The sequence below is a fragment of the Kineococcus sp. TRM81007 genome, assembly GCF_022669155.1.
Lineage (GTDB): Bacteria > Actinomycetota > Actinomycetes > Actinomycetales > Kineococcaceae > Kineococcus.
On the sequence record NZ_JALBVB010000056.1, the window covers coordinates 9807 to 67477 of the forward strand.

Annotated in this window: 51 protein-coding genes (1 of these 51 only partly in view); 28 read left to right on the top strand and 23 right to left on the bottom strand. The window is 76.6% G+C overall.

The window, feature by feature from the left end; all coding sequences use genetic code 11:
- Positions 1-269: 269 nt before the first annotated feature.
- From MN205_RS14255 to MN205_RS14265, 3 genes are all read left to right on the top strand, one after another.
- Positions 270-1367, top strand: a complete 1098-nt coding sequence (locus MN205_RS14255) for a quinone-dependent dihydroorotate dehydrogenase (protein ID WP_242128411.1) — start codon at positions 270-272, stop codon at positions 1365-1367.
- Between the two features lie 100 nt (positions 1368-1467).
- A complete protein-coding gene (locus MN205_RS14260; RefSeq protein WP_242128413.1) occupies positions 1468-3024 on the top strand; it encodes an MFS transporter in 1557 nt (518 codons plus the stop codon).
- Positions 3025-3064: 40 nt separating this feature from the next.
- A complete protein-coding gene (locus tag MN205_RS14265) occupies positions 3065-3289 on the top strand; it encodes a hypothetical protein (RefSeq protein ID WP_242128416.1) in 225 nt (74 codons plus the stop codon).
- Positions 3290-3332: 43 nt separating this feature from the next.
- On the opposite strand, the gene MN205_RS14270 is transcribed toward MN205_RS14265, so the two are convergent.
- A complete protein-coding gene (locus MN205_RS14270; RefSeq protein WP_242128418.1) occupies positions 3333-4343 on the bottom strand; it encodes an aldo/keto reductase family protein in 1011 nt (336 codons plus the stop codon).
- 79 nt (positions 4344-4422) lie between these two features.
- Positions 4423-5016: a DUF3043 domain-containing protein gene (locus MN205_RS14275; protein ID WP_242128421.1), complete on the bottom strand. Its 594-nt coding sequence runs from the start codon at positions 5014-5016 to the stop codon at positions 4423-4425.
- A gap of 71 nt (positions 5017-5087) precedes the next feature.
- Here MN205_RS14275 and MN205_RS14280 point away from each other — a divergent pair, with 71 nt between their 5' ends.
- The 7 genes from MN205_RS14280 (at position 5088) to MN205_RS14310 (ending at position 12602) form a co-directional block, all read left to right on the top strand.
- Positions 5088-6569, top strand: a complete 1482-nt coding sequence (locus MN205_RS14280; RefSeq protein WP_242128423.1) for a dipeptidase — start codon at positions 5088-5090, stop codon at positions 6567-6569.
- Between the two features lie 84 nt (positions 6570-6653).
- Positions 6654-7013: an iron-sulfur cluster assembly accessory protein gene (locus tag MN205_RS14285; protein WP_242128425.1), complete on the top strand. Its 360-nt coding sequence runs from the start codon at positions 6654-6656 to the stop codon at positions 7011-7013.
- 53 nt (positions 7014-7066) lie between these two features.
- Positions 7067-7816, top strand: a complete 750-nt coding sequence (gene aat, locus MN205_RS14290) for a leucyl/phenylalanyl-tRNA--protein transferase (protein WP_242128427.1) — start codon at positions 7067-7069, stop codon at positions 7814-7816.
- 92 nt (positions 7817-7908) lie between these two features.
- Positions 7909-8862 (top strand): cytochrome c oxidase subunit II, encoded by a 954-nt coding sequence (gene coxB, locus MN205_RS14295; RefSeq protein ID WP_242128430.1) that lies wholly within the window; start codon positions 7909-7911, stop codon positions 8860-8862.
- Positions 8862-10634, top strand: a complete 1773-nt coding sequence (gene ctaD / locus MN205_RS14300) for a cytochrome c oxidase subunit I (RefSeq protein WP_242128434.1) — start codon at positions 8862-8864, stop codon at positions 10632-10634. The genes coxB and ctaD overlap by 1 nt, the downstream gene beginning before the upstream one ends.
- A gap of 3 nt (positions 10635-10637) precedes the next feature.
- Positions 10638-11039, top strand: coding sequence for a cytochrome c oxidase subunit 4 (locus tag MN205_RS14305; protein ID WP_242128439.1), 402 nt, complete (start codon positions 10638-10640; stop codon positions 11037-11039).
- 342 nt (positions 11040-11381) lie between these two features.
- Entirely contained in the window at positions 11382-12602 is a 1221-nt protein-coding gene (locus MN205_RS14310; protein WP_242128445.1) for an Ig-like domain-containing protein, read from the top strand.
- Between the two features lie 116 nt (positions 12603-12718).
- Here MN205_RS14310 and MN205_RS14315 read toward each other — a convergent pair whose 3' ends face one another.
- From MN205_RS14315 to MN205_RS14330, 4 genes are read right to left on the bottom strand one after another with little or no spacing between them, the layout of a single operon-like run.
- Entirely contained in the window at positions 12719-14395 is a 1677-nt protein-coding gene (locus tag MN205_RS14315) for a ubiquinol-cytochrome c reductase cytochrome b subunit (protein ID WP_242128449.1), read from the bottom strand.
- Complete coding sequence (locus MN205_RS14320; protein WP_242128451.1) at positions 14392-15423, bottom strand: ubiquinol-cytochrome c reductase iron-sulfur subunit; 1032 nt, start codon at positions 15421-15423, stop codon at positions 14392-14394. The genes MN205_RS14315 and MN205_RS14320 overlap by 4 nt, the downstream gene beginning before the upstream one ends.
- A 58-nt stretch (positions 15424-15481) precedes the next feature.
- On the bottom strand, positions 15482-16315 hold the full coding sequence (locus MN205_RS14325) for a cytochrome c (protein WP_242128453.1): 834 nt from the start codon (positions 16313-16315) through the stop codon (positions 15482-15484).
- A 55-nt stretch (positions 16316-16370) separates the two neighbouring features.
- On the bottom strand, positions 16371-17030 hold the full coding sequence (locus MN205_RS14330; RefSeq protein ID WP_255819891.1) for a heme-copper oxidase subunit III: 660 nt from the start codon (positions 17028-17030) through the stop codon (positions 16371-16373).
- 244 nt (positions 17031-17274) lie between these two features.
- On the opposite strand from MN205_RS14330, the gene trpD reads away from it, so the two are divergent.
- Positions 17275-18390 (top strand): anthranilate phosphoribosyltransferase, encoded by a 1116-nt coding sequence (gene trpD, locus MN205_RS14335; protein WP_242128457.1) that lies wholly within the window; start codon positions 17275-17277, stop codon positions 18388-18390.
- Between the two features lie 34 nt (positions 18391-18424).
- Here trpD and MN205_RS14340 read toward each other — a convergent pair whose 3' ends face one another.
- The gene (locus tag MN205_RS14340) at positions 18425-18703 is read right to left on the bottom strand and encodes an Lrp/AsnC ligand binding domain-containing protein (protein ID WP_242128459.1); all 279 of its coding nucleotides are present in this window, start codon (positions 18701-18703) and stop codon (positions 18425-18427) included.
- Between the two features lie 9 nt (positions 18704-18712).
- A complete protein-coding gene (locus tag MN205_RS14345) occupies positions 18713-20494 on the bottom strand; it encodes a DEDD exonuclease domain-containing protein (RefSeq protein WP_242128461.1) in 1782 nt (593 codons plus the stop codon).
- A gap of 172 nt (positions 20495-20666) precedes the next feature.
- On the opposite strand from MN205_RS14345, the gene MN205_RS14350 reads away from it, so the two are divergent.
- The 3 genes from MN205_RS14350 to MN205_RS14360 are packed head-to-tail and all read left to right on the top strand — an operon-like array spanning position 20667 to position 23517.
- The gene (locus tag MN205_RS14350) at positions 20667-20915 is read left to right on the top strand and encodes a hypothetical protein (RefSeq protein ID WP_242128463.1); all 249 of its coding nucleotides are present in this window, start codon (positions 20667-20669) and stop codon (positions 20913-20915) included.
- 50 nt (positions 20916-20965) lie between these two features.
- A complete protein-coding gene (locus MN205_RS14355) occupies positions 20966-22270 on the top strand; it encodes a hypothetical protein (protein ID WP_242128464.1) in 1305 nt (434 codons plus the stop codon).
- The gene (locus MN205_RS14360; protein ID WP_242128466.1) at positions 22267-23517 is read left to right on the top strand and encodes a glycosyltransferase family 4 protein; all 1251 of its coding nucleotides are present in this window, start codon (positions 22267-22269) and stop codon (positions 23515-23517) included. The genes MN205_RS14355 and MN205_RS14360 overlap by 4 nt, the downstream gene beginning before the upstream one ends.
- 1310 nt (positions 23518-24827) lie before the next feature.
- On the opposite strand, the gene MN205_RS14365 is transcribed toward MN205_RS14360, so the two are convergent.
- Positions 24828-26624, bottom strand: a complete 1797-nt coding sequence (locus tag MN205_RS14365) for a long-chain fatty acid--CoA ligase (RefSeq protein ID WP_242128468.1) — start codon at positions 26622-26624, stop codon at positions 24828-24830.
- A gap of 263 nt (positions 26625-26887) precedes the next feature.
- Between MN205_RS14365 and MN205_RS14370 the strand changes: the two genes are divergently transcribed.
- The 4 genes from MN205_RS14370 (at position 26888) to MN205_RS14385 (ending at position 30425) form a co-directional block, all read left to right on the top strand.
- Positions 26888-27364, top strand: a complete 477-nt coding sequence (locus MN205_RS14370; RefSeq protein ID WP_242128471.1) for a hypothetical protein — start codon at positions 26888-26890, stop codon at positions 27362-27364.
- 135 nt (positions 27365-27499) lie between these two features.
- Complete coding sequence (locus MN205_RS14375; RefSeq protein ID WP_242128473.1) at positions 27500-28549, top strand: ROK family glucokinase; 1050 nt, start codon at positions 27500-27502, stop codon at positions 28547-28549.
- A 41-nt stretch (positions 28550-28590) separates the two neighbouring features.
- Positions 28591-29670 (top strand): ROK family glucokinase, encoded by a 1080-nt coding sequence (locus MN205_RS14380; RefSeq protein ID WP_242128476.1) that lies wholly within the window; start codon positions 28591-28593, stop codon positions 29668-29670.
- Positions 29667-30425: an endonuclease/exonuclease/phosphatase family protein gene (locus MN205_RS14385; RefSeq protein ID WP_242128478.1), complete on the top strand. Its 759-nt coding sequence runs from the start codon at positions 29667-29669 to the stop codon at positions 30423-30425. The genes MN205_RS14380 and MN205_RS14385 overlap by 4 nt, the downstream gene beginning before the upstream one ends.
- Before the next feature lie 42 nt (positions 30426-30467).
- On the opposite strand, the gene MN205_RS14390 is transcribed toward MN205_RS14385, so the two are convergent.
- A complete protein-coding gene (locus MN205_RS14390) occupies positions 30468-31061 on the bottom strand; it encodes a hypothetical protein (protein WP_242128481.1) in 594 nt (197 codons plus the stop codon).
- Positions 31062-31173: 112 nt separating this feature from the next.
- Here MN205_RS14390 and MN205_RS14395 point away from each other — a divergent pair, with 112 nt between their 5' ends.
- Positions 31174-31929, top strand: coding sequence for a 1-acyl-sn-glycerol-3-phosphate acyltransferase (locus MN205_RS14395; protein WP_242128483.1), 756 nt, complete (start codon positions 31174-31176; stop codon positions 31927-31929).
- A 61-nt stretch (positions 31930-31990) separates the two neighbouring features.
- Entirely contained in the window at positions 31991-33388 is a 1398-nt protein-coding gene (locus tag MN205_RS14400) for a class II 3-deoxy-7-phosphoheptulonate synthase (protein WP_242128485.1), read from the top strand.
- Positions 33389-33463: 75 nt separating this feature from the next.
- On the opposite strand, the gene pknB is transcribed toward MN205_RS14400, so the two are convergent.
- Both pknB and MN205_RS14410 read right to left on the bottom strand, forming a co-directional pair.
- On the bottom strand, positions 33464-35449 hold the full coding sequence (pknB, locus tag MN205_RS14405; RefSeq protein WP_242128486.1) for a Stk1 family PASTA domain-containing Ser/Thr kinase: 1986 nt from the start codon (positions 35447-35449) through the stop codon (positions 33464-33466).
- Between the two features lie 52 nt (positions 35450-35501).
- The gene (locus MN205_RS14410; protein WP_255819895.1) at positions 35502-36683 is read right to left on the bottom strand and encodes a LysM peptidoglycan-binding domain-containing protein; all 1182 of its coding nucleotides are present in this window, start codon (positions 36681-36683) and stop codon (positions 35502-35504) included.
- A gap of 194 nt (positions 36684-36877) precedes the next feature.
- Between MN205_RS14410 and MN205_RS14420 the strand changes: the two genes are divergently transcribed.
- On the top strand, positions 36878-37270 hold the full coding sequence (locus MN205_RS14420) for an Rv2175c family DNA-binding protein (RefSeq protein ID WP_242128487.1): 393 nt from the start codon (positions 36878-36880) through the stop codon (positions 37268-37270).
- A gap of 10 nt (positions 37271-37280) precedes the next feature.
- Here the strand turns inward: MN205_RS14420 and MN205_RS14425 are convergent, their stop codons facing one another.
- From MN205_RS14425 to MN205_RS14435, 3 genes are read right to left on the bottom strand one after another with little or no spacing between them, the layout of a single operon-like run.
- On the bottom strand, positions 37281-38225 hold the full coding sequence (locus tag MN205_RS14425) for a phytoene/squalene synthase family protein (RefSeq protein WP_242128489.1): 945 nt from the start codon (positions 38223-38225) through the stop codon (positions 37281-37283).
- 49 nt (positions 38226-38274) lie between these two features.
- Positions 38275-39834: a phytoene desaturase family protein gene (gene crtI / locus MN205_RS14430; RefSeq protein WP_242128490.1), complete on the bottom strand. Its 1560-nt coding sequence runs from the start codon at positions 39832-39834 to the stop codon at positions 38275-38277.
- The gene (locus MN205_RS14435) at positions 39834-40898 is read right to left on the bottom strand and encodes a polyprenyl synthetase family protein (RefSeq protein ID WP_374115948.1); all 1065 of its coding nucleotides are present in this window, start codon (positions 40896-40898) and stop codon (positions 39834-39836) included. The genes crtI and MN205_RS14435 overlap by 1 nt, the downstream gene beginning before the upstream one ends.
- A gap of 166 nt (positions 40899-41064) precedes the next feature.
- Between MN205_RS14435 and MN205_RS14440 the strand changes: the two genes are divergently transcribed.
- On the top strand, positions 41065-41754 hold the full coding sequence (locus MN205_RS14440) for a CDP-alcohol phosphatidyltransferase family protein (protein ID WP_242128492.1): 690 nt from the start codon (positions 41065-41067) through the stop codon (positions 41752-41754).
- 25 nt (positions 41755-41779) lie between these two features.
- Here the strand turns inward: MN205_RS14440 and MN205_RS14445 are convergent, their stop codons facing one another.
- The 7 genes from MN205_RS14445 to MN205_RS14475 form a co-directional block, all read right to left on the bottom strand.
- Entirely contained in the window at positions 41780-43258 is a 1479-nt protein-coding gene (locus MN205_RS14445) for an NAD(P)/FAD-dependent oxidoreductase (RefSeq protein ID WP_242128494.1), read from the bottom strand.
- Positions 43255-44382: a glycosyltransferase family 2 protein gene (locus tag MN205_RS14450; RefSeq protein WP_242128496.1), complete on the bottom strand. Its 1128-nt coding sequence runs from the start codon at positions 44380-44382 to the stop codon at positions 43255-43257. The genes MN205_RS14445 and MN205_RS14450 overlap by 4 nt, the downstream gene beginning before the upstream one ends.
- Positions 44379-45152, bottom strand: coding sequence for a carotenoid biosynthesis protein (locus tag MN205_RS14455; RefSeq protein WP_242128498.1), 774 nt, complete (start codon positions 45150-45152; stop codon positions 44379-44381). The genes MN205_RS14450 and MN205_RS14455 overlap by 4 nt, the downstream gene beginning before the upstream one ends.
- Before the next feature lie 52 nt (positions 45153-45204).
- Entirely contained in the window at positions 45205-45456 is a 252-nt protein-coding gene (locus MN205_RS14460) for a hypothetical protein (RefSeq protein WP_242128500.1), read from the bottom strand.
- Between the two features lie 64 nt (positions 45457-45520).
- Complete coding sequence (locus tag MN205_RS14465; protein ID WP_242128502.1) at positions 45521-46249, bottom strand: monooxygenase; 729 nt, start codon at positions 46247-46249, stop codon at positions 45521-45523.
- A gap of 10 nt (positions 46250-46259) precedes the next feature.
- On the bottom strand, positions 46260-47198 hold the full coding sequence (locus tag MN205_RS14470) for an alpha/beta fold hydrolase (RefSeq protein WP_242128504.1): 939 nt from the start codon (positions 47196-47198) through the stop codon (positions 46260-46262).
- 52 nt (positions 47199-47250) lie between these two features.
- Positions 47251-47844 (bottom strand): aminoacyl-tRNA deacylase, encoded by a 594-nt coding sequence (locus tag MN205_RS14475; RefSeq protein ID WP_242128506.1) that lies wholly within the window; start codon positions 47842-47844, stop codon positions 47251-47253.
- A 335-nt stretch (positions 47845-48179) separates the two neighbouring features.
- Between MN205_RS14475 and MN205_RS14480 the strand changes: the two genes are divergently transcribed.
- The 6 genes from MN205_RS14480 to MN205_RS14505 all read left to right on the top strand — a co-directional run bounded on the left by MN205_RS14480 (position 48180) and on the right by MN205_RS14505 (position 55606).
- A complete protein-coding gene (locus tag MN205_RS14480) occupies positions 48180-48590 on the top strand; it encodes a DUF6504 family protein (protein WP_242128508.1) in 411 nt (136 codons plus the stop codon).
- A gap of 31 nt (positions 48591-48621) precedes the next feature.
- Positions 48622-49080 (top strand): SAV_6107 family HEPN domain-containing protein, encoded by a 459-nt coding sequence (locus MN205_RS14485; RefSeq protein WP_242128510.1) that lies wholly within the window; start codon positions 48622-48624, stop codon positions 49078-49080.
- A gap of 91 nt (positions 49081-49171) precedes the next feature.
- Positions 49172-52915, top strand: coding sequence for a DNA polymerase III subunit alpha (locus tag MN205_RS14490; RefSeq protein WP_242128512.1), 3744 nt, complete (start codon positions 49172-49174; stop codon positions 52913-52915).
- 142 nt (positions 52916-53057) lie between these two features.
- Positions 53058-53795 carry a bifunctional 2-polyprenyl-6-hydroxyphenol methylase/3-demethylubiquinol 3-O-methyltransferase UbiG gene (locus MN205_RS14495; protein ID WP_242128515.1) on the top strand — a complete coding sequence of 246 codons (738 nt, stop codon included), beginning with the start codon at positions 53058-53060 and terminating at the stop codon, positions 53793-53795.
- Positions 53796-53831: 36 nt separating this feature from the next.
- Entirely contained in the window at positions 53832-55136 is a 1305-nt protein-coding gene (locus MN205_RS14500; protein WP_242128517.1) for a DUF4332 domain-containing protein, read from the top strand.
- Between the two features lie 68 nt (positions 55137-55204).
- A complete protein-coding gene (locus MN205_RS14505; protein ID WP_242128519.1) occupies positions 55205-55606 on the top strand; it encodes a DUF3040 domain-containing protein in 402 nt (133 codons plus the stop codon).
- Positions 55607-55741: 135 nt separating this feature from the next.
- Here the strand turns inward: MN205_RS14505 and MN205_RS14510 are convergent, their stop codons facing one another.
- Positions 55742-57671: the 3' portion of a DUF3488 and transglutaminase-like domain-containing protein gene (locus tag MN205_RS14510; protein WP_242128521.1), read on the bottom strand. Its footprint extends 407 nt past the window's final position; only the last 1930 of its 2337 coding nucleotides appear in the window; the start codon falls outside the window, past its right edge; it ends in the stop codon at positions 55742-55744.

Below are 57671 nucleotides of genomic sequence, written 5' to 3' on the forward strand. Positions count from 1 at the left end.
GCACGATCACGCGCGGGCCGTGTGCGCCGCGCGCAGCGTGCAGCTGGTGGTGTCGGCGTCGGCTGGGTGGGCGCCTACCTCGCCGGCACGGCCGTCGTGAGCCTCGTCGCGCTCGCCCTGCTGCGCGAGACCCGCACCAGCGACATCCACGACTGAGGCGCCCCGCGCCGGCCGGCCCGGTCCCCGCGCAGGGGGCCGGGCCGCTGCGCGTTACCCTGCCCCTGGTCGCGCCCGCACGGCGGTGGGGCCGGCGGGCGAGGGGAGACGTGGTGGCTGGCGGCTCGGGAGCTGCGTACCGGGCGCTGTACCGGACCGTCCTGACGAGGATCGACCCCGAGGTGGCCCACCACTGGGCGTTCACGGGCATGCGCACGGCCAGCCGGTTGCCCCCCGCGGTGCCGCTGCTGCGCCGGGCGTTCGTCGAGACCGACCCGCGCCTGCGCACCCGCGCCCTGGGCATGGACCTCTCCTCCCCGCTGGGGCTGGCCGCCGGCTTCGACAAGGACGGCACCGGCGTCGAGGCGCTCGCCCACTTCGGCTTCGCGTTCGTCGAGGTCGGCACCGTCACCGCCCTGCCCCAGCCGGGCAACCCGCGGCCGCGCCTGCACCGCCTCGTCGACGACCGCGCGGTCGTCAACCGCATGGGGTTCAACAACTCCGGCGCCGAGGCCGTGGCCCGACGCCTGCGCCGGCTGCGCGCCGTGCCGCCGACCCACCCCGTCGGCATCGGCGTCAACATCGGCAAGAGCAAGGTCGTCGCCGAGGAGGACGCCCCGGCGGACTACGCCGCCTCCGCCCGGCTGCTGGCCCCCTACGCCGACTACCTCGTCGTCAACGTCAGCTCCCCGAACACCCCCGGGCTGCGGAACCTGCAGGCCGTGGAGAAGCTGCGGCCCGTCCTCGCGGCCGCCCGCGACGCCGCCGCCGAGACCGCCCACCGGCACGTGCCCCTCCTGGTCAAGATCGCCCCGGACCTCTCCGACGAGGACGTCGACGCCGTCGCCGACCTCGCCCTCGCCGAGGGCCTCGACGGCATCGTCGCCACCAACACCACGATCGGCCGCGAGGGCCTGCGCTCCCACCCCGACGCCGTCGCCGCCGCCGGCGGCGGCGGTCTGTCGGGCGCCCCGCTGCGGGAACGTTCCGTGCAGGTGCTGCGCCGGCTCGCGGCGCGCACCGCCGACCGGCTCACCCTCGTCAGCGTCGGCGGCGTCGAGACCGCCGACGACGTGCACGAGCGCCTCGAGGCCGGTGCCTCCCTCGTCCAGGCGTACACGGCGTTCATCTACGAAGGACCGGGGTGGGCGCGCCGCGTCCTGTCCGGCCTCGCCGCCTCGCGCTCGCGCCGCGAGACCGACCGGGTCTGAGCGCCGGGCGCACCCCTCGAGTTGTGGCCGCCACCGGGAACGACGACGGTCGGGGGAGTCCCGCGAGCCCTCCCCGCTCGCGCCCCACCCGAGGAGCTCCATGACCGACGTCGACCAGCGCCGTCACGGCGGGTCGGACGACCCCTCCCGCCCCGGCGCCGACGGGCGCCCACCGCAGAGCGCCGACCCGGCCCGGTGGCGCGCCCTCGCCGTCTGCCTGGCCGCCGGGTTCATGACCCTGCTCGACGTCTCCATCGTCAACGTCGCCCTGCCCTCCATCGAGGACTCCCTCGGTGCAGGGCCCGCCCAGGTGCAGTGGATCGTCGCCGGCTACGCGCTCGCCTTCGGGCTGGTGCTCGTGCCCGCCGGCCGCGCCGGGGACCTCCTCTCCCGGCGCGCCCTCTTCCTGGTGGGGCTGGCAGGCTTCGTCGCCACCAGCGCCGCGGCCGGCCTGGTGCAGTCCGCCACCGCGCTCGCCGTCGTGCGCCTGCTGCAGGGCGTCACCGCCGGCCTGCTCAACCCGCAGGTCCTGGCGCTCATCCAGCGGCTGTTCACCGGCGACGAGCGCGCCCGCGCCTTCGCGGCCTTCGGCACCACGGTCGGGCTGTCCACCGCCGTCGGCCCGCTGCTCGGCGGCGCCATCCTCGCCGTCTTCGGGGAGGCCGAGGGCTGGCGCGGCGTCTTCCTCGTCAACGTCCCGATCGGCCTGGTGCTCCTGCCGCTGGCGTGGCGGTGGCTGCCGCGCCAGGAGGGCGAGGAGGGCCCCCGGCCCCGCTTCGACGTGCCCGGTCTGCTCCTGCTCGCCGCGGCGGTCCTGCTCGTGATGCTGCCGTTCGTGCTCACCACCGGGGAGGGGGGCTCACCGGCGCGCTGGTGGCTGCTGGCCCCCGGCGCGCTCCTGCTGGGCCTGTTCGCCCTCTGGGAGCGGCGCCAGGACCGGCGCGGGCAGCAGCCCGTGGTCGCCGCCGACCTCGTGCGCACCGCGTCGTTCACCCGCGGAGCCCTGGTCGGCGTGTCCTACTTCGCCGGCTTCACCGGCATCTTCCTCGTCGTCACCCTCTACCTGCAGTCCGGGCTGGGCTTCACGCCCCTGCAGGCGGGCCTGGTGCAGACGCCGTTCGCGCTCGCCTCCGCCGTCTTCGCCCAGGTCGGCGGCCGGCAGGTCGCGCAGAGCGGCCGGCGCGTCGTCGTGCTCGGCCTCGTGGTGGTCGCCGCGGGGCTCACCGCGGCCGACGTGGTCGCCGCCGCCGTGCAGGGCACCAGCGGCGCGATCGCCCTGGCGGCGTGCCTGGCCGTCGCGGGCGCGGGCAGCGGACTGGTCATCTCCCCCAACCAGACCCTCACCCTCGCTGACGTGCCGCGCAGCGTCGCGGGCACCGCGGGCGGGGTGCTGCAGACCGGGCAGCGCATCGGCTCCGCGATCGGGGTCGCCGCCGTCACGGCCGTGTTCTTCTCCGCCCTCGCCGGCGAGGGCCTGAGCGGAGCGGCGGGCACCCGGTCCGGCGCCGTGCCGCCGCAGGTGCAGGAGGCGTTCGGCGAGGCCCTGTCCACCGGTCTGCGGGTCTCCCTCGGCCTGGTGCTGGCGGCCCTGGTGTTCGCGCTGCTGGACCTGCGCCGGCGCGAGGGGACCGTCCGGCCCCGCGCCCGCCGCGGGTGACGCCCGGCACGCTCGCACGCGGTCGGCTAGCGTCCCCCGGGTGAGACCGACGCACTGGACCTGGACCTTCGAGGACGCCGACGGGCGGCCCGTCGAGGGCGGTGACGACATCCCCGCGGCGCAGGTGTTCGCCACGCAGGCCGACGCCGAGGCGTGGATCGGGGAGAACTGGCGCGCGCTGCGCGGGCGCGGCGCGGAGACGGCGCACCTGACCGCCGACGGCCGCCGCGTCGGCGGCCCGCTCGGCCTGCACCCCGCCGACTGAGCGGGGCACGGGCCGGGCGGACCGCCGGGTCAGCGGCTGCGGGTCAGGACGGCCGCTCGGTGGGGGCGTTGCGCGCCGTCATCCCCGGGTCGCGCTCGACCACGTCGCCCAGCAGGTCGTCGATGCGGGCCATGAGCTCGGCGGGGATCACCACGCCGGCCGCCGCCACGTTCTCCGTCACCTGCTCCGGCCGGGAGGCCCCGATGATCGCGGTGGCGACGTTGTCGTTCTGCAGCACCCACGCCACCGCCAGCTGCGACATCGACAGGTCCAGCTCGGCGGCCACGCCGCGCAGCTTCTGCACGCGCTCGAGCACCTCGTCGCGCATCCAGCGGCTGATCATCTGCCGGCCGCCCTTCTCGTCCGTGGCGCGGCTGCCCGCCGGCGGTTCCGCGCCGGGACGGTACTTGCCGGTCAGGACGCCCTGGGCGATGGGCGACCACACCACCTGCGAGACGCCCACCTCCCGGCTGGTGGGCACGACCTCGCCCTCGATGACCCGCCACAGCGCGGAGTACTGCGGCTGGTTGGAGACGAGCTGGAAGCCCAGCTCGCGGGAGAGGGCGTGCCCGGCGCGGATCTGCTCGGCCGTCCACTCGCTGACGCCGATGTACAACGCCTTGCCGGAGCGCACGACGTCCGCGAACGCCTGCATCGTCTCCTCGAGCGGCGTCGTGGTGTCGTACCGGTGCGCCTGGTAGACGTCGACGTGGTCGGTGCCCAGCCGGCGCAGCGACCCCTCGATGGACTCCGAGATGTGCTTGCGCGAGAGCCCGGAGTCGTTGGGGCCCTTCGGGCCGGTGGGGAAGTAGACCTTCGTCATGATCTCGAGGCTCTCGCGGCGCTCGCCCTTCAGCGCCTGCCCCAGGACCGTCTCCGCCGCCGTGTTCGCGTAGACGTCGGCGGTGTCGAACGTGGTGATCCCGGCGTCGAGGGCGGCGCGCACGCACGCGGTCGCGGCGTCGTTCTCGACCTGCGATCCGTGCGTGAGCCAGTTGCCGTAGGTGATCTCCGAGATCTTGAGACCGCTGCGACCGAGGTGTCGGAACTCCATGGGCGCGACGGTAGGCCCTGCGGCGCCGCAGCGCGCCCCAGCACGCCCGCGCGATCCCGTCGCGAGGGGTGCGGGTGGGTCAGCGCGGGTGCGCGCCCCGCTCGACCATCGGCACCGGCCGGCGCATCCGGCGGATCTGCAGGGCGCGGGTGACGCCGTAGGAGACCAGGCCCCGCTCGGGGGTCTCGAAGCGCTGCGCCAGGGCCTTCTTGACGCGGCGGCCCAGCAGGACGCTGTCGACCACGACGACGGCGAGCATGCCGTAGATCAGCAGGGTCGTGGCCAGCAGCAGCTCGGCCGAGCCCAGCGGCTGGGCCACCACCGACAGCAGCAGCGAGGCGCCGGCGATGATGAGGAAGTACTCGCCGACGTTGCGGCGGGCGTCGACGAGGTCGCGCACGAAGCGGCGCTGCGGGCCGCGGTCGCGCGCCGGCAGGTAGCGCTCGTCGCCGGTGAGCAGCGCCTGCTGGACCTTCAGCCGCTCCTCGCGCTGGGCGGCCCGGGCGGCCTTCGCGGCGGCCTTGCGGTCCGCCGGCACGAGGGGACGGGCGTTGCGGGCCTGCGCCTCGCTGCGTCGCGGGGTCGGGCGGCCCTTGCCACCCGGCTTCGTCAGCTCGACGGCCGGGGCGGGCGGTGCCTCGGGGGCCTGCTTCTCCTTCGAGCGTCCGAACACGCCGTCAGGGTACGGCACCCCCGGTACCGCCCCGGTCGCTCGCGCCGGGGCGCGGAGTAGCGTCGGCGACCGTGAGCCAGGACACCCCGCCCCTGCCCGCCGCCGGTCCCGCGCGCACCGAGGCGCTGCGCGAGGCGTGCGCCGCCGGCGTCCCCGCCGCGCGCGCCGACCTGGAGGCGCTGGTGCGCATCCCCAGCGTCTCCGCCCGCGCCTTCGACCAGGCGCACGTCGCCGCCAGCGCCGAGGCCGTGGCCGACCTGCTGCGGCGGGCGGGCCTGCCGGAGGTGGGGATCCGCACCGCCACGGCCGTCGTCGACGGCGAGGAGGTGCGCAGCGCACCCGCCGTCGTGGCGCACCGTCCCGCGCCGGCCGGCCGGCCCACCGTGCTGCTGTACGCCCACCACGACGTGCAGCCGCCCGGGCGCGACGAGGAGTGGACCAGCCCGCCCTTCGAGCCCACGGAGCGCGACGGGCGGCTGTTCGGGCGCGGCACCGCCGACGACAAGGCGGGCGTCGTCGTGCACGCCAACGCCCTGCGCACGCTGCTGCCGCTGTGGGGGCCCGAGGACGGGGTGGGCGTGACGGTGTTCGTCGAGGGGGAGGAGGAGGTGGGTTCGCCCGCGTTCGCGGCCTTCCTCACCGAGCACCGCGCCGACCTGGCCGCCGACGTGATCGTCGTGGCCGACTCCGGCAACTGGCGGGTCGGCGTGCCGGCGATCACCACGACGCTGCGGGGCCTGGTGGACTGCGTGGTCACCGTCTCGGTCCTGACGCACCCGGTGCACTCCGGCGTCAACGGCGGTCCCGTCCTGGACGCGCTGACGTGCCTGGCGCGCCTGCTCGCCACCCTGCACGACGAGGCCGGCGACGTGGCCGTGCGCGGGCTGCTGACCGGCACCGCCGGCGAGGTGGACCTGACCGAGGCGCAGTACCGCGCGGACGCCGGCGTGCTGGACGGGGTCCTGCTGGCCGGCACCGGCTCGGTGGCGGACCGGCTGTGGGCCAAGCCGGCGATCTCCGTCATCGGCGTCGACGCCACCGACGTCGAGCGGGCGAGCAACACCCTGGTGCCCTCGGCGCGGGCCAAGGTCAGCGTGCGCCTGGCGCCCGGGCAGGACCCGGCCGCGGCCATGACCGCGCTGCGCCGGCACCTGGTGGCGCACGCCCCCTTCGGCGCGCGGGTCGAGGTCGCCGAGGGGGAGCGGGGCAGCTCCTTCTCCGCCGACACCTCCTCGCCCGCCCACGAGGTCGCGCGGACGGCCTTCGAGCAGGCCTACGGCGCCCCCGTGGTGGAGATGGGCATGGGCGGTTCCATCCCCTTCATCGCCGACCTGGTCGCCGAGCACCCGGCCGCCTCCATCCTCGTCACCGGCGTGGAGGACCCCGACTCGCGCGCCCACGGGCCGGACGAGTCGCTGCACCTGGGCGACTTCGAGCGGGCCTGCTTCGGCGAGGTGCTGCTGCTGGACGGCCTGGCCGGCGTGCCCGCCCCCGTCACCGCCCCGGGGGACGGCGGCTCGGCCGGCGCCGCGACCGGTGCGCGGCGGTCGTAACCTGGGGCCGGGAACAACCGTGCCGCCGAGGCGGTTGGCCCGGACAGCGTCCCCAGTCGACGAGTGGAAGCGGAGACGAGCCACATGACCACGACGACCGCTGCAGAGGAGACCCGCGCCCACGGCGTGGAGCTCACCGACGTCGCCGCCACCAAGGTCCGCAGCCTGCTGGAGCAGGAGGGCCGTGACGACCTGCGGCTGCGCATCGCCGTCCAGCCCGGTGGCTGCTCGGGCCTGATCTACCAGCTCTACTTCGACGAGCGCGAGCTCGACGGGGACGCCGTGCGCGACTTCGAGGGCGTCGGCGTGGTCGTGGACAAGATGAGCGCGCCCTACCTCGACGGCGCGACCATCGACTTCGCCGACACGATCGAGAAGCAGGGCTTCACGATCGACAACCCCAACGCGGGCAGCAGTTGCGCCTGCGGCGACTCGTTCTCCTGACGGGTCCGGTACCACCGACGGCCCCCGCGCTGCACGGCGCGGGGGCCGCTCGCGTGTGGGCGGCACCGCTGCCCACCGCCCCCGCGCGGCGACCGCGCCGGCACCCGGGGCCCGCCCGCTTCGACTTCGACCGCCTCGCCCCGCGCCCGGGGGAGGACCTCGTGGCCGCCGGCGGCGACCTGGCCCCCGCCACGCTGCTGTCCGCCTACGCGCACGGGTTGTTCCCGATGGGCCTGGGCGGCGGTGGGCGGGGGCCGCTGGGCTGGTGGTCCCCGGACCCGCGCGGGGTGCTGCTGCCCGGGCGCGTGCACGTCTCCCGCTCGCTGCGCCGCTCGCTGCGCTCCTTCGAGGTGCGCGTGGACACCGCCTTCGACGAGGTCGTCGCCGGCTGCGCCGACCCCTCGCGGCCGGGGGAGTGGATCACCCCCGAGGTGGCCGCGGCCTACGGCGAGCTGCACCGCCTCGGCTGGGCGCACTCGGTGGAGGTCCTGCTCGACGGGGAGCTGGCGGGTGGCCTGTACGGCGTGGCGCTGGGCGGGCTCTTCGCCGCCGAGTCGAAGTTCCACCGCGTGCGCGACGCCTCCAAGGCGGCCGTGGTGGCGCTGGCCGACCTGCTGCTCGCCGACGGCGTGCCGGGGCGGCTGGTGGACGTGCAGTGGCGCACGGAGCACCTGGCGACCCTCGGCGTGGAGGAGGTCGGCCGCCCCGCCTACCACCGCCTGCTGGGTGCCGCGCTGGAACTGCCCGTGCCGCCGGTGTTCGCGGCGCGCCCCGACCCTCCCCACAGCTACGACGGGGGGTAGTCTCATCACTCGAAGGGACGCCCCTGCCCGGGACCGGCACGGTCCAGGTGCGGGACGTCCTCGTCTCTGCACGAACCGTGGGAAGGCCGACGTTGGGCACGCGAGACTCGGACGCGACGCGTCGTCGCCGTCCCCCCAGGGCGCTGGTCGCCGGTGTCGTCGCCGGGGCGGCGGGGCTGTTGCTGACGGGCTGCGCCACCTCCGACTGGCCGGACGCGAGCGCCGGCAACTTCTTCCTGCCCGACTCCAGCGTCGGGGCGACGAACGAGACCGAGCGCATCTCCGAGCTGTGGGACGGCTCGTGGATCGCCGCGCTGGCCGTGGGCCTGTTCGTCTGGGGCCTGACGATCTGGTGCGTGGTGGCGTACCGCCGCCGCAAGGGCGACCCGGACCTGCCGCCGCAGACGCGCTACAACATGCCGATCGAGATCCTCTACACCGTCGTCCCGGTGATGATGATCGGCGTCCTCTTCTTCTACACGGCCCGCGACCAGGCGGCGATCCTCGACGACTCCGGCACGCCCGACGTGACCGTGGACGTCATCGGCAAGCAGTGGTCCTGGGACTTCAACTACCTCGACGAGTCCGGCAACCCGATCGTCTACGAGGTCGGCCGCCAGGCGGAGCTCGACGGCGAGGAGCTGGTCGAGGGGCAGGTGCCCACCCTGTACCTGCCGGTCGACCAGACCGTCCAGTTCAACCTGTACTCGCGCGACGTCGCGCACTCCTTCTGGGTGCCGGCCTTCCTCTTCAAGATGGACCTGTACCCGGGCAGCTACCCGACCGGTCCGAACATGTTCCAGCTCACCCCCACCAAGGAGGGGGTGTTCAAGGGCAAGTGCGCCGAGCTCTGCGGCGACTACCACGCCGAGATGCTCTTCGACGTCCGGGTGGTCTCCGAGGCGGAGTACGCCGAGCACCTGGAGCGCCTGGCCGCAGCCGGCCAGACGGGTGGTCTGCCGACCACGATCGGCGGCGAGCTGGCGCGCGACCCCGGCGGTGCTGAGCCCGCCGGTGATGAGACCAGCGGGGGGAACAACAGCTGATGGCCAGCGAGAGCTTCAACGTGCCGGGCGTGGCGGCCCGGGTCACCACGCGCCAGCCGCTCGGGGCGGTCGTGCCCCGTCGCCGCGGCTCGGTCATCGCGGGCTGGTTGTCCAGCACCGACCACAAGGTGATCGGCAACCTCTACTTCGTCACCTCGTTCGTCTGGTTCCTCGTCGGCGGGATCCTCGCGCTGATGATCCGCGCGGAGCTGTGGGAACCGGGCATGCAGATCTACAACACGAAGAACGAGTACAACCAGTCGTTCACCATGCACGGCACGATCATGCTGCTGCTGTTCGCCACTCCGTTGTTCTCCGCCTTCGCCAACGCGATCATGCCGCTGCAGATCGGTGCGCCGGACCTGGCGTTCCCGCGGCTGAACATGATGGCCTACTGGCTCTTCCTGTTCGGCGGGCTGATCGCCGCCTCCGGCTTCCTGACCCCCGGTGGGGCCGCCGCCTTCGGCTGGACGGCCTACACGCCGCTGTCGGACGTGGTGCACTCACCCGGTCTGGGTGGTGACCTGTGGGTGATGGGCCTGGCCATGACGGGCTTCTCCACCATCCTCGGCTCCGTCAACTTCATCGCCACGATCCTGTGCATGCGCATGCCCGGCATGACCATGTTCCGGATGCCGATCTTCACCTGGAACACCCTGATCACCAGCGTGCTGGTGCTCATGGCCTTCCCCGTGCTGGCGGCGGCCCTGTTCGCCCTGGGCGCCGACCGGTTGCTGAACGCGCACATCTTCGCGCCCGAGGCGGGCGGCTCGATCCTGTGGCAGCACCTCTTCTGGTTCTTCGGGCACCCCGAGGTCTACGTCATCGCGCTGCCGTTCTTCGGGATCATCACCGAGGTCATCCCGGTCTTCAGCCGCAAGCCGGTCTTCGGCTACAAGGGCCTGGTCTTCGCGACCGTGTCCATCGCGGGGCTGTCCACCACCGTGTGGGCGCACCACATGTACGCCACCGGCAAGGTGCTGCTGCCCTTCTTCGCGTTCATGACGATGCTCATCGCGGTGCCGACGGGGCTGAAGTTCTTCACCTGGATCGGCACCATGTGGCGCGGCTCGATCACCATGGACACCCCCATGCTGTGGGCGATCGGCTTCCTGGTGACCTTCCTCTTCGGCGGTCTGACCGGCGTCATCCTGGCCGCGCCCCCGCTGGACTTCCACGTCACCGACTCCTACTTCGTGGTGGCGCACTTCCACTACGTCGTCTTCGGCACCGTGGTCTTCGCGATGTTCGCCGGCTTCCACTTCTGGTGGCCGAAGCTCACCGGCAAGATGCTCGACGAGCGCCTGGGCAAGATCCACTTCTGGCTGCTGTTCGTCGGCTTCCACAGCACCTTCCTCATCCAGCACTGGCTGGGTGCGGCCGGCATGCCCCGCCGGTACGCGGACTACCTGCCCGGTGAGGGCTTCCAGTCCATGCACCAGATCTCGACGGTCGGCTCCTTCATCCTCGGCGCCTCCTTCATCCCGTTCATCTGGAACGTGTACCGCACCGCACGGTTCGGCGAGAAGATCACCGTGGACGACCCCTGGGGCTACGGCATGTCGCTGGAGTGGGCCACCTCGTGCCCGCCGCCGCGGCACAACTTCACCTCGCTGCCGCGGGTGCGTTCCGAGCGCCCGGCGTTCGACCTGCACCACCCGGAGGCGGTCGGGCACGACACGCCCACCGATGGCAGCCGGAAGAACCTGCTGGACCACGTGTACGGCGAGCCGGACCTCTCCGGCCGCCAGGAAGATGTCGGAGGCCGCTGACCGATGAAGCCCGAGACCTGGCTGTTCTCCGGGGGGATGCTCTTCTTCTTCCCCGTGGCCTTCGTGTACGGCTTGTTCACCCAGTGGCAGGAGTGGGTCGGCTTCATCGCGCTCCTGCTGACCGGTGGCCTGGCGCTGCTGGTGGGGGTCTACCTCTTCATCACCGCCCGGCGCATCGACCCCCGGCCCGAGGACGACCTGCGCGCCGACATCACCGAGGGCGCGGGGGAGCAGGGCTTCTTCCCGGCGTACAGCTGGTGGCCCCTGTACCTCTCCGCCGCCTGCGCCGTCGTCTTCCTCGGTGCCGCGATCGGCTGGTGGCTGTGGTTCATCGGTCTGGTCTTCACCATCCCGATGATCATCGGCTGGGTGTACGAGCACTACGTGGGTGAGTACGCCCACTGAGACCGGCCCAGCACGGACGACGGGGCCCCGCACCACCAGGTGCGGGGCCCCGTCGCGTTGTCCGGGGCCCCCGTTCGCTCCCCGCCGTGGAGGCGGGCCACGCGGCCAGCACCGCCACCCCCCACGGGGGCCCGCCCCCCACGTCCCCGCGGCCGCGAGGGCGTCGGGCAACGCCACACGGCGCCGAGACGGAAGCTGGCGGCGCCACGGATCGTTGTGATCCGGAGTGCAACGCGCGGCCCCGGCGCCGCGTCTGACCAGTGGGGCCGTCCCGCGCCGGCGCGAGGGCGGTAGGTAGAGCGATCCGGGTCTCCGCACGGGGCCCGCAGGGGGGAAGCAGCAGTGAGCACGTCGTACCAGCACGTCCGAGCCTGGGCGCCCGCAGCTCTCGTCCTGGCCATGGCCACGGCCGTGAGCGCCTGCGGGCCCGCGACGACCGGTGGCACCGCGCCGGGGGTCCGCGCCAGCGTGTCGGCCACGCCGAGCGCACCTCCCGTCGAGGTGACCGTCGCACCCGCCGACCCCGGTACCGGTGTGCGGCTCGACACCCCGATCACCGTGTCCGTCGCCCGCGGAGACCTCCAGCAGGTCACCGTGACCACCTCCGAGGGCACCCCGCTGGAAGGTGGCCTCGACCCCGCCGGCGCCGTCTGGACCAGCACGGGGGAGCTGGCTGCCGGCACGCGCTACGCCGTGCACGTCGTCGCCACCGACACGGCGGGCGAGACGGTCACCCGCGACAGCGCGGTCACCACCCTCACCCCGGCGACCACCGCCTTCCCGTCCGTGGCCCCGCTCGACGGATCGACCGTCGGCGTGGGGATGCCGATCATCGTCACGCTCGACGAGCCCGTCGCCGACGACCGCCGTGACGAGGTGGAACGCAACCTGCACGTCACCACCACGCCCGCACCCGTCGAGGGGTCGTGGAGCTGGCAGTCCGACTCGAAGGTGCAGTTCCGTCCGAAGGACTACTGGCCCGCGCAGACGGACGTGCACATCGACCTCGACCTCGGCGACGTCGAGGTCGCTCCCGGTGTGTGGGGGACCACTCGGGACATCGACTTCACCGTCGGCAGCGCCGTCGTCAGTACCGTCGACATCGCCGCCCACACCATGACCGTCACCCGCGACGGCGAGGTGCTCCGCACCATCCCGATCACCGCCGGCCAGTCCGGCCACGGTGGCCGCTACGTCACTCGCAGCGGCACCAAGGTCATCATGAGCCTCGAGGAGTCACGGCAGATGGACGCCGAGACCACCGGTGTCAGCCCCGACGACCCCGAGTACTACAACGTCGCCGTGGAGTACGCGATGCGGCTGACCAACTCGGGGGAGTTCCTGCACGCCGCGCCCTGGTCCGTCGCCTCGCAGGGTCGCGCCAACGTCAGCCACGGGTGCACCGGCATGAGCACCGAGGACGCCCGCTGGATGTTCGAGCACTCCAAGGTTGGGGACGTCGTCGTGTTCACCGGCACCGACCGCGGCATGGAGGAGGGCAACGGCTTCGCCGTGTGGAACGAGACGTGGGAGGACTGGACAGCCGGGTCGGCGCTGAGCTGACGGTCCCTCCAGACGTCCCCTGCAGGCGCCTGGAGCACGACGAAGGCCCCGGGCGAGTTGTGTTGTGCCCGGGGCCTTCGTCGTGACCGCTGCTAGCCGCGGCGTCGCCGCGTCAGTCAGCCGTGGTACTTCTGCGACGTGGCGATCGCCGCGTCGCCCTGCTTCTCCTCGATCGAGGCGTGCTCCTGGCTCTCGATCTCGGTGTCGTGCCCGTGGTGAGCCGCCGCCAGCTCAGCGGGCGTCACCGGCTCCACGCGGTCCTCGAAGTAGAAGCGCGACAGGCGACGCTGCACCTTGCCGTACAGGCTGTTCGGGTTGCCCGCGTCGAGACGGTCCTCGACGTCCATCGGGCGGTTGGCGTCGTGCTGGACCAGGACCCAGCGCTCCGCCTCGCTCAGCGGGGCGTGGACCTCGATGAACTCACCGTGCGGCAGGCGCACGATGCGGCCGGTCTCACGGCCGTGCAGCGCCTTCTCGCGGTCCTTGCGCTGCAGGCCCAGGCAGATGCGCTTGGTGACCACGAACGCCAGCGCCGGCAGGACGAACACCGCCACGCGCATGAACCGGGTGATGTCGTTGATCGACAGCCCCACCATGTGGGCGATGACGTCGTTGCCGCCCGAGATCCACAGCAGGACGTAGAACGTCAGCGCCATGACCCCGAGCCCGGTGCGGGTGGGGGCGTTGCGGGGGCGGTCCAGCAGGTGGTGCTCGCGGCGGTCACCCGTCGCGGCCTGCTCGATCCACGGGTACAGCGCCCCCGCGGCCATCACGAACAGGATGAGCGCCGTCGTGGGGATGAAGATGTTCATCGAGAACGTGAAGCCGAAGAGCGTGAACTCCCACCACCCCGGCGTGATGCGCACCGCGCCGTCCAGCCAGCCCATGTACCAGTCCGGCTGCGAACCCGCTGTCACGGGGGAGGGGTCGTACGGCCCGTAGGCCCAGATCGGGTTGATCTGCACCAGTCCGGCGATCAGGGCGATGACGCCGAAGACGATGAAGAAGAAGCCGCCGGCCTTCGCCATGTACACCGGGAACAGGGGGAAGCCGACGACGTTGTCCTCGGTCCGGCCCGGCCCGGGGTACTGGGTGTGCTTGTGGATCACGACCAGGGCCAGGTGCACGACGATCAGGCCCAGCATGACCGCCGGCAGCAGCAGGATGTGGATGGTGAAGAAGCGCGGGATGAAGTCCTCGCCGGGGTACTCGCCGCCGAAGAGGAAGAAGCTGATGTAGCTGCCGACCACCGGGACGGACAGGATGATCGCCTGGGCGATGCGGATGCCCGTGCCGGAGAGCAGGTCGTCGGGGAGGGAGTAGCCGGTGAAGCCCTCGAACACGGCCAGGAGCGCCAGCACCAGGCCGATGACCCAGTTGATCTCGCGCGGCTTGCGGAAGGCACCGGTGAAGAACACGCGGATCATGTGGACGACGGTCGCCGCCACGAAGATCAGTGCGGCCCAGTGGTGCACCTGGCGCATGATCAGGCCACCGCGCACGTCGAACGAGATGCGCAGCGAGGAGGCGTAGGCCTCGGACACTCCCTGCCCCGCCAGCGGTGCGTAGTCACCGTTGTAGACGGTGTGCGCCGCGCTCGGCTCGTAGAAGAACGTCAGGAACGTCCCCGTGAAGAGCAGGATGACGAAGCTGTAGAGGGTGATCTCACCCAGCATGAACGACCAGTGGTCGGGGAAGATCTTGCGGGCGAAGCCGTTGACGATCTTGCTCGCGCCGACGGTGTCGTCGGCGAAGTTGCCGACGCCACCGGCGGCCTTGTCGATGGTGCTCATCCGCGCTCCCAGAAGCTCGGGCCCACGGCTTCGTGGAAGCCGCTGCTCGCCTGCAGGTACCCCTCGGCGTCCACCCGGATGGGAAGCTGCGGCAGGGGACGGTTGGCGGGGCCGAAGATCACCTTGCAGTCCTGCGTGACGTCGAAGGTCGACTGGTGGCAGGGGCACAGCAGGTGGTGGGTCTGCTGCTCGTAGAGGGCCACGGGGCAGCCCATGTGCGTGCAGATCTTCGAGTAGGCGACGGTGCCGTCCACGCCCCACTCGGCCGACTTCGGCGTGAGCAGGTCCTCGTCCAGCCGCATGAGCAGGACCGCGGACTTCGCCTTCTCGTTCAGCGGCTCCTCGAGCTCGTCGATGCCCTCGGGCATCACGTGCACGACCGTGCCGTACGTCAGGTCGGCCGCCCGGATGCGCCCGCCGGTCGGGTCCTTGACCAGGTAGGTGCCCTCCTCCCACATGGTCACGGAGAGGCTGTTGCCCGGCAGCGGACCGGTGTCGCGGAAGAAGAAGACGGCCGGCAGCGGGAAGAGCGCCAGCGCACCGATGAGGGTGTTGCGGATCAGCGGGCGCCGCCCCAGGCCGGCCTCGGCCGAGCCCTCCTTGAGGATGGCCACCGCCTGCTCCCGCTCGGCGGTGGTGCCGCGCTGGCGGTGCCGGTAGTCGATCCGCTCGTCGTCCGGCATGAGGGTCTTCGCCCAGTGCACGGCCCCCACGCCCAGCATGAACAGGGAGACGAACATGCACAGGCCGATGGCGCGGGTCGAGGTGCTGATCCGGTCCCAGCCGCCGTTGTACTCGATCCCGATGATCGAGACGATGATCCCGATGGAGCCCAGCACCGACAGCAGCAGCATGAACGCCACCTGGCGCTCGGCCCGCTTGGCGGCCTGCGGGTCGACGTCGCCCATGCGGTGGCGGTGCGGGGGCAGGCCCGGGTTCTCGAAGCGCTCCGGCACCCCGCTCCCGGACTTCGCCAGGGCCGTGGACCCCTGCCCGTGCGCCTCGTCGGCGCGTTCGATCTCGCTCATGCTCCCTGCCCGTCCGTGCGGAGTCCTGCCCCGCGGTCCATGTCGATCACCGCACCGGTCACGAGGACTTCATCCCCAGCCAGACCGAGCAGCCGACCAGGAGCCCGATGCCCGCGATCCAGGCGAGCAGGCCCTCGCTCACCGGGCCCAGCGAACCCAGCGGCAGGCCGCCCGGCTCGGGGCGGAACTCCTCCTCCTGGGTGAGCCAGGCGATGATCGCGGTCTTGTCCTCGGGGCTGATGGTGCTGTTCGGGAAGACCGGCATCGACTGCGGGCCGGTCACCATCGCCTCGTAGATGTACTTGCCCTCGACGCCCGTCAGGTCCGGGGCGTACTTGCCGCCGGTGAGGGCGCCGCCCTTGCCGGCGAAGTTGTGGCACATCGCGCAGTTGGTGCGGAAGATCTGGGCGCCGCGGGAGACGTCCTGGGCGGTGACGTCCGACATGTCGAGGACGTCCTCGCCGGGGATCGCCGGCCCGGGGGCCAGCGAGGCGATGTACGCGGCCATCTGGTCGATCTGCTCCTGCGAGAAGCGGATCTTCGGCACCTCGGGAGCCTGCGCGGAGGACATCTGCAGCGGCATGCGCCCGGTGCCGACCTGGAAGTCGACGGACGCAGCACCCACGCCGATGAGGGAGGGGCCGGCGCCGCTGCCGTCCACGATCTCGCCCCCCTGCGCGTCCAGGCCGTGGCAGGTCGCGCAGTTGGCGAGGAACAGCTCCTTGCCGGCCTGCAGGTCGTCCGCGTCCGCCGTCGCCGTGGAGGCCTCCGCCGGGCGGGGGGCCACTGCGGCGTACAGGCCGCCGACGAGGACGAGCGCCAACGCGATCAGCACGACGACGGCCAGCGGGTGGCGCCGTCGGGCGCTGAGTGCGGTGAGGGTCCTGGTCACGGTCGTGGTGCTCGCTTCCGTCGGGGCTTTCGCGTGCGGTGGGGAGGGCTGCTGGTCACTGGAGGATGTAGATGACCGTGAACAGGCCGATCCACACCACGTCGACGAAGTGCCAGTAGTACGAGATGACGATCGCGCTGGTCGCCTCCTGGTGCCCGAAGCGCTTCGCGGCGAACGAGCGCACGATCACGAGGAGGAAGGCCACCAGGCCGCCCAGGACGTGGATGCCGTGGAAGCCGGTGGTCAGGATGAACGCCGAACCGTAGGAGTCCGAGGCGATCGTCAGACCCTCGACGGCCAGTTCCGCGTACTCGTACACCTGCCCGGCGACGAAGATCGCGCCGAAGATGTAGGTGAGGACGAACCACTCCTGCATGCCCCAGGTCCCGACCTGCCACAGCCGGCCGCGACGTCGCGGCTGGAAGCGCTCGGCGGCGAACACGCCGAACTGGCACCAGAACGACGAGATCACCAGGATGATCGTGTTCACGGTGGCGAAGGTCACGTTCAGCTTCTCGGTGCCCGTCTCCCACAGGTCGGGCGCCACCGAGCGGAGCGTGAAGTAGATGGCGAAGAGGCCGGCGAAGAACATGAGCTCGCTCGCGAGCCACACGATCACGCCCACCGACACCAGGTTCGGCCTGTTCACCGAGCCGTGCGCGGGACTCGGGGTACTGCTCTGGACAGCCTGTGCACTCGCCACGACAGCCATCATGCCCCACCACCCCCCGCGAGTGCCGACCGGCCCACCGACGACGTGTCGTAGACCACGGCGCGAGCCCGGGTGCCGGGTTCGCGGGGCCCGCCCCGAGCCGTCCGGGTGAGACCCGGCGCGAGGTGCGGAGGAGGTGCGCCGCGCTGGTGGCCGAGCCGCGGGAGCGAGGTGCGGACCCGGTGCCCGACGGGGTCAGTAGGGTGCGGGCGCACGCCTCGACCCGCCACGACCCCCGGGGACCCCCATGACGCTCCCGCAGGCCAGCGCGCCCTCCGACGCACCCACCACGCCCGGGCGGACCGGTGCGCCGACGTGGCCGCGCCTGCTCGGCGAGCTCCTGGCCGGCCGCGACCTGGCCGCCGCCGACACCGCCTGGGCGATGGAGCGGGTCATGCGCGGAGAGGCGGGCGACGTGCCCCTGGCGGGCTTCCTCGTGGCGCTGCGCGCCAAGGGGGAGACCAGCGCCGAGCTCGCCGGACTGGCCGACGCGATGCTCGCGCACGCCGTCCCGCTGCACGTCGCCGGCCCCACCGTCGACCTCGTGGGCACCGGGGGCGACCAGGCGCACACCGTGAACATCTCCACGATGGCGGCTCTGGTCCTGGCCGGTGCGGGGCACCGGGTCGTCAAGCACGGCAACCGGGCATCGTCCTCCTCCTCCGGCTCCGCCGACGTCCTCGAGGCGCTCGGGGTGGACCTGGACCTGCCGCCCGCGCGGGTCGGGGAGGTCGCCGTGGAGGCCGGCATCACGTTCTGCTTCGCCAAGGTCTTCCACCCCGCGTTCCGGTACGCCGCCGGGGCCCGCACCGGGCTGGGGGTGCCGACGGCCTTCAACGTCCTCGGGCCCCTGACGAACCCGGCCCGCACCGACGCCACCGCGGTCGGCGTGGCCGACGCCCGGATGGCGCCCCTGGTCGCGGGCGTCCTCGCCACCCGCGGCACCGCCGCGTTGGTCTTCCGCAGCGACAACGGGCTCGACGAGCTCACGACGACCTCCCCGGCCCGGGTCTGGGCGGTCGAGGACGGCCGGGTGCGCGAGGGCGCCGTCGATGCCGTCGCCGAGCTCGGCATGGCCCCGGCCACCCTCGCCGACCTGCGCGGGGCCGACGCCCGCCACAACGCGGGCGTGGCCCGGGAGCTGCTCGCGGGGGCGCGCGGCCCGGTGCGCGACGCCGTCGTGCTCAACGCCGCCGCCGCCATGGTGGCCGCGGGGGTGCGCGCTCCCGCGCCCGCGGCGCACGACCTCGTCGAGGGGCTCGCGCCGCACCTGGCCGAGGGTGTGCGCCGGGCCGAGGAGGCGCTCGACTCCGGCGCCGCCGAGCGGGTGCTGCAGCGCTGGGTGGCCGCCACCCGCGCCTGACGTCGCCGCCGCTCGAGCGGGTCGGTCCAGCGGGTCAGTCGAGGCCGAGGTCGAAGGCGCTCTCGAGGTCGTGGCGCGAGTACGCGCGGAAGGCGATGTTCGTCGTCGTGGTGGTGATGCCCTCCACGCGGGCGATGCCGCCGGCGATGACGTCGGCGAGCTGCTCGTGGCGACGCACGCGCACCAGCACGACCAGGTCGACGTCCCCGGTGACGGAGTACACCTCCGAGACGCCGTCGAGACCGGCCAGCGCCTCGGCGATCTCCGGGATGCGCCGGCCGTCGGTGCGCACGTTGACGATGGCGGTGATCACCCGCGCAGCCTAGGGCGCCGTGCCCGCGGTGCCCAGCCGGTGCCGCGCCCAGCCGGCACCGCGCACCGGCAGGGCCCAGGGCGCGGCCGCGGCGTCGAGCGAGACCAGTCGCACGCCCGGCTGCTCCAGCCAGTTCAGCAGCGCGTCCGTCTCCTCCACCAGCGCTGCCGGCCGCCCCGGCGCCGACGGCTCCACCACCTCGCCGGTGGCCCGCAGCGCCGCCACGTGCGGCACCGGGTCCACCCCGCGCGGGGTCAGGGTGGTGCCGGCCAGGCGGCCGTGGCGCACCAGCACCAGCTCCCACCCGCCGTCCGGCCACCCGGGCTCGGGCGCGCACCGCCGGGCGGCCACCAGCTCCGGCGTCGCCAGCAGCGGTGCGCGGCGCTGGGCGCGCTCCGCCGCGCGCAGGAAGGCGTCCAGCCGGTCGCGCACCTGCCCGGCCTCCTCGAACCGCTCCTGCTCCGCCAGCGCGCGCATGCGCCGCCGCCCCGCCTCCACGGCGGCGCTCGCGTCCCGGCGCAGCGAGGTGCGCACCTGCTCCACCACGCGCGCGTACGAGGCGGCGTCCTGCCCGCCGCGCTGCGGGCCCAGGCACGGCGCCCCGCAGCGGCCCAGCTCCGCCAGCGCGCACGCCCCGGGGCCGTCGGCCGGCGGCACCCTCGGGATGCGCCGCGTGCACCGCCGCAGCGGGTGCACGTCGTGCAGCGCCTGCACCGCCAGCTCCGCCGTGCGCGCCGAGCGGAACGGCCCCAGGTACTCCGCACCGGCGGCGACGTCGGCGCGCACCTGCCTCACCAGCGACAGCCGCGGCCACGGGTCGGTCGTCAGCTTCACCCACGTCGCCCGCTCCGGGGTCTTCGAGCGCCGGTTGTACGGCGGCCGGTGCTCGGCGATGAGCCGCAGCTCGCGCACCCGCGCCTCCAGCGGCGTCGCGCACACCACGGGCACCACCTCGGCGGCCGCCCGCACCATCTCGGTCATCCGCGCGCGCGTCTCCGAGGCCGTGAAGTACGAGGCGACCCGGCGGCGCACGTCCACCGAGGTGCCCACGTACAGCACCCGGCCGGCGGCGTCGCGGAACAGGTACGCGCCCGGTGCGGACGGCAGCCCCACCGCCAGGTGCTTCTTGCCGCGCCGCGACGCCACCGCGGTGGACGTCACCGCGTGCAGGTCCTCCAGCGTCCGCACGCCCCGGTTGCCCAGCCGCCCCAGCAGCGCGTGCAGCACGTCCACGGTGGCCCGCGCGTCGTTCAGCGCCCGGTGGTCCGGCGCCGTGGCGGTGCCCAGCAGCCGCGCCAGCGTGCCCAGCTTGTGGTCGCGCGCCTCGTCGCGACCGACGAGGGCGCGCGCCAGCGCCAGGGTGTCGACGACCTCCGGCTGCGGCCAGTCCAGCCCGGCGCGGGCGCACGCGGCGGCCAGGAACGCCGTGTCGTAGCGGGCGTTGTGCGCGACCAGCACCGCTCCGCGGGCGAACTCCAGGAAGGCCGGCAGCACCGCGGCCACCGGCGGCGCACCGGCCACCATCGAGGAGGTGATCCCGGTGAGCACCTGCACCACGGCCGGGACGGGCACCTCGGTGCGCACCAGGGTCTGGAACTCGCCCAGCACCTCGCCGCCGCGGACCTTCACGGCCCCGACCTCGGTGATCCCGCCGTCGGCCGGCGACCCGCCCGTCGTCTCCAGGTCGACGACCACGAACGTGGTGGTCTCCAGCGGGCGCCCCAGGTCCTCGAAGCTCGCCTGCACGGGGACGGGGAGGGCCCCGGGGGGCGGGGGAGGCGCGGCGGGCACGCGCGCACGGTGCCACGTCCCTGCGACACGTCCCCGCGGCACGTCACCGCGGCACGTCACCGCGGCACGTCACCGCCACACTCGTCCGGTACCCCCGGAGCACGCCCGCGCGAAACACCGCTCCCCACCGGGAGGGCGCCGCGGGCCGGGTGCGTCCGAGGGGCCGCCCAGCGTGCGCGAGACCGGCGAGGGGCCGGCCGGGCCGGGGGCCCGCGACGGCGTGGAGGTGCCGGTGCTCATCGACTGCGACAGCTGCACGGTCCGCCCGGCGGCGTGCTCGGAGTGCGTCGTCCCGGTGCTGCTGGGCGAGCCGGGCCCGCCCCGGCACGCCCCCGAGGAGCGCGACCCGGTGCAGGTGGCGGCCCGCTCCGGGCCCGTGCCGCCGCTGCGGCTGCGGGCCGGTGACCGCCGTGCGGGCTGAGGGCACCGCCGGTCCACGGGCCGGACGCGCGCGGGTGCGACGATGCGCCGGTGGGTCGGCGAGCGGCGGTGCGGCGGCGGGCGCTGCTCGCCGCCGGCGGTTGCCTGCTCGCCGGGTGCGCCGGCCCGCGGGAACACCCGGCGGCCCCCGACGCCCCCGACCCTCCGGTCCCCGCGCGCACCGACGCCGAGCTGCTGCTCGCCGAGCGCGGCCGCGCCCTCGCCGCTGGTGACGTCGGGGCCGCCGGGGCGGTCTGCGCCCCGGGCACGCCCGACGCGCGCGCCCGCCTGCACCGGGCGGACACCGCCGCCGTCGCTGCCGGGCTGCTGTCCTGGGCGGTGGACGTGGAGGACGTCGCCGGCGGCCGGGTGAGCGGCCGGCTGCGCGTGCGCGTGGCAGGGGAAGGCCGCGAGGTCGCGGGTCGGCTGCACGCCGGACTGGTGCCGCGCGGCGGCGGGTACGCCCTCGCGCTGCCCGACGGGACCAGCACTCCGCAGCCGTGGGACCTCGGCGAGGTCGACGCCCGCGAGGTCCCCGGCGGCGTCGTCCTGCTCGTGCGGCCCCCCGGCCCGCCCGCGGCGGTGGCCGAGCTCGCCGAGGAGGTCGCCGGGGAGGTCGCCGGGGACCTGCCCGGCGCCGCGGCCCGGGTGGCGGCGGCCTGGGGCGGCGCACCGCCCGGTACCGCGGTCGTCGTGGTGCCGACGACGGCCCTGCTCGCCCGCCTGGCCGCGCTGGGACCCGCGCGCGCCGCCGTGCTCGACGCCGTCGCCGTGGGCGAGGACTCCCCCCTGGCCGACGGCGCACCCGCCGGCGTGCGCGTCGTGCTCGCCGCCGAGCGGTTCACCCGCCTGACCCGCACCGGCCGCACCGCCACCCTCACCCACGAACTGGTGCACGCCGCCGTCCGGGCCAGCGCCACCGCGCGCCCCGCCGCCGACGGTGCGCGGCCCGTGCCCCGCTGGCTCGCCGAGGGCTACGCCGACCACGTGGCCCGGCAGGGGATCGACGTCCCCGCCGCGCTGCTGGCCGCGCCGCTGCTGGAGGCCGTCGCAGCGGGCGCGGACCCCGTCGTGCCCGCCGACACCGACTTCGACGCCACCGGGCAGGGCCTGCAGGTGGCGTACGCCGCCGCGTGGACCCTCGTCACCTCCGCCGCCCGCGTCGCGGGCACCGGTGCCGTCACCGCCCTGCACCGCAGCCTCGCCACCGCGCCCGGGCACGGCGGGGCCGCGGCCGTCCCGCGCGCGCAGCGGCTGGACGCGGCCTGCCGCGCCACCCTCGGCACCGGGTGGGCGGAGGTCGAGCGGACCTGGCGCGCCGACGTCACCGGCGGCCTGGTGGGGTGGGGTTCGTGAGCACCCTGGTCGTCACCAACGACTTCCCCCCGCGCACCGGCGGCATCGAGTCGTTCGTGCACGCCGTGGCGCGCCTGCTGCCGGCGGCCACCGCCCGCCGCGGCGGGCCCGGCGCCCACGAGGCCTCCCGCGTCGTCGTGCACACCGCCCGCCAGCGCGGGGACGCCGCCGTCGACGCGGAACTGGCCGCCGCCGGGATCACCGTCGTGCGCGACCCCTCGCCCCTGCTGGTCCCCACCCCCCCGGTCGTCCGCCGGCTGCAGCGCACCGCCGCCGAGCACGGCGCCGACCGCGCCTGGTTCGGCGCCGCCGCGCCCCTGGGGCTGGCGGCGCCCGCGCTGCGCCGCGCCGGGGTGCGCCGGGCGGTGGCCACCACCCACGGGCACGAGGTGTGGTGGTCCACCCTGCCCGGCTCGCGCGCAGCCCTGCACCGCATCGGCGAGGGCACCGACACCCTCACCTACCTGGGGCCCTGGTGCCGCTCGCGCATCGAGCGGCCGCTGAGCGCGGCCGCCCGCACCCGGATGCGCCGGCTGACGCCCGGTGTGGACGCGGACGTCTTCCGGCCCGGCTGCGGCGGCGAGGAGGTGCGCGCCAGGCACGGCCTGGGTGACCGGCCCGTGGTGGTGTGCGTCTCCCGGCTGGTGGCCCGCAAGGGCCAGGACGTGCTCGTGCGGGCCCTGCCCGAGGTGCGCCGGCGCGTGCCCGGCGCCGCGCTGCTGATCGTCGGCGACGGCCCGCACCGCCCGGCGGTGGAGCGCCTCGTGGACCGCCTCGGCCTGCGCGGGCACGTCGTGCTCACCGGGTCGGTGCCCTGGGCCGAGACACCCGCGCACTACGACGCCGGGGACGTCTTCTGCATGCCCACCCGCACCCGGCTGGGCGGCCTGGAGCCGGAGGCCCTCGGCATCTGCTACCTGGAGGCCGCCGCCACCGGCCTGCCCGTCGTGGCCGGCGACTCCGGCGGCGCCCCCGACGCCGTGCTGGACGGCGTCAACGGTCACGTCGTCAGCGGCCGGGACGTCGAGGCCGTCGCCGACCGCGTGGCCGGCCTGCTCGCCGACCCCGAGCGCGCCCGCACCCTCGGCGCCGCGGGGCGCGCCTGGGTCAGCCGGAGCTGGGGCTGGACGGCGCAGGCGGACCGCCTGGCCGCGCTGCTCGCCGGCGCCGACGTGCCGCCGGACGAGCTCCCGAGCCCCCGGCCGGGTCACCTGCCGGGCGGTGCGCCGGGGGAGCCGTCCCGCTGACGGGCGGCCGGGCCCCGGCGCTCGCGGCCACCGCCAGCAGCAGCAGCGCCCCCACCAGCCAGAACTGGTTGTAGAAGGCCTGCTTGTTGACGAGGTTGACGACCATCAGCACCGCGGCGCACCAGGTCAGCAGTCCTGCCAGCCCCACCGGGCGCCGGTGCAGAGCCACCACGGCGGCGCCCAGCACCAGGACGACCACCGCGCCGACCACCGCGAACGGCAGCCGCACCCCCGTCTCGTTGAGGACCGCGGTGTACAGCGTGTCGGCGAAGCGCAGCGGAGGCAGCTCGAGCATCGTGCGCACCGTGTCGTGCACGAAGTCGCCCGGAGCGCTCAGCGCCCACGGCGCCACCAGCAGCCCCGCACCGCCCACCGCGACCGCGGTGCGGCGCAGCCCGAAGCGGGGCCAGACCCCCAGCAGCGGCAGCAGCACCACCACGTGCTGCTTGGCGGCCAGCGCCACCGCCAGCGGCACCACCGCCCACCAGGCGCCCGTCCCACCGCGCGCCACCAGCAACGCCCAGCCTGCCAGGCCCACCAGCACGGTGGGCTCGGTCCACGCCTGCTCCACCAGGGTGCTGCCGCCGGGCGCCAGCACCAGCAGCGCCGCCGCGGCCAGCGCCGGCACCCGCCACCGGCCCAGCGCGGCCGTGCACAGGGCCGCGACCGCCACCAGCACCGCCAGCGCCCACCGCACGTCCCCGGCCAGCCACCGCCCGGGCGCCGTCAGCACCGCCGTCCACGGCAGGTAGGCGAAGGCGTCGGTGATGCCGGGCGAGCCCACCCACTCCATCGCGTACATCGACTCGCCCCGCCCCAGGCCGTCGGCGGCCTGCTGCAGGATCACCCACACGTCGATGCGCGGCGCCGGGTCCCCGGTGACCACCAGCGCCCAGGCGCCGACCGCGCCGGCCAGCGCCACCGGCAGCACCGCGGCGCGGGTGCGCACGGACAGCAGCAGCGCGCCCGCCGCCAGCGCCGAGCCGGCCAGCACCGCGCGCACCACCCACAGGTCGGCGCGCTCCAGGTAGCTGAACGGCGCCAGCAGCAGGTGCGTCAGCGCCACCAGCCCCAGGGCGCCCGCCCCCGCCCGTCGCCCCGCGGAGGGAGTCGCCGGCGCCCCGCGGTCGTCGCGGGCGGTGACCGCCAGCGCGACCAGGGCCACCGCCACCAGCACGTACCCGGCGACGATCCACCAGCGGTAGCGGACCACGCTGTGCGTGGCCAGCGCCGACAGCACCCACCACGCCCCCAGCGAGGCGACCTCCCGGCGCGTCACCGGGGCCTCCGCCCGCGCACCCTCGCGCCGCTCACGCGTAGAGGGCGTCGACCTCGCCGGCGAAGTCGCGCAGCACCTCGGCGCGCTTGACCTTCTGCGAGGGCGTCAGGTAGCCGTTCTCGATCGTGAAGTCGTCCTCCAGCACGCGGAAGCGCCGCACGGACTCCGCCCGGCTGACGGCCTCGTTGGCGTCGTCCACGGCCCGCTGCAGCGCGGCGAGCACCACCTCGTCCGTGCGGGCGCTCGCGAGGTCCAGGCCCGGGCGGCCGTGGTTCGCGCCCCACGACGGCAGCGCCTCCTCGTCGAGGGTGATCAGGCAGGCCACGTAGTGCCGGCCCTCGCCGACGACGACGGCCTGCGAGACGAGCGGGTGCGCCCGCAGCCGGTCCTCCAGGGTGGCCGGCACGACGTTCTTGCCGTTCGCCGTGACGATGATCTCCTTCTTGCGGCCGGTGATGCGCACGTGACCGGAGTCCAGGACCTCGCCGAGGTCGCCGGTGCGGAACCAGCCGTCCCGGAACGCCTCGGCGGTCTCGTCCTCGCGGCCGCGGTACTCGCGGAAGACCCCGACGCCGCGGCACAGCAGCTCGCCGTCCTCGGCGACGGCGACGTCCGTGCCGGGCAGGGGCAGCCCGACGGTGCCGACGCGGATGCTGGAGGGGCGGTTCACGCACAGCGGCGCGGTGGTCTCGGTGAGGCCGTAGCCCTCCAGCACCACCAGCCCGACCCCGCGGAAGAAGTGCGTCAGGTGCTCGCCCATCGGGGCACCGCCGGAGACGGCGTGCTCGACGTTCCCGCCCAGCAGGGCCCGCAGCTTGCCGTAGACGAGGCGGTCGAACAGGGCGTGCCGGGCCCGCAGCGGCAGCGACGGGCCGCCGGCGTCGAGGGCGCGCGAGTACGCCACGGCGGTGGCCGAGGCCCGCTCGAAGATCGCCGCCTTGAGCCTGCCGCCGCCCGCCGCCCGCTGCTCGGCGCCGTTGTAGACCTTCTGGAAGACCCGCGGCACCGCCAGCACGAACGTCGGGCGGAACCCGCCGAGGTCGGTGAGCAGGTCCTTGGCGTCCGGGGTGTGCCCCACCCGGACGCGGCACACCAGGCACAGCACCTGGATGAACCGGGCGAACACGTGGGCCAGCGGGATGAACAGGAGCGTCGCGGCGTCCGGCCGCTGCAGCACCTCGGGGATGGCCTCGCGCGCGTTGACCGCGAGGTCCAGGAAGTTGCCGTGCGTGAGCACGCAGCCCTTCGGGCGGCCGGTGGTGCCGGAGGTGTAGATGACCGTCGCCGGGTCCCCGGGACCGGCCAGGGTGCGCCGGCCCTCCAGCTCGTCGTCGCCGGTGTCGCGGCCCGCGGCGCGCAGCTCGTCCAGGGCGCCGGACGCCAGCGTCCACACGTCCCGAAGCTGCGGCAGGTGCTCGCGCACGGACGCGACGCGGGCCGCGTTGTCCGTCGTCTCGGCGAAGCACGCCACGGCCCCGGAGTCGGACAGGATCCACTGCACCTGCTCGGCCGAGGACGTCTCGTACACGGGCACGGTGACGGCGCCGGCGAACCAGGTCGCCACGTCCACGACCGTCCAGTCGTAGCTGGTGCGCGCCATCAGGGCGACGCGGTCGCCCGGCTGCACGCCCGCGGCCAGCAGCCCCTTGGCCACCGCGGTGACGTCGGCCAGGAACCGCCCGGCCGTCACGTCCTCCCAGTCGCCCCCGGCCAGCTTGCGGCTGGCGGTGACGTGACCGGGGACCTCTCGCGCGGTGGTCACGACGCAGTCGGTGAGGTTGCCGCTCGTGGCGGGCGGGACGAGCGGGGGCTCGCAGCTGCTCCGCACGGGGTCTCCTTCTCGGGTGTGCTCCGGGGGCGACACCGTCGTCGGCCGCGTCCGGGTCGCCTGCTGGTGCGGCGGTTCCCGAACCCTACCGGCGGGTGGGCGCCGCACCGGCGCCCCGGGGCGCGCGCCGCCGCGCCGTCGCGGCCGGTGAGCACGCGGGCGCTGCCGGTGGCCGGCCGGAACGCTTCAGGCGGGGGGTGCGGCGTCCGATGGGACGGGGCGGGCGAGGGCCCGGCCGGGCGCCCGCCCGGGGAGGGGGAGCGGTGGACGAGGTCCTGGACGGCGATGCGCGCCGCGACGCGCGCAGCAGCACCCGCACCGGTGCGGCCTTCGGCGGGCTCGAGGTCGGCCCGCCGGTCAGCCGCCTGGTCCCGGCCCCCGCCCCGGCGCCGCTGCCGGAGCGCTGCCCGGCGTGCGCCGCGCGCGTGCGGGCGGGGCAGCGGTGGTGCTCGCTGTGCCACGGGTCGCTGGTGGCGCCCGGGCGGCCCGCCGCCGAGCCGGCCCCCGCGCCGAGCGATGGGGCGGCCCCCGCGCCGAGCACCGAGTCCGCCGACGGCCCGGTGCCCGCCCTCGACGAGGAGGAGGTCGAGCGGATGCTGCGCGAGCTGGCGGGCTCGGCGGTGCCGGTGCGCGGCCTGGCCACGCCCCGCGCCAAGGTCGCCGTCGCCGCCGGCGGCGGGCTCACCCTGACCCTGCTGCTGCTGCTCGCCATGACCGTCCTGGGGTTCCTGGCCGGCTGACCCGGCGGCCCCGCCGCCGCCCGAGGCGGCCCGTCGGCCCGGGCCCCGGTGCCGCGATGCTCTAGCCTCCTGGCGGTCGCCGATCGTGCGACCGCCCCGGCCGGGGCACGCGTCGCAGGGGGTTCCGGAACGGGCATGGCCGATCAGCGAACGACTCAGCCCACCACTCGGCCCACGGGCCGGCCGCCGGCCCCCGGTGCCGCCGACGCGGCCACCGGGCAGGTGCCCGGCAACGCCGTCGGCGTCGACATCGGCGGCACGAAGATCGCCGCGGGGGTCGTGGACCACCGCGGGGAGATCCTCGTCAAGACCCGCCGGGAGACCCCCGCCTCGCACCCCGGGGCCATCGCCGAGGCCGTCGCCGACGCGATCGCCGAACTGGCCACGACGCACGAGTTCGGCCCCGTCGGCGTGGCCGCCGCCGGCTTCGTCGACGCCGCCCGCTCCTCGGTCGTCTTCGCGCCCAACCTCGCCTGGCGCGACGAGCCGCTGCGCGCGTGGCTCGAACCCCGCCTGGGGCGTCGGGTCGTCGTGGAGAACGACGCCAACGCCGCCGCCTGGGCCGAGTACCGCTTCGGCGGCGGCCTCGACGAGCACGGCCGGCCGGTCGACGACCTGCTCATGCTCACGGTCGGCACCGGGCTGGGCGGCGGCATCGTCTCCGGCGGCGCCCTGCAGCGCGGCGCCAACGGCGCCGCGGCCGAGCTGGGGCACGTGCGCGCCGTGCCCGGCGGGCGCGCCTGCGGCTGCGGCAACGACGGCTGCTGGGAGCAGTACGTCTCCGGCAACGCCCTGGTGCGCGAGGCGCGCGACCTGCTGCGCTCGGGCGACCCGTCCGCCGAGCACCTGCTGCGGGCCGTGGGCGGCGACCCCGAGGCCGTGGACGGGCCCACCGTGACCCGACTGGCGCAGGAGGGCGACGTGGCCTCCGCGCGCCTGCTCGCCGAGGTGGGCCGCTGGCTGGGTGAGGCCGTGGCGAGCTTCGCGGCGGTCCTGGACCCCGAGGTCGTCGTCGTCGGCGGTGGCGTCTCCAGCGCGGGGGAGCTGCTGCTGTCCCCGGCGCGCGCCAGCCTCGCCGCGAACCTGCCCGGCCGCACCCACCGCCGCCCGCCGCCGCTGCGCGTCGCCCGCCGCGGCAACGACGCGGGGATCATCGGCGCGGCGGACCTCGCCCGCGTCCACTGACCGCCACCCAGCCCCGACAGCACGCGACGACAGGACGCGAGATGGCCGCACCCCGCCAGACCCCACCCCGGCGCCGCCGCCCGCCGGACCCCCGCCGCGCGGCCCTGCAGCAGCGGCTGCGCCAGCAGACCCGCCGCGCCCTCATCGGCGACGGCCCAGCGGTCGGCGTCGACATCGGCGGCACGAAGGTGCTCGCCGGGGTCGTCGACGGCGACGGCCGCGTCGTGGCGCAGGTGCGCCGGGAGACGCCCACCAAGAGCCCCCGCGCGGTGGAGGACACCATCGCCGAGGTCGTCGAGGAGCTCGCCGGCGCCCACGACATCGTCTCCGTGGGCATCGGTGCGGCGGGGTTCGTCGACGCCGAGCGCGCGAACGTCCTGTTCGCCCCCCACCTGGCGTGGCGCAACGAGCCCCTGCGCGAGGCGGTGGAGCGCCGGGTGCGCGCCCGGCTGGGCCGGCGGGTGGGGCGGCGCACCGTGGTGGAGAACGACGCCAACGCCGCTGCCTGGGCCGAGTACCGCTTCGGCGCCGGCCGGGGCGAGAGCCGACTGCTCTGCGTGACGATGGGCACCGGCATCGGCGGCGGCATCGTCACGCAGGGCCGGGTGGTGCGCGGCCGCTACGGCCTGGCCGGGGAGTTCGGGCACATGGTGGTCGTGCCCGGCGGGCACCGCTGCGAGTGCGGCAACCGCGGCTGCTGGGAGCAGTACGCCTCCGGCAACGCCCTGGTGCGCGAGGCGCGCGAGCTGGCCCGTTCCGCCTCGCCCGTCGCGCACGCCCTGCTGGAGCTGGCCGCCGGTGACCCCGAGGCGATCACCGGTCCGCTCGTGACGCAGGCGGCCCGGGCGGGCGACCCGGCGGCGGTGGAGCTGTTCGAGGAGGTCGGCCGCTGGCTGGGCGTCGGCGTCGCGAACCTCGCCGCCGCGCTGGACCCGGGCACCGTCGTCATCGGCGGCGGCGTCTCGGACGCCGACGAGCTGCTCCTGGGCCCGTGCAGGGAGGCGTACCGGCGCACGCTGACCGGCCGCGGGTTCCGCCCGGAGCTGCGGGTCGTGCGCGCGCAGCTGGGTCCGGCGGCGGGCCTGGTGGGCGCCGCGGACCTCTCCCGCGGCTGGGGGTGAGCCCCGGCGCCGCCGCCCGCCTGCGGGTCGCCACCTGCAACGTGCGTGAGCTCCTCGACGACGGCCGGGCGCTGCGGGAGGTGCTGCGCGCGGCCGGTGCGGACGTGGTGTGCCTCCAGGAGGTCCCCACGCACCCCTTGGCCCTCCACCGCCTCGGCGACCTGGCCACGGGCGCCGGCCTGCAGGTGGTGGCGGCCGGCCGCGCCGGCGCGGGCACCGCGGTGCTCGTGGCGCCGCGGGTGGACGTGCGGGCGGCGGCGGTGCGTGCGCTGCCCACCGCGTCCCGCCGGGGGTGGCGCCCGGTGCGCCGGCGCGGTGCGGCCGAGGCGGTCGTGCGGGTGCCCGGCCCGGCGGGGTGGTCCGCCGAGGTCCTGGTGCGCAGCGTGCACCTGGGCCTGGACGCCGCGGAGCGCGTCGACCACGCGCTGCGGCTGGTGCCGCCGGCGTTGCCCGCCCCGGCGTGCGCGCCCTGGACCGGCGCCCCCCTCGTCGTGGCCGGCGACCTCAACGAGGGGCCCGGCGGTGCGGCCCGGGCGGTGCTGACGGCCCGCCTGACCGACGCGGCGGAGGAGGCCGGCGGGGCGTTCGCCACGTTCCCCGCCCGATCGCCGCGCCGGCGGATCGACGTGGTGCTCGCCGACGCCCGGATGGTCCCGGCCGCGGTGGCCACGCCCGCGGTGGCGGGCGCCGCGGAGGCCACCGACCACCTCGCGGTGGTCGCGGACCTGCGGGTGCCGGACCCCCGGCAGCCCTAGGCCTCCCGGGCGTCCCGGCGCGCTGCCGCGCCGGGGAGCGCGTCAGACGACGGCGCCGTCGTCGCCGTCCTCGTCGTCGCGCGAGCCGGGCAGGCGCACCACCAGGGTCGCGAACCCCGCCACGAACACGGCGGCGGTCACCACCGTCACCAGGGCCGGCACGTCGCGCCACGCCAGCGCCACGACCAGCAGGAACAGCGGTGCGCCCACGACGGCGGTCCAGGCCGCCCAGCCGACCAGGTCGCGCGGCAGCGGTGCCGGCTCGGCCGGCACGAACCGCTCGCCGGCGTCCAGGTCGCGCAGCTCCTCGGGCACTTCCGCGCGGCGCCCACCACCCGCGGGTGCCCGCGGCGCGTCCTCGCGCGGTGCCGGCGGCAGCGGGCGCGCCGGGCGCACCGTGCGGGCCTCCGGGCGCGGCGGGGAACCGGCGGCTCCCGAGCCGTGCGGGCCCTGCCCGTCGTCGGGCCCGTCGTCGGGCCGGTGGGACCCGTCGTCCGGGCCGTCGTCGCCGTCCCACGGGGCGGGGGACGGGGTGCCGCGCTCGGCGGGGCCCTCGTCGTCCCAGCGCGCGACGATCTCGGCGAAGGCCGCGTCGACGTCGAGGCGGCCGGCTCCGTCGTCCGGGTCAGCAGGCACAGCTCATGGTGGCACGCCCACCGCACGCGGTCGAGGCGTCCGGTCGCGCCCGGTGCCCTAGGGTCACCGCAGCGGCGGGTGCCGGCCGCCACCGACGGCGGGAGGGAGCCCGGTGCTCTACTGGCTCATCAAGCGGGGCGTGGCCGAGCCCGTCCTGAAGCCGGTGCTGCGGCCGTGGGTGCGGGGTGCGGAGAACGTGCCCGCCACCGGCCCCGCCGTGCTGGCCAGCAACCACCTCTCGGTGGCCGACCCGGTCCTGCTGGCGACGGTGTTGCGCCGCCGCATCACCTTCGCGGCCAAGGCGGACCTCTTCACCGGTCGCGGCCCGCAGGGCCGGCTGTTCGCCGGGCTGCTGCGCGGTGTCGGCCAGCTGCCGGTGGACCGCAGCGGCGGCAGCGCCTCCGCCGGGGCCATCGACGGCGCGGTGGAGGCCCTGCGGGCCGGGGAGCTGTTCGGCATCTACCCCGAGGGCACCCGCTCCCCGGACGGGCGGCTGCACCGCGGCCGCACGGGCGTGGCGCGCATCGCGCTGCGCTCGGGGGCGCCGGTGCTGCCGGTGGCGGTGGTCGGCACCGGTGAGCTCATGCCGCGCGGGCGGGTGCTGCCGAAGGTGCGGCGGGTGGGGATCGTCGTCGGTGAGCCGCTGGACTTCTCCCGCTACGCCGGCCGCGCGGACGACCAGTTCGTGGTGCGCTCGGTCACCGACGAGGTGATGGCCGCGATCCAGCGCCTGTCGCGGCAGGAGTACGTCGACGAGTACGCCGCGCGCCGCGGCGGGCCCGCCCGCGGTGAGCCGACCCCGCCGGCGGGCGGCCGCGGGCCCGGCGGGCGCGCCGCCCCGCCCGGGCCCGGCGACCCGCGCGGGTGAGGTGCCGGGGCCGTCGCCGGTGCGTCCCGCGCAGGGGCGCCGGGGTGCGAGACTGACCCGCGTGAGCACCGGAACGAGCACCGCGCCCACGGCCGCCTCCTCGATCGAGTGGCCGGACCTGCCCGCCGCCCAGCAGCCGCAGTGGCCCGACGCCGCCGCCCTGGCCCGCGTGCAGGCGGAGCTCGCCTCGTACCCCCCCCTCGTCTTCGCCGGGGAGGCGGACCAGCTGCGCGCGCAGCTGGCGGCCGCCGCCCGTGGCGAGGCGTTCCTGCTGCAGGGCGGGGACTGCGCCGAGACGTTCGCCGGTGCCACGGCCGACGGCATCCGCCGCCGGCTGAAGACGATGCTGCAGATGTCCGCGGTCCTCACCTACGGCGCGAGCCTGCCGGTGGTCAAGGTCGGGCGGATGGCCGGGCAGTTCTCCAAGCCGCGCTCCAGCAACGACGAGACCCGCGACGGCGTGACCCTGCCCGCGTACCGCGGGGACGCCGTCAACGACTACGCCTTCACGCCCGAGGCCCGCACCCCGGACCCGCAGCGGCTGCTGCGGGCTTACCACACGTCCTCGGCGACGCTGAACCTCATCCGCGCGTTCACCACGGGCGGCTACGCCGACCTGCGCAAGGTCCACGAGTGGAACCGCGGGTTCGCCGCCACCGCCGCCAACGTCCGCTACGAGGCGCTCGCCCGCGACATCGACAAGGCGATGCGGTTCATGGTCGCCTGCGGCGCGGACTTCGACGCGCTGAAGTCGGTGCAGTTCTTCTCCAGCCACGAGGCGCTGCTGCTGGACTACGAGCGCCCCCTGACCCGCACGCTGGACGAGGAGCCCCCGCTGGCCGGCGGCTCGCCCGTGCGCGACGTGCGCCAGGGCGGCCCGTACGACGTCTCCGGGCACATGGTGTGGATCGGGGAGCGCACCCGGCAGCTCGACGGCGCGCACGTCGACTTCGCCTCCAGGATCCGCAACCCCGTCGGCATCAAGCTCGGCCCGAAGACCTCGGTCGACGACGCGCTGGCGCTGGTGGACAAGGTCGACCCGTACCGCGAGCCGGGCCGGATCACCTTCATCACCCGCATGGGCGCCTCGGTGATCCGCGAGGCGCTGCCGGCGCTGGTGGAGGGCGTGACGAGGGCCGGTGCGCAGGTGACGTGGGTGTGCGACCCCATGCACGGCAACACCATCACCTCCACCAGCGGCTACAAGACCCGCCGCTTCGACGACGTCGTGGACGAGGTCCGCGGCTTCTTCGAGGTGCACCGTGCGCTGGGCACCGTGCCCGGCGGCCTGCACGTGGAGCTCACCGGCGACGACGTCACCGAGTGCCTCGGCGGCGCCATGGACATCGACGACGCGGCGCTGGGGACGCGGTACGAGTCGCTGTGCGACCCGCGGCTGAACCACCAGCAGTCGTTGGAGCTGGCGTTCCTCGCCGCGGAGATGCTCGCGCAGCGCTGAGCGGCCCCGCACGCACGACGGCCCCGCCGCGGTCCNCCCGCGGCGGGGCCGTCGTGCGTGCGCCGGCGGCGGGGCTCAGACCACCGTCACCGTGATCGTCGAGCCCTTGGGCACCGCCTGCCCGGAGCCGGGCTCCACCGAGCGCACGGTGCCGAAGATGCCGCCGAGGACCTCCTCCACGCGCACCGTGAACCCCAGCTCCTCGAGGGCGGCGCGCACCTCCGGCAGCTGCTTGCCCTGCAGGCCGCCGGGGACCTCCACCAGCGGCGGGCCGGTGGAGACGACGAGCTCGACGGTGTCGCCGCGGAAGAGCGTGCCCTCGGCGGGTTCCTGGGAGACCACCCGGCCCGCCGGGACGGTCTCGCTGGTGCGTTCGGTCGGCTCGCCCGCCACCAGCCCGGCCTCGGCGATGCGGGCGCGCGCCTCCTCCAGGGGCTGGCCCGCCACGTCGGGCACCGCAATCGGCTGGCGCCCCTTCGAGACCACGAGGCCCACGGGGGTGTCGTGGGGCACGGAGGTGCCGGCAGCGGGATCGGTGCGCACGACCCGGCCCTGCTCGACGTCCTCGCTGAACTCCTCGGCGATCGCGCCGACGGCCAAGTCCGTCTCGCGCAGGGCCTGCTCCGCCGCGGCGGTCTCGCGCCCGGCGACGTCGGGCACGTCGAAGTGCTGCACGCCGCGGCTGACGACGAGGGTGACGGTGCCCTCCTCGCGCACCCGCTCGCCGGCGCCCGGGTCCGTGCCGATGACCGTCCCCTCGGGCACGGTGTCGCTGAACTCCTCGCGCTCGTCCACCTGGAAGCCCGCGGAGCGCAGCTGCTGCGCGGCCGCCGCCGGAGTGCGCCCCGCCACGTCGGGGGTGGTCGTGAAGGCGCCGGGGCCGGCCATGAACCACCACGAGATCCCCGCGGCCACGGCCAGCACCGCCAGGGTGAGGACCATCACCAGCACCCCGCGCCGGCCGCGGCGACGCCCCGGCCGCGCGACCACGGGAGCTCCGGCGCCGTCCGCACCGGTGCCGTCCGCGTCACCGTCGCCGTTCGCGTCACCGTCGCCGTCCGCGTCGCCGTGCCCGCGGGCACCGGCCAGGGGCGCTGCCGGGGCGGCGGCGAGGTCCAGGCGCACCGTGCTGCCGGCCCCGCCGGCCGCGGGGCGCGACGAGCGGACGGCCAGCTCCTCGCCGGTCAGCTCGGCGCGCACGCGCCGCACGCCGGTGAGCATCTCGCCGGCGTCGCGCGGCCGCTCGTCGGGGTCCTTGGCCAGCGCACCCAGCACGAGGCGGTCCACGGCGGCCGGCAGCCCCGGTACCAGCGACGACGGCGCGGGCGGGTCGTCGTAGACGTGCTGGTAGGCGACGCGGATGGGGGTGTCGCCCGTGAACGGCGGCGCCCCGGTGAGGACCTCGAAGAGCAGCACCCCCACGCCGTACACGTCGCTGCGCGCGTCGGCGATGCCCCGTGAGACCTGCTCGGGGGCCAGGTACTCCGCGGTGCCCAGCAGGTCCGCGCCGGTGGAGGCGGTGCTGGCCTGGGTCGGCGCGGCCGAGCGGGCCAGGCCGAAATCGCCGACCTTGACCCGCCCGTCGTCGCCGACGAGCACGTTGCCGGTCTTCACGTCCCGGTGCAGCAGCCCCTTGCGGTGCGCCTCGGCCAGCGCGTCGAGCACCGCGGCGGTCACGTCCAGCGCTTCGCCGAGGGCCAGCGCACCCTCCTCGTGCACGACGTCGCGCAGGGTGCGGCCGTTGACCAGCTCCATGACCAGGTACGCCGTCTCCTGGCCGTCGCCGCGCTCGGCGCCGTCGTCCACGCCCTGGTCGAGCACGGCGACCACGCCCGGGTGCGCCAGGCGCGCGGCCGACTTCGCCTCGCGCACGAAGCGCTGGCGCGCCACCGGGTCGTGGGCGAGGTCCGCCCGCAGCACCTTCAGGGCCACCTCGCGGTCCAGCCGCTGGTCCTCGGCGCGGTAGACGACACCCATCCCGCCGCGGCCGATGCGGCCGAGCACCCGGTAGCGCCGGTCCAGCACGCGCCCGACGAGCGGGTCGGAGAGGGTGGCGTCCACGGACAGCGAGTCTAGGCAGACCCGGCGGCCCGCCCCGGCACCGCCGCGCGCGTCAGCGGAAGCGGGCCTGGAGGGTCTGCACGTTCGCCACGTAGCGGCGGGTGTCGTCGTACATGCCGCGCGAGCGCACCGACGCCTGCCCCTGGTAGTAGGACGCGATGGCGATCTCCGGGGGGTTGCTCGCCACTAGCGTGCGCAGGATCACCACCCCCGCCTTGGCGTTGTCGCGCGCGTCGAACAGGTCGATCGGCTCGCCGAGCAGGTCCGAGGCCCACTCGCCGGAGGTGGGGATGACCTGCATGGCGCCGATGGCGTTGGCGTGCGAGACGACGCCCATGTTGAAGCCGGACTCCTGGTAGCCGATCGCCAGGGCCAGGGAGGGGTCCACGCCCAGGCGCACCGCGGTGGAGCGGATGAGCTCGCGCATCTCGTCACGGCTGGGGATGTCCGCCCGCGCCAGGCGCGCGCGGTTGGCCTCGACGGCCTGGGACAGCGAGGAGGCCTGCTCGGAGGCCGGTGGCGCGACCGGCGTGGCCTGCGGGTCCCCGGCCAGCAGCAGCTCCTGGCCCTCGACGATGAAGCCGGTGCGGTCCAGGCCGTTGAGCTCCACCAGGGTCGCCACCGTGGTCCCGGTGGCCGCCGCGATGTGGGAGAGGGTGTCGCCGGCGCGCACGGTGTAGGTGCCGCTCGCCTGCCCGGCGCCCTGCTGGGTGCCCTGCTGGGCGTCCGCGGTCGTGCTCCCGCTCAGCTTGAGGACCTGGCCGGCGCGGATGAAGCCGCGGGCGTCCAGGCCGTTGGCGTCGCGCAGGGCCGCGACGGTGGTGCCGTGGGCGGCGGCGATCGACGTCAGGGTGTCGCCGGCCACGACGGTGTGCTCGGTGGTGGGGGTGGCCTCGGCGGCCCCGGCGGTGGGCACCCGCAGGCGCTGCCCCTCGACGATGCGGGCCTGGGGACCCAGCCCGTTGGCGTCCACGACGGCCGCCACGGTGCTGCCGGTGCGCAGCGCGATGCCGCTGACGGTGTCCCCGCGGCGCACCGTGACGACCTGTTCGCCGTCCCCGGTGGTGGCGGCGGCGTGCGCGGCGGGCACCTGCGCACCGGTGGCGGCCGCCGCGGTGCCGGCGGGCACGACGGCGGCGGGGCCCGCGGCCCCGACGAGGGCCGCGGCGGCGAGCCAGCGGTTGCGGCGGCGGGACTCCGGGGGACTGGTCGTGTCGTCGCCGTGCTCGGCCATGCGGGGGTCCTCCCGAGGTCGTCCGGTGCGGTGCGGTGCCTTCGTGGCTGCCGGGCTCGCAACCTACCTGAGCGCACCGGGCACACCGGTCACCACGGTGGATCACGGCGCGCCGCGCGCGCGGGAGGCGCCGCGGCGTGTCGCGCCGCCGCCCGCGGGGGCGAGGACGGTCGCCGAGGTGGCACGCTTGACCCGTGGTCGCACCGCTGAGAGCAGAGATCGCCCGCGAGCAGGGCGACGAACTGGACGCCCTGGTCCCCGAGTGGCTGACCGTGCCCGACGCCGCGGAGGTCGCAGGCGTCGACCTGCGCACCGTGCGGCGCTGGCTGCAGGAGCGCGAGCTGATCGCCGTGCGGCGCGGTGAGCGCTCCGTGGCCTCCATCCCCGCCGCGTTCGTCACGCCGGAGGGGCCGCTGAACCACCTGCGCGGCACCCTGTCGGTGCTGGCGGACTCCCGCTACTCCGACGTGGAGACGATCCGCTGGCTGTACACGCCCGACGACACGCTGCCCGGCACGCCCATCGCCGCGCTGACGGCGAACCGCAAGACGGAGGTGCGCCGCCGGGCGCAGGCGCTGTCGTTCTGAGGCGGCGCCCTCAGGCGGCCCGCCAGCGCGCCTCGCGCCGGCGGGCCAGCCGGGCGCGGCCCAGACCCGGCAGCGCCACCGCCAGCCGCTGGGGCAGGCCCACCCGCACGCGCCGGCCGAGCACGTCGTGACCGGCGGCCTCCACGGCCCCGAGGATGCCGCCGTACAGCTCGTAGGCGGTGCGCAGGCAGTCGCGGCTGGTGGGGTGCACCATCGCGATCCCCGGCTCGGCCTGCGCGTACAGCTCGCGGGTGCGGGCGACCTCGAAGGCCAGCAGCTCGCGCACCGCGGGCGGGGTGGTGCCGGCCCGGCGCCCGGCCAGCAGGTCCTCGCGGGTGACGCCGAAGGCGTCCAGGTCCTCCTGCGGCAGGTAGACCCGCCCGCGGTCGAGGTCCTCACCCACGTCGCGGATGAAGTTGGACAGCTGGAACGCCTCGCCCAGCGCCCGGGCGGGCGCCTCGGCGCCGGGGACGACCGGCTCCAGCACGGGGAGCATCTGCAGCCCGATGACGGCCGCGGAGCCGTACACGTACCGGCGCAGGTCCTCGTAGGTGGCGTAGCCCGTCTCGGTGATGTCCATGCGCATCGAGGTCAGGAACGCCTCGACGTGCTCGCGGGGGATGTCCCAGCGGCGCATCGTGGCGGCCATCGCCCGCCCCACCGGGTCCGAGGGGCCCTCGGAGTCCAGCGCCTCCAGGAACGCGTCCGACCACTCCACCAGCGCAGCCGGGTCCGGGTCGGTGAGGGAGTCGACGAACTCGTCGGCGTAGCGGGCGAAGCCGTACAGCGCCCACACGTAGGGGCGCTTCGCCGGCGGCAGCAGCAGCGTCGCCAGGTAGTACGTCTTGCCGTGCTCGGCGTGCAGCGTCCGGCACAGCTCGAACGCCGCCCGCAGCTCCGGGTCGGCCAGCTGCGGATCGGTGCGGGTGGCGGCGTCGAGGTCGCGGGTGCTCACGGCGCGGATCGTCCCAGGCCGCCCGCCGCGCGGACGCGCCGGGCGCCGCTCACCGCCACGCGCGCGAGCGGTAGGACGGGTCCGGGCCGGTGACCCGCTCGGCCGCCAGGCGCCCGGAGACCAGCACCATCGGTACCCCCACGCCCGGCTGCGTGCCCGAGCCGGTGAACACCACGTTCTCGCCCCAGAGGTTGCCGGGGCGGAAGGGGCCGGTCTGGCGGAAGGCGTGCGAGGACGCGAAGGGCGCCCCGGCCGCCATGCCCTGCCGCTGCCAGTCGGCCGGGGTGATGACGTCCTCGGCCTCCACGGCCTCGTCGAAGCCCGGGTAACCGCGCTCGGCCAGCACCTGCACCACGTGCTCGCGGTACCGGGGCGCCAGCCGGTCCCAGTCGATCGGTGAGGACCCCGCCGCCAGCGACGGGGTGGGGAAGAGCACGTAGTAGACGTGCTTGCCGGGCGGTGCCAGCCCCGGGTCAGAGACCGTCGGGCGCGAGACGAGGATCGACGGGTCGCTCATCAACCGGCCGTCGACCAGCTCCTCGAAGACCTGCTCCCACGCCGCGCCGAAGTGGATGGAGTGGTGCACCGGGTCCGGGTAGTCCGCGCTGGAGCCGACGTGCATCAGGTAGCACGAGGGGGAGTACGTCAGGTGGCGCACCCGCCACGGGTCGGTGCCCAGCAGGTCGCGGTGCGCCACCGGCAGGTCCGGGTTGAGCACCACCGCGTCCGTGGCGAAGCGCCGCCCGTCGGTGGTGATCACACCCGTGGCGCGCCGGCCGGTGCGCTCCACCCGCGCCACCTCGGTGCCGTAGTGGAACCGCACCCCGTGCTTCTCCGCCGCGGCCGCCATCGCTGTGGGGACCGCGTGCATGCCGCCCTTCGGGAAGAACACCCCCGCCACGGTGTCCATGTACGCGATGACCGAGTACAGCGCCAGCGCGTCGTACGGCGACATCCCCGCGTACAGCGCCTGGAAGGAGAACATCCGCTGCGTGCGTGGGTCCTTGAGGTACTTGCCGACCTCGGGGGCCATCTTCTTGAAGCCGCCCGCCGCCAGCAGCCGCACCAGGTTCGGCTTGAGCAGGTCGAGCGGGGTGTCGATGTTGGAGTCGATGAAGTCGCGGATCTCGTAGCGGTACAGGTCCCCGACGTGCGCGACGAAGCGCCGGTAGCCGTCGGCCTCCGCCGCCCCGCACAGCTCCGCGATCGCCTGCGCGGTGCGCTCGACCTCGGCGGAGACCTCCAGCCGCGAGCCGTCGGCGAACGTGCCCCGGTACAGCGGGTCCACCGGCCGCAGGTCCAGCCAGTCGCCCACCTCCTCGCCCAGGGCGTCGAAGCAGTCGGCGATGAGGTCCGGCATCGTCAGCACCGACGGGCCCGTGTCGAAGCGGTACTGCCCGTCCGCGACGTCCTTCACCGACAGCCCGGCGCGGCCGCCGGGGACGTCCTCGCGCTCCAGCACGGTCACGCTGCGGCCGGCCGCGGCCAGCCGCATCGCCGCCGACAGGCCGGCCAGGCCCGCACCCACGACGACGACCTCGTCCGTGCGGCCCTCCACGCGCCGGGTGCGCCCCGGCAGCCAGTCCAGCGCCCGCGTCAGGGAGGCCATCAGGACCTCCTGCTCGTGGCGGCGACGACCAGCTCGTGCAGCGCCGCGCGCGCCGGCTCCGCCAGCGGCGCGGCGTCCAGCGTGCTGCACGCCACGTCCACCTGCTCGTCGATGATCCGCTCCACCCCGTCCAGCGCGCCGGTGTCCACCAGCACCCGGCGCAGCGCCGCCACGCCGTCCTCGTCCAGCGCCGGGTCGCCCAGGTGCTGGGCCACCACGGCCGCCTGCTCGGGGGAGGCGGCCTGCACGGCCAGCGCCACCAGGACGGTGCGCTTGCCCTCGCGCAGGTCGTCCCCCGCGGGCTTGCCCGTCTCGCCCGGGTCGCCGAACACGCCGAGCACGTCGTCGCGCAGCTGGAACGCCTCACCCAGTGCCAGGCCGAAGCGGGACAGGTCCGCCAGCAGCGGCTGCGGCGCCCCCGCCAGCGTCGCGCCCAGCAGCAGCGGGTGCTCCACCGAGTACTTCGCGCTCTTGAACCGCACCACCCGGCGGGCCCGGTCCACCGCCCCCGCCGGGCCGAGCCGCGCCGAGGACGCCTGCTCCAGCATGTCCAGGTACTGCCCGCCCATCAGCTGGGTGCGCATCGTCTCGAACACCCGCCGTCCGCGGCGCAGGGCGTCGTCCTCCAGCGGTGCGCGCTGGTACAGCTCGTCGCTCCAGGCCAGGCACAGGTCACCGGCGAGCACCGCCCCGGACAGCCCGAAGCGCTCGGCGCTCCCGGACCAGCCCGCGTCCGCGTGCAGGCCCGCGAACCAGCGGTGCGCGGCCGGCTTGCCGCGGCGGGTGTCGGAGTCGTCCATCACGTCGTCGTGCAGCAGCGCCGCCGCCTGGAACAGCTCCAGCGCCGCCGCGGCCGTGACGATCCCCTCCTCCGCCGCGTCCGGCACGCCACCGTCGGCACCGCGGAAACCCCAGTAGCAGAACGCCGGGCGCAGCCGCTTGCCGCCGGCCAGCAGCGTCGAGACCGCCTCCAGCAGCGGCTCGCAGTCCTCGCCCAGCTCGCCGAGAACGTGGCGCTGGTCGTCGAGGAAGCCGGTCAGGACCCGCTCGACGTGCTCGCGCACGCCGAGCGCGGCGGCCCGGCGGGCGGGGTCGGGGACCGTCGGGGACGCGGTGGGGGGCGGCGGCACAGGGGCACTCTAGGCAGGGGGGCAGCACGCGGCGACCGCACCCGCACGAACCGCACCCGCGTGAATCGGACCCCGCGGTGACCGCCCTACCGTGGAGTGCGTGCCCACCCAGCGCGATCCTCAAACACGCGGCTGCCGCGTGCCCGGTCGCGAGGAGTACCTGCGCCGGTGGTCGCAGCTGCACGGCGGCGCCGCCGCCACCGGCCTCGTGCGGGCCTGGTTGAGCGGTGTGCACGTCCTCGCCCGCCCGCTCGCCGGGGCGCGGGTGCCGCCGGCGGCGGTGACGCTGGCGGGCACCGCGCTGGCCGCCGCGGCCGCCTGGCTGGCGCTGGCCGCCGGGCCCGGAGGGACGCCCGCGGTGGCCGTCGCCGTCCTCGTCGCAGCCGGCGGGGTGCTGGACAACCTCGACGGCGCGGTCGCGGTGCTGCGGCAGCGCACCAGCGACCGCGGCGCCCTGCTGGACGCCTGCTGCGACCGCGTCGGCGACGCCGCCTGCGCCCTGGTGCTGCTCGGCTGCGGCGCCCCCACCTGGCTGGCGGCGCTCGCCGGTGGCCTGGCGCAGCTGCAGGAGTACGTGCGCGCCCGCGCTCAGGGTCTGGGCGTGGACGACGTGGGCGTGGTCAGCGTCGCCGAGCGGCCCGTGCGCCTCGCCGTGGCCGCGGGGTGCGCCGCGGCCACCGCGATCGCCCCCGGGCAGGCGCCGTGGGCGCTGCTGGGCGCCGCGGCGTGGGCCGCCCTCGGCGCGGTCGGGCTCGTGCAGGTCGCGGTGGCGCTGGGCCGCCGCCTCTGACGCGCCTGCCCCGGCCCGCCGCTGCTCACGCCGGGCCGACCAGGTCGGCGACGATGCGCGCCGACAGACCCACCAGCGGCAGCCCGCCCCCGGGGTGCGCGCTGCCCCCGACGAGGAACAGCCCCGGCACCGGCGAGCGGTTCGCCGGGCGCAGGAAGGCGGAGCGGGCGCCGTCGCTGGAGGTGCCGTAGATGGCGCCTCCGTCGCTGCCGGTCTGCCGGGCGAGGTCCGCGGGGGTGCGCACCTCGCACCAGCGCAACCGGCCGCGCACGTCCAGGCCGCGGCGCGCCATCGTCGCCAGCACCCGCTCGGTGTACCGCTGCACCAGCTGCTCGTCCGCCCAGTCCGTGCCGCCGGGTGCCCGCGCCCCCGGGTCGTGCACGGGGGCGTTGACGAGCACGAACCACGCCTCGGTGCCGTCCGAGGGCCGCAGCGCCGGGTCGTCGGGGGCGCTGACGTAGACGGTCGGGTCGGCCACCGGGCGGCCCGCCGCCAGGTCGGCGAACTCGGCGTCGTAGTCGTCGGGGAACAGCACGGTGTGGTGCCGCAGGCCCGGGGTGCGCCCGTCCAGGGCCAGCAGCAGCACGAACCCCGAGGAGGAGCGCCGGCGCGGGTCCGGCCGCAGCCGCGGGCGCGGCAGCAGGTCCCGGTACAGGTGCGCGGCGTCCACCGCGGAGACCACCACGTCGGCGCGCAGCTCCTCGCCACCGGCCAGGCGCACCCCGGCGGCCCGCCCCGCGGCCTCCAGCACCCGCTCCACCGCTGCACCGGTGCGCACCCGCACGCCGCGCTCGCGCGCCCGCTCCGCCACCGCCACCGCCAGGCGGTGCAGCCCTCCGCGCACGTACCAGGCGCCGAACGCCTGCTCCACGAACGGCACCGTCGCCAGCGCCGCCGGCGCCTTCGCCGGGTGCGAGCCGGAGTAGGTGGCGTAGCGGTCCAGCAGCACCCGCAGCCGCGGGTCGTGCAGGTGGCGCCGCCCCAGCGAGCGCAGCGACGTCCACGGCGCGACCGTCCGCACGTCCGAGGCGCTGCGCGCCAGGCGCAGCAGCGTGCGCGGCCCCTCCAGCGGCGACTCCAGGAACGGCCCGCGCGCCACGTCCCACACCGCCGCGGCCCGCTGCAGGAACCGCGTCCACTGCTCGCCTGTCCCAGCGCCCAGCGCGTCGTCCAGCGCCGCGGCCACCCGCGGCAGCCCGCCGCCGGGCAGGTCCAGCTCGGTGCCGTCCGCGAAGCGGTAGTGCGCCACCGGGTCCAGCGGCACCACGTCCAGCACCGACTCGATCGGCGCCCCCGTCTTCAGGAAGAGGTCGCGCTGCACCGCCGGCAGCGTCAGCAGCGACGGGCCCGTGTCGAAGGAGAAGCCGTCGCGGCTGAACCGGCCGAGCTTGCCGCCCACCTGCTCCGCCTGCTCGCACACCACGACGTCGTGCCCGAGGGCAGCCAGCCGCGCCGCCGCCGACAGCCCGGCCAGCCCGGCGCCGACCACCACGACCCGGCTCACGGCAGCGCCCGCCCCTTCCACGACAGACCCCCGTGGCGGTGCCGCCACCACGAGTCGGCCAGCAGCCCGATCAGCAGCACCACCGACGCCGGGTGCCCCAGCGAGTCCGGCAGGGAACGGCCGCCGGTGCGCTCGGCCGCGGCGTAGCGGCCCACCACGGCCGCGACGTACCCGGCCGCCCCGGCCCGCGAGCCGGCCAGCGCCGCCAGCGGCGGCAGCACGTAGACCACGGCCAGCCCGGCGGCCACCGCGGCGGCGGCCGGGACGGACCCGAACGCCGACCACAACGACTTCGCGTACCCCTCGCGCAGCGCCGGCCAGCCGTCGTACATCCGGCAGGTGGCCAGCTCGGTGCCGTCGGCGACACCGCCGCGGCCCCCGGCGGCCTTGACCGCCCGCAGCAGCCCCACGTCGTCCAGCACGGCCGCGCGCACCGCGCCGTGCCCACCGGCGCGCCGGTACGCCGCCGCGTCCACCAGGAGGAACTGCCCGTTCGCCGCCGACAGGGACGGGCGCGGTGAGGTCTCCGCCGCCCGCAGCGGCAGGGTCGTCAGCCACGACCACTGCAGCAGCGGCTGCACCAGCCGCTCGCTCCAGGTGAGCGCCAGCTGGCGCGGGTACGGGCACAGCAGGTCCAGCCCCGCGGTGCGCAGCAGCTCCACCCCGGCGGCCAGCGCGTGCGGGGCCAGCACCACGTCGGCGTCGACGAACACCAGCACCTCACCGGTGGCCGCGGCCGCCAGGGTCGCGCACGCGTGCGGCTTGCCCAGCCAGCCGTCCGGCGGGCCGTCCCCGCGCAGCAGCCGCACCCGCGGGTCGGTGCCGCCGACGGCCGCCACGACCTCCGCGGTGCGGTCGGTGGAGGCGTCGTCCAGCACGAGGACCTCGCAGTCGGGCACCCCCACCTGGTCCAGCAGCGCCACCAGGCAGGCGCCCACGCGCTCCTCCTCGTCACGCACCGGCAGCAGCACGCTGACCCTGCCGTCCACGGGCGCAGGCTCCACCGAGGGTGTGCGCAGCGAGCGCGCGTTCAGCAGCGAGTGCGCGGTCAGCACCACCGCAGCGGCCGACCCTGCCCGCGTCAGCGCGCGCAGCGCCCGGCGCACCGGCCCGCGCCCGCTCACGCCCGCCGCCGCAGCGAACGCAGGTACGGGCCCACCGTCAGCCCCATCGCCGCCCCGCCCCACGCCGCGGCCGCCGGGCGGCGGAAGAAGACGGCGTTGCCCAGCGTCGAGCCCAGCCACGTCCAGCCCAGCAGCCACGCCGGCACCGCCTGCGGCACCGGGGCGTGCCGCTCCTCGGGCAGCAGGGCGTGCAGGGCCGCGCAGATGCCCGTGGCGGTCAGCAGCCAGCCCGCGTAGTTGCTCAGCGGGATCCCCGGCAGGCCCGGCAGGTGCGGGCGCGGGGACTCGAAGCTCCAGTGGCCGGCAGCCGTCATCTGCGGGTCCAGGAAGAGGTCCCAGCTCGCCAGCGTCCACGCGGCCGCTCCCACGGCCACCGCGTGGTGGCCGCGGCCGCGCGGGGCCAGCCGGCGGCCCAGCTGCACCGCCGGCCAGGCCACCATCGTCCACGCCAGCGGCACCACCACGGGGACGTCCAGGACCTGCGGGCCCAGCGTCCCGGCGTAGCGGTAGCGCCCGAACGGCCGGCCGGTGCGGGTGCCCACCGCCTCCGCCGCCATGCCCAGCCCGCCCGCGACCGCCAGGGCCGTCGCGCCGCCGCGCAGGCCCCCGCGGCGGGTGGCGTCGGCCACCGCGGCGGCGCAGAAGAGACCCACCGAACCGATCGTGGTGCGTCGCAGGGCCTCGCCGCGCAGCAGCGGGTGGGCCACCTGCGTCAGGACCGCGGCGCCGGTGAGGGCCCCGGCGAGGGCCGGGCCGAGTCTGCTGGGCACCGCGCCACTCTAGGGAGGGGTGCGGACACCGGCGTGCGGGGGAGGGGCCGTCTCACCCCCCGGTGACGAGCACCCCGACGAGCAGCCCGACGAGCACCGCCGCGACGCTCAGCCCCCAGGCCCACCCCAGCACCCGGCCCGCGCGCCACGCCCCGCGGTAGGTCCGCCAGGTGCGCGAGCGGCTCGCCGGCGCCGTGCCGGGCGGCACCTGCTCCGGACGCGGGCCCCACCACCACAGCAGGACCAGCGCCCGCCCGGCACCGCGGGCGAGCGCGGTCAGCAGCGCGGCGGGGGAGGTGTCCACACCGCCACCGTGCGCCCGCCGCGGCCCGCCCGGGAGCGCACGGGCGCGACGGCACCCGGACGGCTCAAGGGGTTCGCCCGTCCAGCGTCCCGGTGACGGAGCGGACGGCGAACCGGGCGAACAGCTCCTCGGCGTACCAGCCCTGCGCGGGGGTGCGGTCCATCACGTCCACGTGCGCGGGGCGGCGGTGGGCGAACTCCCGCAGCGCCGCCGTGGACTCCCACAGCGAGAAGGTGCCCTGGTACCCCAGCGGCGCCTCCCCGACGCCCAGCGCGCACCGCAGCCCCGGCACCCGGTGCAGCTCCCCTGCCACCGGCGGCACCGAGCGCCAGAACGAGGCGGCCCGCAGCGGCCGCAGCCGCGCCCGGGTGATCGACGCCACCGGCCCCTCGTGCGCCCGCGCAGCCCGCGCGTCCGCGGCCCCGAACGGCTCGCGCCCGCCCCAGCGGCCCCGGCTGGTCAGCGGCGCCATCCCCACCCGCAGGCGCTCGAGCGACAGCCGCTGCCAGGCCCGCACCGTCGTGGACGCCTCGAAGGCGCCGGCGGCCGCGGCCGAGTCCCACGCCACCAGCACCGCCCAGCGCAGCGGGTCGGCGTCGCGCACCGTGAAGGTGCGCCCGTCACCGGTGCCGAGCAGCTTCGCGAAGCGGGCCCCGGGCGTGCGGGCCAGTGCGCGGCGGTCCAGCGCCATCCGGGCCAGCGCCCCCGGCACGGCCCGCGGCGCCACGCCCCACACGTCGAGGGTCACCAGGGCGGGGGGACCCTCGACGTGCGGGGCGGCGGGGGCGGGCACCCGCGCGACGCTACGCGCCGGCGCACCCGGCCGGTCCGCGGGGCCCCGCCGCGCCGGCACCCGCCCGCTCGGCCTCGCGCACGCGCCGGCGCACCAGCTCCACGACGTCGGCCGGGCGGTCCCAGGCGGGCACGTGCCCGCAGCGCTCCCACTCCAGCCAGCGCGCGTGGGGGGGTGCGACCTCGCGCCGCAGGTAGGCCGGTGGCAGCACCCGGTCGCGGCGGCCGGCGACCACCGCCACCGGCGCCCGCACGTCCGCGCCGCGGGTGAACGAGCCGGCGGCCAGGCCCGCGTCCGCCGCCGCGTACCCCGCCGCCGAGGCCACCGACAGCACCGCCTCGCGCGCCAGCGCCGCCGGCAGCGCGCGCGGGGCCGCGCTGGTGGCCGCGAAGGCCAGGGTGCGCCCCCAGCGGGTGGGCAGCGGGTCGAACGGCAGCCGGGGCGCGGCGCGCGCGTACCAGCGGGCGAAGCGCTGCCCGGTGGGCAGCAGGGGCGGGCGCCGGCGGGGCGCGGCCCACAGGCCCGCGGGGGCCAGGGCCACCACCCCGGCCACGGCAGGTGCCGGTCGCCCGGTGCCCAGCCGCTCGTCGGGGTCGCGCGCGCCGTCGGCGGCCGCGGCCTCCAGGCACACCCACCCGCCCAGGGAGTGCCCCACCAGGTGCACCGGCCGCCCGTCGGCCTCGCTCAGCCGCGCCGCCGCCCGGCGCAGCCGCCGGCCCAGCTCCGCGGCCCGCATGGCGTGGGGGCCCTCGGCCGGGTCGGGCGGGGGGCTGTCCCCGTGGCCGGGCAGGTCGACCAGCAGCAGGCGGAACCCGTGCGCCAGGGCGGGCGCCACCAGCGACCACGTGCTGGCCGCCCCGCCCAGGCCGTGCACCAGCAGCACCCGGGGCGCGTCGGCGCCGGCACCGCCCACCTCGCGCACCGCCAGGCCCTCCAGGAGCGCGTTCACCCGACCTCGTTCACCCGACCTCGTTCACCCGACCTCGTTCACCCGACCTCGTTCACCCCAGCTCGACGGGGTGGGCCGCCGCCAGCCGCAGCAGCTCGTCGTAGCGGCTGGGGAACACCGCGAGCGGGTGCCCGGCGGGCACCCACACCACCGGGTGCACGGCCAGGGTGACGTCGACGCAGGTGGGCAGCGGCTCCGCCAGCCCCACCGGTGAGGTGGCCCCGGGCGCCGAGCCGGTGCGGAGCACCGTCTCGGCCTCCGTCACCGTCTCCAGGGACGGCACGCCCAGCACCGCGGCGAGCAGCGGCGGGAACAGCTCGTGGGCGCCGGAGGTGAGCACGAGGACCAGCCGGTCGCCCGGAGCGCGCAGCAGTGCGCTGCGGGCCACGGCGGCCACGGGCACGCCCAGGTGGCGGGCGGCGACGGGTCCGCGCGCCGCGGGGGGCAGGTGCACCACCCGGCCGGTGGCGCCGAGCTCCACCAGGGCGCGCTCGGTGGCGGTCACGGCCGGGTGCTCGTCCCCGCGGGGGGGCTCACCGGCGAGGACGTCGGGCGCGTCGAGGGGGCCCGCGGGGGGTGCGCCGGGCGGGGGCGCGGCGAGGAGGTCGCCCGCGGCGGGGGCGCGACCGGCGGTCGTCCACCTCATGCACCACCACGGTAGGCGCCCGGGGCCCGCCCGTCGCGTCGAGGGGGGACGTCCGGGAGCGGTCCCGCGCCGCTGCCCGGCGGGGGTCCCCAGGTCGGGGCGGGAGCGTGTCCTGTGGACGGCGCGTCTTCCGTTGACGCCGGAGGTCGGAGGTGGTGTAGCTTCGAGGAGCGTTCGAACCGGTGTTCGAACGACGTGGCCGCTCGGCGGCGCGGTCCGGGGAGAGGGGAAGCTCCCGCGGGCCGCGCCCCGGGCGTGCTGCGACGAGCCGCTTCCCCCGGCTCGCCCGCCGCGGCAGGCCCGCGGTGCCGGCTGGAGCGGAGGGGGAGTCGACGGTGCGACGTTTCTCGGACGAGGTGCACGTGCGGTGCGGCGTCCTGGGGGGTTCCCCGGGGGCCCCGGTGCAGTTCGTCTGGCGCGGCAGGCTGTACCTGGTGCGCACCCTGCTGGGGCGCTGGCTCGAGCGCAGCGCCTGGTGGGAGCAACCCGCGGTCGCGGCGGTGCACGGCGAGGAAGTGGCTCCCGGCGCGTCGCCGGTGGTGACCCGCCCGGTGCTGGCGCTGGGCGACCTGGAGCGCGAGGTGTTCCGCGTGGAGGCCGCCGTCGGTCGCGCCACCACGGGTGTCTACGACCTGGCGCACCCCGTGCCGGCCGGCACCGCGGCCTCGCTGGGTGCGGTCGTGTCGGAGGCGGCTGGTACTCAGGGGAGTGACGGCGCGTGGCGGCTGCTGCGCGTCAGCGACTGACGTCCGGACGCCACCGGAGAGGTGAACCGCGATGACCACCCCGAGGGCCTCTTCCCCCGGCGGTGCCCCCGAGGGTACCGCCGGCCGCCCCCGACCCCTGACCACCGCCGCGCTGGACCTGCTCGAGCGGTGCGAGACCGAGTTGCGCGCCGCGGCCACCGCCACCGACCCCGGTGAGCGCTACGTCCACGCCCACCTGTCCGCCCTGCGGGCCGGCGCGGCGCTGGTCGCCGTGCACGGCCGGCCCACCGCTCCGCGGCGCAGCCAGCCGCGCAGCGTCTGGGAGATGCTGCCCCGCCTCGACGCCGACCTGGCGGAGTGGGCGCGCCGCTTCACCGCCACCGCGCCGCTGCGCGCGCGCGTCGAGGCCGGCCGCGGCGACCTCGTGGACGCCGCCGCGGCCGACGCCCTGCTGGACGACGCGGTGGCCTTCCACCGCGTCGTGGAGTCCCTCCTCGGCCTCAGCCGGCTGCACCCCCTGGCCAGCTGAGCCCCCGCACCACCACCGCTCCCGGTACCACCCCGGTACCACCGCCGCTCCGTCCTTCCCCGCGGGCGCACCACCCGCGAGAGGACGACCCGTGCCCACCCCCTCCAGCACCCCCTTCACCCACCTGCACGTCGCCTCCAGCTCCTCGCTGCGCCACGGCGTGTCGTCCCCCGCCGAGCTCGTGGCCCGTGCCGCCGCGCTCGGCATGTCCTCCCTCGCGCTCACCGACCGCGACGGCCTGTACGGCGCCGTGCGGTTCGTGCGCGCCTGCACCGCGGCCGGGCTCGCGCCCGTCCTCGGCACCGACCTCGCCACCGCCCCCACCGGCCTCCTGGCCGGCCTGCCCGCCTGGGCCGACCCCTGCGCCGCGCCCCGCCCCCGCCGCGGGCCCGCGCGCGGCGGCGCGGCGGTCGACACCCGCCTGCCGCGCGCCGTCGTGCTGGCCCTCGGCGCGGGCGCCGGCGTGCGGCCGGGCGACGGCTGGGGTGCCCTGTGCGAGCTGGTCAGCGCCACCCACCTGGCCGGCCGGCGCGGCCGCCCCGTCAGCAGCCTCGAGCTGATCGCCCGGCACGGCACCGCCCCCGGGGGCGCGGCGGCGCTCGCCGTCCTGCTCGGGCCCGGGTCCGAGGTCGGCCGGGCGCTGCTGGCCCGCCGCGACGACCTGGCCCGCGCCGTGCTGCGCCGCTGGCGGGCGGCGCTGCCCGAGGGGTGCCTGCACGTGGAGGTCGTCTGCCACCACGCTCCACCCGGCGCGCCCGGCAGCGTGCAGCACGCCGCCCGGCTGCTGGCGCTGGCTCGCGCCGAGGGCGTGCCCGCTGTGCTCACCGCGGCCGTGCGCCACGCCACCCCGGACGGGGCCGTCACCGCCGACCTGCTCGACGCCGTGCGCCGCCTGGTCCCGCTGAGCGCCCGCCACCTGGACCGCGCCACCGCGCAGGGCCACCTCGTGGAGGGCGCCGGCATGGTTCGCACCGCGCGGGAGGTGGCGCACGCCGCCGCCGGCGGCCGCGACGGTGCCCGCGCCGCCCGCGAGCTGCTCACCGCCACCGCGGCCCTGGCCGGGCGCGCCCGCCTCGACCCCGCCGCCGACCTCGGCACCGGCACCGTCCACCTGCCCGACCGCGCCGCGCTGCGCCTGCCCGCCGGCACCGACCTCGACGCCGTGCTGCGGGCCCGCTGCGAGGCCGGCGTCGCCCGCACCCGTCCCGGGGCCGGCGAGGCGCGGCTGCGCGCGGTGCACCGGCGCCTGGAGGAGGAGCTGCGCACCGTCGCCCGGCTCGGGTTCGCCGCCTACTTCCTCACCGTCGCCGACGTGTGCGACCTCGTCCGCGACCTCGGCGTGCGCGTCGCCGCCCGCGGCTCGGGCGCCGGCAGCCTCGTCAACCACCTGCTGGGGATCTCCGGCGTCGACCCCCTCGAGCACGGGCTGCTGGTGGAGCGCTTCCTGAACCCCCGGCGCGCGTCGCTGCCCGACATCGACCTCGACGTGGAGTCCCACCGGCGCGAGGACGTCTACGCGGCGGTCCTGGAGCGCTTCGGCGGCGAGCGGGTCACCTGCCTGTCGATGGTCGGCACCCACCGCGCCCGGCACGCCGTGCGCGCCGTCGGCGCCGCGCTGGGCCTGCCTCCCGCCGAGGTCGACGCCATCGCCACGGCCCTGCCGCACGTGCGCGCCCGCGACGTCCGCGCCGCCGTCGCCGAACTACCGGAGCTGCGCGGCAGCGGGCTGGACGCCGAGCGCCTGAGCGTCTTCCTCGACCTCGTCGAGCGGCTGGACGGCCTGCCCCGGCAGGTGTCGCTGCACCCGTGCGCGGTGGTGCTCTCCGGCCCCGGGCTGCTGCGCCGCACCCCCGTGGAGACCAGCGCGCGCGGCTTCCCGATGAGCCAGTTCGACAAGGACGACGCCGAGGACCTGGGCCTGCTCAAGCTCGACGTGCTGGGGGTGCGCCTGCAGTCGGCGATGGCCCACGCCGTGCGGGAGGTGCAGCGCGTGGACGGCGTGCGCGTCGACCTCGACGACCGCGCCCAGGTCCCGCTGGACGACCCGGCCGCGTTCCGGCTGGTGCGCTCCACCCGCACCCTGGGCTGCTTCCAGATCGAGTCGCCCGGCCAGCGCGAGCTCGTCGGCCGCTTCGCCCCCGAGACGTTCGCCGACCTCGTCGTGGACATCTCGCTGTTCCGGCCCGGGCCCGTGCAGTCCGACGTGGTCACCCCGTTCCTGCGGGCCCGGCAGGGGTGGGCGAGCGCCGAGCACCTCGACGAGCGGCTGCGACCGCACCTCGAGGAGACGCACGGCGTCGTGGTCTTCCACGAGCAGGTCATGCAGGTGCTGCGGGTCACCACCGGCTGCGACCTCGCCCTGGCCGACGAGCACCGCCGCGCCCTGGGCACCCGCGAGGGGCAGCGGGAGCTCGAGCCGGTCTTCCGCCGCCGCGCCCTGGAGCGGGGCTTCCCGCCGGCGGTCGTCGAGCGCGTCTGGGAGGTGCTGCGGGCCTTCGGGTCCTTCGGCTTCTGCAAGGCGCACGCGGCGGCGTTCGCGCTGCCGACCCTGCAGTCGGCGTGGCTGAAGGCGCACCACCCCGCGGCGTTCCTGGCCGGCGTCCTCACCCACGACCCGGGCATGTACCCCAAGCGGTTGCTGCTGGCCGACGCCCGCACCCTCGGCGTGGAGGTCCTGGGCCTGGACGTCAACGCCTCCGGCGACACGTACCGCGTCGAGCGCGTCCCGCCGGGGGCGCGCTGGGCCCGCCGCGACCCGGAGGGGCTGGAGCCGGGGGTGGCGGACGGCACCGGGTACGGCGTCCGGCTGTCCCTGTCGGACGTGGCGGGCGCGTCCGCCGAGGAGGTCGCCCGCGTCGTCGCGGGGCAGCCGTACCGCTCGCTGGCGGACCTGTGGCACCGGGCGCGCCCCTCGCGCCCGTTCGCCGAGCGCCTCGTCCTCGCCGGCGCGCTGGACGCCCTGCACGGCACCGGCGCCACCACCGGGCCCGCGCGCCGTGGCCGTGCCACGCGCCGGGACCTGCTGCTGCAGGTCGCCGAGCTGGAGCGCGCGGCCCGCGGCCCGGCCCGCGCCCGTCCCCGGGTGGCACCCGCCGCCCCGGGTGCCACCGGTGGAGCCCCGGCCCCCGGGTCCGCCGGTGCGGTGCAGCTCGCCCTCGACCTGGGGGAGGTCCCCGAGCACGTGCCCGCCGCCGGCCTGCCCGAGGTGAGCGGTGCCGAGCGGGTTCGCGCAGAGCTGGAGGTGCTGGGGCTGGACGCCGCCGAGCACGTCCTGAGCGCGTACGTCCCGCTGCTGCGGGTGCTGGGAGCCACCCCCGCCCGGGAGCTGCGCAGCCGGCGCAGCGGCTCGGAGGTGCTCGTGGCGGGTGTGAAGGTCGCCACCCAGACCCCGCCGGTCCGCTCCGGCCGGCGCGTCGTCTTCCTCACGGTCGACGACCCCACCGGCCCGGCCGACGCCGCCCTCTTCGAGGACGCGCAGGAGTCGTGGGCGGCGACGGTCTTCTCGTCCTGGCTGCTGCTGGTGCGCGGGGTGCTGCGGCGCACCGGGCCGCGCGGGGTCTCGCTGCGCGCCACCGGTGCGTGGGAGCTGACGGCCGTGCACACCGCCTGGCGCGAGGGCGGTGACGCCGCGCTGCGCGCCCTGCTGGCCGCCCGGACGCCCGCCGCCCCCGGTGGTGCGCCGCCGCGCGCGCTGGTGCACCCCAGCGGGTTCCGGCAGTCCCCGTACGCCGACCTGCGCCCGCCGGGCGAGGACGTGCGGGCCACCCGCTCGGCCGCCCGGGCGAACGGTCCGCGCCGGCTGTGGCACGCGAGCCCGGGCAGCCCGGGGTGGTGATGCGGCGGGTGCCGGACCGGCGGGTGGTGGACCGGTGGCGGCAGGGGGCGCGGGCGGACGGCGACGCGCCGCGGGTGGCGCCGCGGCGGGGGACCGCCCGGTGTCTAGGGTGGGGCACGTCCGCGAGCGCTGGGAGGAACACGTGGCGAAGGAACGGGGCCGCCCCCGCACGTCGACGGTCCTCTGGGACGGTGTGCAGCGCCTGCTGGCCGGCGCGGACGGCGCCGCGGGCCCGCGGTCGGTGGTGGACCTGGGGGGCGGTACCGGCGGCCTCGCCGTGCGGGTCGCCGCCCTGGGGCACGACGTCGTCGTCGTGGACCCCTCGCCGGACGCCCTGGCGGCGCTGGAGCGGCGCACCGCCGAGTCCGGGTTGTCCGGCCGGGTGCGCTCCGTGCAGGGCGACGCGACCGAGCTGGCGGGCCTGCTGCCGGCCGGCAGCGCCGACGTGCTGCTGTGCCACGGCGTGCTGGAGGTGGTGGACGACCCCTCCGCCGCCCTGCGGGCCGCGCACGGCGTCCTGCGTCCCGGCGGCCGCCTCAGCCTGCTCGTCACCCAGTGGCCCGCCACCGTGCTGGCCCGCGTCCTGGCCGGGCAGCTGCCCCAGGCCCTGCACGCGCTGTCCGACCCGGGGCACCGCTGGAGCGGCAGCGACCCGCTGCGCCGCCGCTTCGACCGCGCCGAGGCGGTGGAGCTGGCCGAGGCGGCCGGTTTCACCGTCACCGAGGTGGAGGGCACCCGGACGTTCAGCGACCTCGTGCCCGCCGCCTGCGCGGAGTCCGAGGCGGAGGCCGCCCTGCTGCGCGAGCTGGAGGCCCGTGCGGCGCGCTCGCCGGAGCTGCTGGCCCTGGCCGGGCACCTGCACCTGCACGCCGTCCGCTGACCGGGCCGCCGGGCGGCCGCCGGCCCGGTGCCCACGGTGAACGCGGCCCGGCTCGCCGCCACCGGCGAGGACGCCTGCACCGTGCTGCACGTCGCGGTGGGCGAGATGCCCGTCCAGGTGGAGCTGCTGCGGCGGCCGGAGCTGGTCGGCACCGCCGTGGCCGTGACCGGCGGTCGGGGGGTGGTGGTCTCTGCGACGGCGCCGGCGCGCCGCTGCGGCGTCCACCCGGGCGTGGCGCTGAGCCGTGCGCGCCGGCTGTGCCCGCCGCTGACCGTCCTGACCGGCCGGCCGGTGCAGGTCGAGCGCACCTGGGCGGGCGTGCTGGAGCTGCTGCGCTCCCTCGTCCCGGTCGTCGAGCCGCTCGGCACCGGCACGGCCCTGCTCGACGCCTCGGGCACCGCGCGGCACGGCGGGCCGGTGGTCCTGGCGCGCCGGGTGCGCGACCGGGTGGCCGACGAGCAGGGACTGACCTGCTCGGTGGGGGTCGCGGGCACCCGGCTGGTCGCCGGGCTGGCGGCCGCGGCGGCCGCCCCCGACGGCCTGCTCGTGGTCCCCGCCGCCCGGGTGGTCGCCTTCCTGCACCCGCTGCCCGCCGCGGACATGCCGGGGGTGGGCCGGCGCACCGCGCGGCTGCTGGAGCACCTGGGCCTGCGCACGGTGGCGGACGTCGCGCACGCACCGGCCGCCACCCTGACCCGGGCCCTGGGGCAGGTCACCGGCCGGTGGCTGCACGAGGCGGCGTGGGGACGCGACGATCGCCCCGTGACCGCTCCGGCGTCCCGGCGGGCGGTGACCGCCCGGGCGGGGTTCGCCCGGGACGTCGACGACCCCGCCCTGGTGCACCGGGAACTGCTGCGCCTGGCGGTGCGGGTGGCGGCGCGGGCCCGTGCGACGGGTGTCGCCGGGCGGACCGTCGTGCTGGAGGTCCGCTTCGCGGACGGCACCGGCCTGGTGCGCTCGCGGACCCTGCCCGAGCGCACCGACGCCACCCGCGCCGTGCTCGCCGCCGCCAGCGCCCTGCTCGACGGGCTGGGCCTGCAGCGGGCGCGCCTGCGCGGTGCGGCGGTGCGCCTGGAGGACCTGGCCCCCTCGGCCCTGCAGCCGCGGCAGCTGCTCCTGGGGGAGCGGACCCCCGGGTGGCGGGAGGTGGACGGCGCGGTCGACCGGGCGGGGCTCCGCTTCGGGGCGGGCAGTGTGAGACCCGCCACGTTGCTGGAGACGTCCCCCGACTGGTTCCCGGCCGCAGGAACTCCTGCCGGGGGCTCCGTCGTTGGGACGGTGGAGGACTGGAGCCCTCCCGACGCGCTCCCCGGCGGCCCGGGGTGGTGGGCCGTGTGCTAGTCCGAGTTTCGCCTCCCGCTCGCGGGACCTATCCTTGACACACATCGTGCGCACGCCAGGAGGTACAGGTGCCGCTCTCGGAACATGAGCAGCGTCTGCTCGAGCAGATGGAACGTGCGCTGTCCGCGGACGATCCCAAGTTCGCCAACGCCATGCGGGGTTCCCGTCACGGTCGCGCCGCCCGCCGGCGCCTCGTCCTCGGCATCGCAGCCGTCGTGGTGGGTCTCGTGCTCCTCGTCGTCGGGGCCAGCACGAGCCAGATCTGGCTGGGGGCGGGCGGCTTCATCGTCATGCTCGCCGGGGCGATCTGGGCCTTCTCGCCGGCGCGGGGGACGGGGCCACGTGCCGACGGGCAGCCCGACGCGGCCGGGCCCCGGCCACCCCGGCCCGGCCGGACCCGTCGCAGCGGGTCCTTCATGGAACGCATGGAGCACCGGTGGGACCGCCGTCGCGGCGGCGGTCAGTGGTGATCGTCCCGGCCTCCTGAGCGGTCGACCGGCAGGCACCGACGCACGGGCCCGCACGCCTCGCGGCGTGCGGGCCCGTCCGCGTCCCACCCGCGGCGTCCCACCCGCGGCCCGGCGGTGCCGAGTCGCGGGCACCGATCAGTCCCGCTCCCACCAGTCCAGCGCGGCCCGCAGCCCCGCCCCGGGGAACCACCGGGCGCGCCAGCGCACCGGCCGCGGCCGGCTCCGCGCCACGGCGGCCACCACCTCGTCCACCTGGGCCCGCACGACGCGCCGGCCGCGCGTGCCCGCGCTGACCGGGCGGTCCAGGAGCGCGGCCCCGCCGCCCGGGCGGGCGGCCGGGACGGGACCGGGCGCAGCGTCCGTGCCGCCCGGGGCGAAGCGGGCGCTCTCCACCGCGCGCCGCAGCGCGGTGAGCTGCTCGGCGGCCCCGGCAGGCAGCGGTGCGGCGGCCTCCACGATCGCCGCGCACCGGCGCGGCGTGGCGGAGGGTGGCCACCGCACGCCCAGGTCGCCGAGCCGGTCCGCCAGGTCGGCCCACGCGGCCTCGGCGGAGGAGGGGCCGTCGTGGGCGCCGGCCCAGCGCCGCCGCGTCAGGGCCGTCGCGGTGACCCCCGGGGCCAGCAGGGCCAGCAGCAGGAGGACACCGCCGCCGATCCACCCCCACGGCAGGGCGGCTACGCGCTGCCAGCCGGTCACCGGACCTCCGGCCGCGCCCGGCGCGGCGCCGGCCGTGGTGGTGCTGGCGCTGGCGCTCGGGGCGGACGGAGCGGCACCGGGCGCGGCCGGTGCCGCGGCGCTCGGCACCGGTGCCGCGACCTGCACGCGGGGCACCGAGTAGGGCGGCGACTGACCGGTGCGGGTGGCCGGGGTGGGCTCGAAGCGCACCCAGCCGACGCCCTCGAAGTAGAGCTCCGGCCAGGCGTGGGCGTCCTGGGCGCTGATCCGCCAGCGCCCGGCCGTGGACTCCTCCCCGGGCAGGAAGCCGATCGCCACGCGTGCGGGGATCCCCAGGGAGCGGGCCATGACGGCCATGGCCGAGGCGAACTGCACGCAGAAGCCCGACTTGTCGCGCAGGAACGCGGCCACCGCGTCCGAGCCGCCGTCGTTGGGCGCGGTCGTGGAGTAGGTGAAGCCGCCGGTGGAGCGGAAGTAGCGCTGCAGCGCCGCTGCGCGCTCGTAGTCGCCGGAGGCCCCGGTGGTCACCTCGACGGCGGCGTCCCGCACGCTCTGCGGCAGCGAGTCGGGCAGCGCGGTGTACCGCTCCCGGACGTCGTCCGGTGCCTGGCCGGCGCCGCGCAACCGGCCCTCGTCGGGGTCCACCTCGAGGTGCTGCACCACGTACTCGCGCCCGCGGGTGGTCTCCCCGTCGCCGACGACGTTCAGGGTCGCCTGCTCGTAGAGCCACTCCCCGGCGATGTCCACGCGCAGCGCGGGGTAGGGCAGCGGCAGGTAGGTCTGGTCCAGGCCACGCACGGAGATGGCCGTGCGGTGCTCCACCGACTGGGCCAGGACCTCGTCCGACAGGCCCGGCGGCCTGCTCAGCCCGTCCTGCACCCGCTGGCTGCGGGGGATGTCCGCGCCGGTGCTCGGTGCCCAGGTCCGGCCGTCGAAGACGTCGGCGGTCACGATCCGCAGCGGGGCGGGATCCTCCTGGTCCGTCTGGTAGGTGAGGATCGTGGTGTCCGACCGCGCCCCCAAGCTCGCCTTGAGGTTGAGGATGGGGTTGATCACGGTGATCGTGTCGCCCGTGCCGGTGTCGACGGTCAGCGACCGCTCGTCCAGCCCCGGGACGGCGGCGGGCACGACGAGCGCGAGCGCGAGCGCCCCCGCGCCCAGCGCGGAGGCGGTGGTGCCGGCCGCGGTGCCCGCGGGCCCGCGGGCGCGCCGCCGGGCGGGTGCGGGCCAGCGGGGGTCGGGCCGGCCGGTGGCCAGCAGGACCAGGTAGGGCACGGCCACCGCCAGCAGCGCCGGTGCGCTGGAGCCGCCGGGTGCCAGGCACACCGGCACCGCCAGGGTCGCCGCCAGGGGGACGCCCGCCAGCGCCGGGCGCCGCAGCGCCACGGCC

Excerpts from the sequence above, each read along its gene's own strand:
- MN205_RS14260 (WP_242128413.1), top strand. The coding sequence starts at position 1,468 with ATGACCGACGTCGACCAGCGCCGTCACGGCGGGTCGGACGACCCCTCC.
- MN205_RS14270 (WP_242128418.1), bottom strand. The coding sequence starts at position 4,343 with ATGGAGTTCCGACACCTCGGTCGCAGCGGTCTCAAGATCTCGGAGATC.
- MN205_RS14285 (WP_242128425.1), top strand. The coding sequence starts at position 6,654 with ATGACCACGACGACCGCTGCAGAGGAGACCCGCGCCCACGGCGTGGAG.
- ctaD (WP_242128434.1), top strand. The coding sequence starts at position 8,862 with ATGGCCAGCGAGAGCTTCAACGTGCCGGGCGTGGCGGCCCGGGTCACC.
- MN205_RS14305 (WP_242128439.1), top strand. The coding sequence starts at position 10,638 with ATGAAGCCCGAGACCTGGCTGTTCTCCGGGGGGATGCTCTTCTTCTTC.
- MN205_RS14315 (WP_242128449.1), bottom strand. The coding sequence starts at position 14,395 with ATGAGCACCATCGACAAGGCCGCCGGTGGCGTCGGCAACTTCGCCGAC.
- MN205_RS14320 (WP_242128451.1), bottom strand. The coding sequence starts at position 15,423 with ATGAGCGAGATCGAACGCGCCGACGAGGCGCACGGGCAGGGGTCCACG.
- MN205_RS14330 (WP_255819891.1), bottom strand. The coding sequence starts at position 17,030 with ATGATGGCTGTCGTGGCGAGTGCACAGGCTGTCCAGAGCAGTACCCCG.
- trpD (WP_242128457.1), top strand. The coding sequence starts at position 17,275 with ATGACGCTCCCGCAGGCCAGCGCGCCCTCCGACGCACCCACCACGCCC.
- MN205_RS14375 (WP_242128473.1), top strand. The coding sequence starts at position 27,500 with ATGGCCGATCAGCGAACGACTCAGCCCACCACTCGGCCCACGGGCCGG.
- MN205_RS14380 (WP_242128476.1), top strand. The coding sequence starts at position 28,591 with ATGGCCGCACCCCGCCAGACCCCACCCCGGCGCCGCCGCCCGCCGGAC.
- MN205_RS14410 (WP_255819895.1), bottom strand. The coding sequence starts at position 36,683 with ATGGCCGAGCACGGCGACGACACGACCAGTCCCCCGGAGTCCCGCCGC.
- crtI (WP_242128490.1), bottom strand. The coding sequence starts at position 39,834 with ATGGCCTCCCTGACGCGGGCGCTGGACTGGCTGCCGGGGCGCACCCGG.
- MN205_RS14475 (WP_242128506.1), bottom strand. The coding sequence starts at position 47,844 with ATGAGGTGGACGACCGCCGGTCGCGCCCCCGCCGCGGGCGACCTCCTC.
- MN205_RS14485 (WP_242128510.1), top strand. The coding sequence starts at position 48,622 with ATGACCACCCCGAGGGCCTCTTCCCCCGGCGGTGCCCCCGAGGGTACC.